Source organism: Methylobacterium sp. A49B (assembly GCF_053346215.1).
Genome location: NZ_JBKFBO010000091.1, coordinates 1 through 49491 on the forward strand (window position 1 = coordinate 1; position 49491 = coordinate 49491).

Genomic DNA, 49491 nt, shown 5'->3' on the forward strand with positions numbered 1-49491 from the left:
CGTATCCCGAACCCTGCTGCGTTGCGCGGTCTTCCGGAGTCGGAGCTGCAGGCGGTGGCGGACGCGGTGCGGGCCGAGATGATCGACGCGGTCTCGATCACGGGCGGCCATCTCGGCTCCGGGCTGGGCGTGGTCGAGCTCACGGTCGCGCTGCACCACGTGTTCGACACCCCCGACGACCGCATCGTCTGGGACGTCGGCCACCAGTGCTACCCGCACAAGATCCTCACCGAGCGCCGCGACCGCATCCGCACGCTGCGCCAGGGCGGCGGCCTGTCGGGCTTCACCAAGCGCTCCGAGAGCGTCTACGACCCCTTCGGCGCCGCCCACTCCTCGACCTCGATCTCGGCCGCGCTCGGCATGGCGGTCGCCCGCGACCTCGACGCGGCCTCCGCCAAGCAGAAGGGCCAGGCGCGCAAGCGCCGCAACGCCATCGCGGTGATCGGCGACGGCTCGATGTCGGCCGGCATGGCCTACGAGGCCATGAACAACGCCGGCGCCCTGCACTCGCGCCTGATCGTCATCCTCAACGACAACGACATGTCGATCGCCCCGCCTGTCGGCGCCATGTCGGCCTACCTCGCGCGGCTCGCCTCGGGCGGCACCTACCAGTCCCTGCGCGAGACCGCCAAGCAGCTCGGCAAGCTCCTGCCGAAGGCGCTCTACCAGCGCGCGGCCGCGGCCGAGGAGTACGCCCGCTCGCTCGTGGTCGGCGGCGGCACCATGTTCGAGGAGATGGGCTTCCACTACGTCGGTCCCGTGGACGGGCACAACCTCGACCACCTGCTGCCGGTGCTGAAGAACGTGCGCGACGCCGAGCACGGCCCGATCCTGCTGCACGTGGTCACCCGCAAGGGCAAGGGCTACGCGCCGGCGGAAGCCAGCGCCGACCGCTACCACGGCGTGGTCAAGTTCGACGTGGTCTCAGGGGTGCAGGCCAAGGCCAAGCCGAACGCGCCGGCCTACACGCGGGTGTTCGGCGAGAGCCTGATCAAGGCGGCGGACGCCGACGACCGGGTGGTGGCGATCACGGCCGCGATGCCGGGCGGCACGGGCATCGACCTGTTCGGCAAGGCGCATCCGGACAAGACCTTCGACGTGGGCATCGCCGAGCAGCACGCGGTGACGTTCGCGGGGGGGCTGGCGACCGAGGGCTACCGTCCGTTCGTGGCGATCTACTCGACGTTCCTGCAGCGGGCCTACGACCAGGTGGTGCACGACGTGGCGCTGCAGAACCTGCCGGTGCGCTTCTGCATGGACCGTGCGGGGCTGGTGGGGGCGGACGGGGCGACGCATGCCGGCGCGTTCGACCTGGCGTATCTGTGCTGCCTGCCGAACATGACGGTGATGGCGGCGGCCGACGAGGCCGAGCTGGTGCACATGGTGGCGACCGCGCACGCGCACGACACGGGCCCGATCGCGCTGCGCTACCCGCGCGGCGAGGGTGTCGGCGTCGAGCTTCCGGAGCGGGGCGAGGTGCTGGCGATCGGCAAGGGCCGTGTGGTGCGGCGGGACGCGGAGGCGCGGGTGGCGATCCTGAGCCTGGGCACGCGGCTTTCGGAGGCTCTGAAGGCGGCGGACACGCTGGCCGAGCAGGGCGTGGCGGTGACGGTGGCGGATGCGCGGTTCGCCAAGCCTCTGGACGAGGCGCTGGTCCTGGAGCTTGCGCGGGACCACGAGGTTCTCCTGACGATCGAGGAGGGCTCGCGGGGCGGGTTCGGCGCGATGGTTCTGCACCTGCTCGCCGAGAAGGGCGCGCTGGACGCGGGGCGGGTGCGGGTCCGGACGATGACCTTGCCGGACGCCTACCAGGACCACGACAGCCCGGAGAAGATGTACGCGCAGGCGGGGCTCGACGCCGCCACCATCGTCAGGACCGCGCTCGATACGTTGCCGGCGGAGGCCGGCAAGACCGAGCAGGCCAGCAACGTGGTGAGCGTGCGCCGCCGCCCGCGCTGAAATCGGGTCGATCGGACGGCGCAGTAATCCCCTCTCCCCGCGCACCGGGAGAGGGGCCCCACGGCCCGGCCGGCAAAGCCCTAGCCCAGCGCCTGCTCCACCGCCTTGCCGCAGGCCTGCGTGTCGGCATTGCCGCCGAGGTCGCGGGTGCGCAGCGTCCGCTCGGACAGCACCCGCTCGATCCCGCCGACGATCTCGGCCGCCGCCGCGTGCTCCCCGAGATGCTCCAGCATCATCGCCCCCGACCAGATCTGGCCGATCGGGTTGGCGATGCCCTGGCCGGCGATGTCGGGCGCCGAGCCGTGGACCGGCTCGAACACGGAAGGGTGCACCCGCTCCGGGTTGATGTTGCCGGACGGCGCGATGCCGATCGTGCCGGTGCAGGCGGGCCCGAGATCCGACAGGATGTCGCCGAACAGGTTCGAGGCCACCACCACGTCGAACCGGTCCGGGTTGAGCACGAAGTGCGCCGTCAGGATGTCGATGTGGTACTGGTCCCACGACACGTCCGGATAGCCCGCGGCCACCGCCCGCACCCGCTCGTCCCAGTAGGGCATGGTGATCGAGATGCCGTTCGACTTCGTGGCCGAGGTCAGGTGCTTCTTCGGGCGCTTCTGGGCCAGATCGAAGGCGAACTTCAGGATCCGATCGGTCCCGTGACGGGTCATGATCGTCTCCTGCAGGGCGAATTCCCGCTCGGTGCCGGCGAACATCCGCCCGCCCGCGTTCGAGTACTCGCCCTCGGTGTTCTCGCGGACCACCCAGAAGTCGATGTCGCCCGGCTTGCGGTCGGCCAGCGGGCACTTCACCCCCGGCATCAGCCGCACCGGGCGCAGGTTGGCATACTGGTCGAATTCCCGACGGAACAGGATCAGCGAGCCCCACAGGGAGATGTGGTCGGGCACGCGCTCGGGCATGCCGACGGCGCCGAAGTAGATCGCGTCGTGGGTCTCGATCCGCGACTTCCAGTCCTCCGGCATCATCCGGCCGTGCTGCTCGTAGTAGTCGCAGCTCGCGAAATCGAACCAGTCGAGCTGGAGCGCGAAGCCGTGCCGCTTGGCCGCCTGCTCCAGCACGCGCACGCCCTCGGGCACCACCTCCTTGCCGATGCCGTCGCCCGGGATCACCGCGATGCGATAGCGGCGGGACTGGCGGGTGTCTTGGCCGGGCATGGATCCTCCACGGGTTTCGGCGTTTGGGTCTCACAGACCCCGGGTTGCAGCCGCCAGGGTGATTGGTGCTGGCCCGTATCCGGTCAACACCCCGGCCTGACAATCAGTCGCTTTCCCCCGCCATGGCCCGGCGCTGGCGGTCGAGCTCGTCGCTGTAGCGCTTGAGGGTGTGGCTCTCGGTGAGCAGGCCCAGCACCTTGCGGGTCTCCGGCCCGTCGACCACGGCGAGCGCCTCGCTCTCGGTGCGGTCGAAGGCGGCCGCGGCGTCCTTGGCGTTCATGCCCGGCGTGAGGAAGGCGTCGGCGTGAAGCAGGAGGTCGGCCAGCACCGGCTGCGCGGCGGCCGCGGCGTCCCGCGCGGCCGCGTGCGCCTCGGGCACGTTCACGATCCCCGCGTAGCGCCCGCGTCCGTCGACGGCGATCACCCGCGAGGGCGAGCCGAGGGGATGGGCCCGCAGGAAGGTGGGCAGCGGCGTGTCGAGGGCCACCGTGCCGGGATCCCGGCGCATCAGCCGACCCACGGTGAGCGAGCGGATCCAGCCGACATCGTGGGGACTGCGGATGCTCTCGCCGCGCAGATGGAAGCGCCATGTGGCGAAGGAGTAGCCGAAAGTCTTGCGCACGGTGAGCGAGGACGCGATCACCGCCGCCAGCACGACCCCGGTGATCGGCAGGCTGCCGGTAACCTCGAGCGCCAGGAACGTCATGGTCAGCGGGCCGCCGATGATGGCCACCGCCAGCGCGCTCATGCCGATCACCGCATAGGCGAGCGGGGTGAGGCCGAAATCCGCCAGTGGCGGCACCAGCACCGGCGCCAGGGCCGCGAACAGCTTGCCGGCGATGGCGCCGAGGAACAGCGAGGCGAAGAACAGGCCGCCGCGGAACCCGGAGCCGATCGAGATCGCCGAGGCCGTCGCCTTGGCGGCGAACAGCCCGGCGAGCACCGCGATCCCGTGGCCCTGCCCCTCGGCCGCGAAGTGCATGTGCAGCGCGCCGTGTCCGCCCGAGAGCACCTGCGGCGTCGCCAGCAGCGCCAGCGCGCCGACGCACAACCCCCCGAAGGCCGGCGCGGCCGCCCGCGGCACCCCCGAGGCCTGGACCAGCCGCTCCACCAGGGTCACGCCTCGCATGATCAGGACGCCCAGCGCCGCGCAGAACAGCCCGAGGGCGAGGCTCGGCAGGATCTCCATGCTGGTGACGTGGGAGGTCGTGACCGCCTGCATGTCGCCGAGATCGACGAGCGGCTGCGCCTCGATCAGCGACCGCGAGACGAGGTTGCCGCAGAGCGCCGCCACGACCACCGGCGTCAGCGTGGCGATGGAGTAGGTGCCGATGATCAACTCGAAGGCGTAGAAGGCGCCGGCCAGCGGCGCGCCGAAGCCCGCCGCGATGGCGCCGGCGGCGCCGCACCCCACCAGGGTCCGCAGGTCGCTCCGCCGCACCTCGAAGGCGATCCCGAGCCTCGAGGCGAGGCCGGCGGCGATCTGCGTGTAGCCGGCTTCCAGCCCCACCGAGGCGCCGCACCCGTTCGAGATGACGTTCTGAAGGGCGAGGTAGACGCTGTCGCGCAGGGACATTCGCCCGCCGTGCAGAGCGTTCGCCTCGATCGGGTCGATGGCGGGGCGCTTGCGGGGACCGCGCACATACTGCATCGCCACGATCAACGTCCCCAGCAGCGCGCCGCCGAGGCAGGGGCCGACGAGCAGGAGCGCCGGCGTCACCGTATCGGCCGCGCTGAGGCGCAGGCCCTGGGGCAGAAGGAAGAGCAGCTCGCGCAGGCTCTGGGTCACCCAGCTCATGGCGGAGACGGCCGCCCCGGCGATGCAGCCCACCAGGGTGGCGAGCGCCACGAGTCCGCCCTCGCTCCGGCGGACGAGGCTGCGCAGGCGTCCCGGAGCCTGGACGATCCCGGCACCGGTCCAGCGCCGACGGGTGCGCCCGCCCGAACCGGCCGCCTTCCGGCCCGGCGCGTCCGCTGACCTCCCGGCGGAGCTCTGCCCCTGCTCCGCCGCCGCTGGCTGTCGCGCGCTCACGGTCGGTTCCTCGCCCTCCGGTCCGGCCCCTGCACTTAGGGTCCGATTGCCTGCTGCGTCCACCGGCCCTGCATCCCGGCGCACAGATCGCCTTGAAAACCGCCGCGGCCCACGATACACCGCCCGCCAGTGCCGCCGTAGCTCAGTTGGTTAGAGCACCAGATTGTGGATCTGGGGGTCCCCCGTTCGAGCCGGGGCGGTGGTACCAAGGACTTAGCTGGTTTCAGTCAGCTCGAAAGTGGACCAGGGGTAACGCTGAGGGTAACAGCGACCTCTGGTTTTCTTTTGCCCGCACGGATTGTGCGAACTGCATCCTTTGGCGGGGTGACGTCCTCGAACCGAGGAGGATGCGTTGGTCTACGTGCTCATCATCATGCTGGCCGGCTCTGGATCGGGCGCGGCGGTTGGATCCGTCGAGTTCACCACCAAGGAAGCGTGCCAGGCGGCTGCGAAGGCGATTGCTGACACTGGTCGCCCCTTGGCGGGCGCCAACGCGGTCACCGTGTGCGTGGCTAAGGGCTAAGCTCGCACCGGATTTGCGAGCGGCGTTCGTGACTGTGTCGCACAGCCTTTGCTAGGGTTGAGCGCCGACCTCCTCTCGGCCACCACGCCCGCCCGCGGACGTCTTCCCCCGTGTGTCTCAACCGGGCGGGCGTGGATGCTGAGAACCGGCTTAGCGAAACGGACACCGTGTCCGTTTTCAAAAGTGAAGCCGTGTCGTGTTTGGTCTCCCCGGACCTGGGGAGCGCAAAACGGAAACCGTTTCCGTTTTCCAAAAGCGAAACCGTTTCGCATTTGGCCGACCGAGCGTAGGCTATCGAAGTCGGATCGTCCTCCGACCTTCCACGCCCGCTACGCGACCTCCTTTGCCCAAAGGCCGAGCGGGCGGGCGTGGATGTTGAAGGGTTGTGCCCCTTTCGGCCATCGTCCGTTCGGTCGTAATTGAACATAAGATAGCCAGGGGGTTCCGTTCTGTTCGGGGCCAAGGTGGGGGACGCATCCCCCACCTCTGTCACCGTAGATCCGCTCGCGCGGCCAGGGCATCGGCTAGCCGCACCCGCTCCCGCGACCGCGCGAAGGCATCATCACCCTCACGGTAGAGGCGTTCTGACCGGGCCAGATCGAACCGGGCGAGCCGGATCATCCGGATGGCGAGGAAGGCGTAGATCAGGCGCATAGCTTGATCACCTCCCGCAGCACGGTCAGGACGAGCCGCTGGCCCACATCTAGGCTACCTTCGTCCCTTTGGTCTCTGAACGGCAGTGCGTGATCCGAGAAGTCCTTGAGGCAGAGCTGTGCTTTGGCCTGCAGGTCCGACAGGGAGCGCGATGGCTCCGCGATAGCCCGATCAATCACGGCGTCGGATAGGTCACCCTCATCACTGATCCGGGCGTCGTCCCACTCCTCGGCGATGGCCGCGGTGTTGATGTAGTCGACATGCCGCATGGCCCAGAGACAGGCCTCGGCCAGATCGGACCGAGGCGCAGCCGCTACAGAAGGTAGGGCCATGACGGCCCCACCTGTGAGCGGTGCCGCGAGGATAGCGCCGAGCGCGGTGCGACGGGTGGAAGCAGTCATCGTTCCCCCCTCGCTGCCTCGAAGGCTTCATCCCAGCGAGTGGCGAGCCGCTTGCCGATTTCGAACAGCACGCCGCTGATGACGTGAATATCGTCGCCCTCAATGGCGTGATCGGAGGACGCGATATGACTCAGGACAAGGGCCCAGCGGCCAACGTCCTTCACATCGGTCTCCATCTCCGCGATGGGGCTGAAGGCACACCGCCGGCTCATAACCGCGCCCCCCGATCCTTGCGGGCGCGCATAGCCTCGGCCTGCCTGCGAGCCTTGCGGGCGCCGTCCGCCACCTGCGGATCCCATCGATGCATTCGCGGAAGCACGTCGTCCGGCTGTGGGTCGTGCGGCTCATCCTGGATGTCGCCGCCGTGTTCGTTTTCCTCCTCGCGTTCGTCGCCAGCGTCCTGCTCGCGGTCGTCGGCGCTGCCCTCGGCCCAGCGCTCCTGATCGGTAAGAACTCGTGGGCCGAGGCCGAAGCCAGACCCGATCACCGGCTCCGGCGCCCCAAGGCTGGGCTCCGAGTCGGGATCGCCGTCGAGGGCATCTAATAAGGCGAGGTCCGCCTCGATCCGGTCGGCGATCCGGCGGCGCAGCTCGCGGATGCGCTGGCGGTCAGGATCCGCAGCCTGCATGGCCGCGAGGGCGATGGTGACGGGGCCCGGCTGCCGGCCGAGCCCCTGGCCTAATAAGGGCTGCGGGCTGCCGGACAGGCGTAATAAGGGCGTGCGTGTGCTATGGGCGTGGGTAGCCATGCCGCTCTCCGAACAGAGTGGTGGGGTTAGGCCCGGTGTGGGAGCTTCCATCTTCCCGCCGGGCTGCATCCGTGATACCACGAACTATGTCGAAGTCAACTCGTGCAACCACGAAAGTGCGAGCGGTTCGCAATCCCGAACCCGGCACACCCATCCAAGTGCGGTTGCAGCCAGCATTACTGGCTGAGTTGGACGCGTGGATTGCTGCAGACACAGAAACAGCGCGATCACGCCCTGAAGCGATCCGCGAAGCCCTCACCGAGCACCTGAAGGCGAAGGGCTATCTCAAATGAGCGATCCCGAACCCGACGCCGATTTCCGCGAGCGGCTGCTGCGAGAAGTTCCTGACGGCGATCGGGATCTCGTGTTGGGAGCGTCGGGAAAGCAGCTCGACGCGTTGGGTCGCAAATACAACGTGTACCGGACCGGTGTGCCCCTGGATGGATTCGATGGCTTCGAGAATGGCGGCACCGAAGATGACGACGCCTAACCCCCTCACCGAGTGTCTGAAGTTGAAGGGTTATCGGAAGTGAGCGATCCGGAGCCTGACGAGCTGTTCCGTGCTCGTCTCCTGCGCGTCGTCGTCGACAACGAGCGGCATCTTGTAAGAATGGCCTACGGTGCGTTCCTCGATCACATCGGCCGGAAATACGGACGGTTCAGGACAGGCGTGCCTCTGAAGGGGCTGGACGTTCAGGGCAAGCGGATCTGACCGGGTGTGAAGAAACCCGACGGAGCTCGCCTCAACGTTCTGATCGAGAAGGTCGCCGCATCCCGCGAACCCTCGCGCGAGCTGTTCGCCGATGTGTGGTTCGCCACGACCGGTAAGCCGCATGCCGACATCAAAGTGCGGTTCGCCCTGTTCATGGAGGCGAAGGCCTGGACCGACGCCGCGTTGATCATTGCTGCGCACGCTCTTCCAGAATGGGGTGTCGTGACGAGAACTGGCCCGGGACCGGGTGAGGCCAAGATGCAACCGCCGGGGGTGCGGAGTCGTCGCTACCAGGGCCTGGAGCCTATCCGGCATCCAGGAGGCGCCGCGCTAGCGGTCCTGCAGGCGATACTTCAGGCGAAGGTGGCGGGGCACTGAAGCCGAAACCTTCAGACGGCAGTAACCAACTTGCCGGATGAGCGTTGTGAAGGTCTCCTCAGTCATCCGGTGCCGCCATGCAGCCGCAGCTTATCGCGTTCAGCGCTTGTTGCCCCGTCGACATGAGTGAGCCGACGCGGGACGAACTGGTGGCGATGGCGCGTCGCACGTTCGGTGACGCGGCCGCCCAGGAATTGGCCGATCACCTCGCGGTATCGTCCGAAACCTATGGTGTCGGCGGCGATAGAACTAACGGCGAAGGATAGACCTCCGAGCCGCGCCGCAGCCCTTCCAGCAGGACTGCGATGGCGGAGGCATCACGACCCGGCACTGATAGGGGTGCCGTCGGCAACTCTCTAGCGAGGCCACGGAAGCAGGCGGCCTGATCGGCGGCCGCGCAGACCTCAGGGCCAAGCTCTAGGCCGCCCTCAAAGCCGCCGGCGTCATCTTCCTCGACGAGAACGGCGAAAGGCCTGTAGCTCAACGGTTAGAGCCGACCGCTCATAACGGTCTGGTTGCAGGTTCGAGTCCTGCCGGGCCCACAGAAGCCGCGCCCTGCTAAGGTAGCGTCGAAGGCAAAGCGGCCTAGTTTAAGTCCGCTAATTATTACCAAGCAATAAGCGGCTCTGATTGAGATCTGATCATATGAGGCAGGCTGTCACTGCTGCATGCTGGGCGCGGCTGATGTCTTCGCTTTCTAAAGCGCAATCTTGAATTTCGCGAATAATTGCGTCTTTGAAGGTGCACACCGGCTTGATAGTGCCTTTCACGCGCAATCGAAGGGCTTCTTTGATGTCGATTTCGTAGAATTCATTTAGGCAAATCCAAGTGGTTTTCTTAAGGTACGTCACGTTGGGAGGAATGAAGAAGTTATGTAGACGATCTTTGGGCTGGCAGCCATAAACCGTGCCTTTACCCTTTTGTCTTGATGTTGTTTTTGCAACTATCGCGATATCCCCGATATTTCCCAACACAACGAAAAGTTTTTCACCCGACTCACCATCATGAAATTCAAATTCTTCGTGAAAAAAGACTGAGCCAGGGGTCATCCCAACCGGCTCAGCAATTCTTTCCTGTCATCCACGACTTGCCGCATAAATTCTGCTTCGTCGGGTCGGAGTGCCATGTCATACGGTATTGGTGCTTGGCGCTTGCCCTGCTCTTCATATACCTTATGCCAAGGTAAATTCTCTAAGTGTGTTTCCTCGACCATTTGGTCTGCGGATGCGTTAAAATATCTATCGCGGAGGTCGTGAAGTATACGAATTTCCCTTTTCGAGAAATGACGATCCTCGAACGGAATTTTTGGATCAATGGTGAGCATTGCTCGATCCCCGGCAACGATGCGCTCACCAAAAGTTATTGCCTTGGCTAAATCCTCGCTCGGCATCGTGATTTCTTCATGCAAAGCAACGGGCACTGGTCCCATTGGCCAAGCGTTGTAGTTAAGGCCGGTGACACTTCGGCCTGTTAATTTATAATGCTCAAAATCGAGAAAATACAAAAGCTTGTAGAGCTTTGTTTTTCCTAATTTCCGTGTATTCATTGCAAAGAAAATGATCGCTTGGATCAGTTTCTCGCGCTCGTGCAGAACAAGCATCGCTTTGCTCCTATGCACCGGAGTGGCGATGGCGGAAGACAGGCCGCTTGTTAAACCGCAGGGTAGTGCAGATGCGCATCGGCCAACCCTCCCCGCGGTCGTCGTGCCTACCCTACAAAGGGGTATCAGCCTGTGGATATGTGCGTGGTATGCACGCTGTCCACACCTTCTAACGCATGTTCTTAGTCCGTTCCATGCGTAGATTGACTGCATAGCGTCGCAGCCACAGCAGCCCTGCCGCTCATCCACATTGCTGAAGAGCCATCCGTAGGCTCGACACCAACACCCCGCCAGCTATCCTGCCAGAGTGCGCGATATGCGCGGACCACTGGAGAAGCGCCGTGGCCGAGTTCCCAAGCCGCGTCGGTGAGATGCGCCCTTTCTTCGGCAAGCGCTACCACTTCGAGCCTCAGCCGGACATCACGGCCTACGAGCTTGCTCAGATCATCAAGGTGGTGTCCGGCCAGACTGGCGGCGTCTCACTGAACCGCGCGCTTGAACTGCCGAACGGGATATACGGAGAACTCGCGCGCCACTTCCGCGTCGAGGAACACTGAACCCTAATCCGCCTTCGCCATCTGCCGCCCGTGGTTCTGCACGATGTCGCGGAAGAGGTTTCCCGTGGCCGAGGTCGTGACCCGCGCATCGGGCCCGGCCTTCTGCACGTTGACCGTCACGGAGCCGTTGTTCTCGACCTTGGGTCCGGCCACGATGCCAGCCCTGCCGGCTGAGGCGTCGAGGCGGCCCTCGCCCTGCTGCATCGCCTCGAAAGCTTTCCTGGCCTTCTCCCGGGCTGCCCAGGCTTCGCCGTCCGCGCCTGATGCCTGCGGACGCTCCATGCCTGCGACCCGCGGGCGATCCGCGTCGGCGACCGCTGCATCCGGCCGGAAGCCCCGGTAGAACCGCTGCCGCTCCGCGATGGCTCGCCGGGTGTTCTGCGGCGCCTCGAAGTTCTCCACGAGCGCGCCGAGGATGGTGTTGGGATCGTCGCTCTCCAGCGCGCGTGCGGTACGCCGGAACCGCGGGTTGGAGCGGATCTCGTCGATGGCCGCGCGGGTCTGGTCCGTGACGGATAGATCCTTCGGGTACGCCCCAAACTTCCGACGGATCGCCTCGGCGCGCGGCGGGTCCCACTGCACGATGCCTTGCGACATGTGCAGGCGATCAAAGTGATGGTCCCGCGGATTGGCGAGCGACTCGCCGCTCATGTTGGCTACGAGGGCGCGCGCGGCCACATCGGATAGCCCTTCCGCACGGGCTGCGCGGTAAGCCTCCTGCTGGTTGCTGGACAGGCGGCCGCGGGCGACGGAAGCGCCGCCCGATCCGATCGGAGGCAAGGGGGCGCTCTCAACCCGCGGACGGGACCCACCCAGCCCGTTGAACCGACCACCCGCCGAGCCCTGCTCGCCGCTGTAGCCGGGACCGGAGCCGCCGCCGGGCAGGTTGGCGCCGCGCCCAAGCCCAGGCATCCGCCCGAAGCCGCCACCGCTGAACCCTGCCGTCTGGACACGAGCACCCGCGAACGGACCGTCGCCGTCTGCGGAGCTTTTCTGAGCCGTGGCGCCCTGCTGCGCCTTCATCTGCTCGGACAGGCCGTCGATCGATCGGCGCAGCTTCTCCGTCGACTCCCGGTAGTCGCGGTCGCGCTCCTCCGGCGTGCGAGCCTTCAGACGGGCCAGCTCGGCCTCGGCGGCCGTGAGCTTCTGCTGTGCAGCCTCCGGGCTATCGATCAGACCCATGCGCTGCTGGGTCCGACCGATGAGGTGCTGCGAGGCCTCGTTCGCTACATCCCGCAGCTTCCGGAGGCGATCCACCTCCTCCTGGGCGTTGATCTCGTCATCGCCCTTCATGGGGGCGAGCCGGCGCGCCAGCGGACCGCTGCCGCCGTCCAGGTGCCGGAACGACTCGACGTACTTGCCCTCGTTGAAGGAGCGGATCGCCGCGGCGATTTCCTTCACGTCATTCATGAGGGGCGTCACAAGCGCGGTGGTCGCAAGCAACATCTGCTTGGCGCTCTCGCCGGCCCCCTTCCAGTCGATGGCGTTCAATTCGCGGCTGATGTCCTGAAGGCCAGTACGCAGCCCCTTAACGAAGTCACCGCGCTGATCCTTGGCGATGCCGTCGATCCACTGGGTGAACTCGGATGCGAACGGCAGCACCTCCCGGGCGATCGTCGTGCCGATCGTCTGCATCGAGGTGCGCAGGTCGGCGATGGCCTGCTCGAACTTCTCGGCCTGGAGGAGGGCCTTCGGATCAAGTGGGCCGAGCCGTTCCTTCGCTGCGTTCCACACGTCGCTCAGCTTGCCGAGGTGCCCGTCCGCTAGCCGGCCGAAGTCGGCGTTGCCGAACAGGCGCTGGGCGAAGATCCCACGCTCGACCGGGTTCTTGATGCTCTCCATGAACTGGAGGCTCTTGCGGAGCTTCTCGCCCTCATCCGTCGTGCCGCGGATGTCCTGGGCGAAGTCCTGAAAGGCTTTCCGCCCGGCCGCGTCGGTGCCCTGCCGGTTCAGCCACTGATAGGTCTCGCCGATGCCGCGGGAGAACTCCCTCATGTTCCCGGCGAAGGTCTTGGTGCCGGAGGCCACGGCATCCTGCTCCAGCCCGAACTTGCGAGCCACCGCGCCCAAGGTCTGCAGCGTGCCGGCCGCCACGCCCGTCTCACGGCTGAGCGCGCCCAGGCTCGACAGGTTGCTAGAGAGCTTGTTCAGCGACATCGCCACGCCGGCCACCGCCGCGCCGGCCGTCAGGCCCGTCACGCCGACGGTCGCCAAAGCGGGGTTAAGGACCGTCGTCGCGGATCTTGCCGTGGACTGGATCGCGGCCTCGGCCTTGCCCATGCCCTTCGCCAGGGTCTCGCCGTGGCTGGCACCCTGCCGGGAAACATCCAGAAGCTGCGAACGGAGGCTCTTGAGGGGGCCGCTGAATGCATCGACCACTTCCGCGCGCATGCGCAAGGCTTCATCGGCCATGCCGGCCTCCTATGTCTATGAGGGCGCTCAGGTGTAGAGCCCCGCCGGGGTGCCGCCGGAGCCCTGGCCGGCGCTGGACTGGGTCTGGCCGCCGCCGTTGTAGGCTTTCGGCAGGACCAAGTTGATGTCGGTGGTGGTGCCCTGCGGCCCCTGCGAAGAGGTCACGGCCTGGATCGCCAACTGCATGCGGTCCTTGGTGAAGAGCATCGGCGAGTAGACCGACACGACATCGCCGATATGCTCAAGCCAGAGGCTGTTCTGGTCCTTGAACCAGCCCTGGACCTTGATGTTCACATTGACCTGATTAGCGAGACTGAACCCGTTTTCGTGCTGGGCCCGCATCCGCATGTCGGCCTGATCGCCTGGCATCTCTGCAATCAGGCGAAGAGGCGCGTGCTCGATGACCGCCGAGTTCTTCACCGTCGCGGTCACGTCCCGGGAGGCGTCACCGAAGGTCTGATCGTTGCCGGGCTGCTGGCCAATGGACTGGATCTCGGAAAAGGCGTCCCCGTAATCAAAGACCGCATTCCCGGCGAGGATGTTTCGACCTTCCTCCAGCTCGGCGATGGAGCCTGACTTAGCCTTAAGCCTATAGCCGATGATGTCCGTACCTTGCCCAGGCAGCAGGTAGATGTTTCGGAACCGGCACAGGCGCTCAATGAACTCAAAAACGGTCTCGCCGACCTGCACGTTGACTTTAGGAAACACCTTGTCGGCGTCGGACGTGTCGCCCTTGAGGCTAAACTTAACACCGTAAGGCTTGAGAACGGCATTGGCGATCTGGCTCAGTGAGTAGTTTTTGAACTCACCTTTCTCATGGTCGATGGTGCTGCGTGCGATCACCTGCGAGCGGGTCGTGCCCGTGATCTGCAGGCCGTGCTCCTTGGCATCGTAGGCAGGCTGCCGGCCGGTGATGCGCCCCTCGGCAACGGCCTGCCGCCCACCGAGGTAGACCTCGCACGGATCACCGATCCCGAGCTTCATGGAGGCGAAGTCCGGAGCACTCTCGGCCGGCGCGGCTGCCGTGAAGGCGAACTTCGGGAACAGCTCGACGCCGGACCGGGTGACCGACACCGTCTGCCAGTTGAGGTAGCGCTTTCCCTTCACCTGGATGGATGCGACTTCCTGCGGCTTGGGCATGTCAGTCGGCCTTCACCCAGCGGGAGCCGTTCCAGCGCAACCGCACGCCGAGCAGGGTTCGGATCTCGCCGATGCGCGGCGGGGCGTTGGAGGGGACGGGCTGGGGGGCTGGCAGGTCGGCCACCTCGCTGACATCACTTATGGTCTGCAAGGTCGACTCCCCTTCTCATCATGAAGAGGTCCATCTCCAGCACGATCTGCTCGACCGCCTCGCGCAGCACGAACTCCCGATCCTTCGGGTCGGTCTCAAAGAGCTTCTGTGCGAGGTCCGTCGGAAGGTTGCGCAGACGCTCGCCGGTTCGCCGCAGAACTGCGTTCAGCTCGGGGTTGCCTGTGTCCGCGTCCTCGCCCTTCAAGATCTTCGCTACCATGTTGCCCGTCATCAGCTTCACCTTCCTTGCCTCTATTTTGCAGCCGGCTGTCGTCATCGCTCCCAGAATTCACGATGGCATCGGCAAGTTCATTCAGGGCATTGTGCACAAGGTCTTCGGCCCGTCCATGAACGTTTTCTTGATACTCGCGCGGCACGAGCATTCTTAGTTTGCTTGGCAAGCCGAGAAAATGATTGCGAGCGGTTACCACCATTGCTGTCCAAGCTGCCACAGCGTCATCCGCTGAGACGAGCTTGCCTAACGATACGTCGTTTCGCAGTTCGGTTTGGATCGCGAGCGCCCGATCCTTGCGAGCCCGCTCCTGCGTCGGGTCCAAGATCTCGCCGTTCGCGTCGGGCGCCGGCCACATCGCGCGGATCGCCGTGAGGATGAACCAAGCCGGATGACCCGCCTGCTCTCCGTCCGCAGGCACACGCTTGAGGGCGTTGGCGACGGTGCGCCGATCGGCGTCCAACTCGACGGCCAGCGCATTCAGCGACCACAGCCGCTTCGTCATCGCCATGTTCAAGTTTCCGGTTTGCGTTGTGGTGGAACTTGCAGTCCGCTGCGCCTGCGGAGTTATCGGACTCGGGCGGACCCTCGGCCCTGACCACCCCTGGGAAGGACCCCAGGACACACATCAGGGCACCCTCCGCGCGGAGATCCCCGTTGGGTCCCACCTGTCCCGGCCCTCAGGACGCTGCAGGGGCGCGTGTGCTATAGTGTCCAGACCGACGAACCGATGGAGGTTCTGATGGACGTAGTGCACTCGGTCATGATCACGGTGTTCGTCTCCGTGGCCATCTTGCCGATCACAGTCTTCCTGTATCTGCTGACGAGACCGAGGCGACGGCAGGTTGGCTACACCTACGGCGGCGGTGGGGATGTGAGCTGGAACAGCAATCCTTCGAGCCCGGACTCCAGCACCTACGGCGGCCATAGCTGCTCGCACGGCGGCTCCTCCAGCGACGGCGGCAGCTGTGGTGGTGGAGACGGCGGTGGCGGTGGTGGAGGCGACTGACACGGTCGTCAGCCTCGACGGAATGCAGTGCCGTTGGCCTGAGCGTCCTCGGCGGACTCGTGGAGCAGATCAGGCCGGATCGGCGCCCGCTCGGTGTTGCCGATGCCGTGGGCGTCACCGCGATCGACGGGCGTGGTCTCGATGACCGGCACGTCGGTCTTCACGGTGGTGTCGGGCTTGGTTGTAGCCATGAGACTCTCCGGACTGTCGGGTGAGGAGACCGCAGCGGGGTGACCCCTCCGCCGCGATCTCCGAGGTTCCCTGCTTGGTCAGGGAGTGCAGCCTCGCCGGCCTTTGGATCCCCGGTCCCATGGCCATGGTCGTTCGGGGACAGGCTGGCTTGTCGCTGTTGGGCTGACTGCATCGCCCTCAATGGCGCGGGGAGAAGGCCCGTAGGCTTGGACCCGCGCAATTCCTTCAGCCGGTACGCTTCCAGCGGCTGCCGTCAGCCGCGTAGCGCTCCTGGCCAACCTGATAGGCGGTGCCGGGAACATGCAGATCGCGCCGGCTCTGCTCGACGGCGGAGCGGGTCTGCGGGCCCTTAGCCTCGTCCTGGCGGTTTTGGGCTGACCAAGCGGCCATGCGCTCAGCCTGAGTGGGCTTGCGCTCGGGAGCCACCGGCTCGGGCTTATTGAGGACGCGGCGCCAAAAGGCGACGTTCTCGGCGGTTTCCTGTCGGCTGATGGTCATGACGGTGGTCTCACCAGATGGGGGTGGAGCGATCCAAGCCGGGCAGGCGCACCCGGTTGGCGATGGAGCTGTGCGGCTGGTCAGGCCGGTCTTCCCAGCTGCAGCGGGGCTCACCGGTCGGGACTGGATCGGCGCCGTCAGGCAACGCGTAGTTGGCAGCCTCGATCAGCGCGGCGCGCTCGCGGATCCGCTCCAGCAGCGGTACCAGGCGCTGCGCCTCGGTGACGTACTCGGCGGACAGCTTCTCAAGCTCGGCGCTGGCCTTCATGGCCTTGCGGTGATGATCTCGGCGGCGCTTTTGCTCGACCTCGTGCGCGGCCTGCGCCTCGGTCTCAGACACCAACGCCGCGGCGTGCTGGGCATGAGCCTGAGCCATCCGGATCCGAGCGCGCTCAATGCTGGCGTCGAGGTCGGCGACCTCCTCCGGCGAGCCGAGCAGGAGCATGTCGGGCCGGCTCGCGAGCAGGGCATCGCACTGACGTCGCGCGTGCTCGCCCTCGGCGAAGATCTGCGCGGAAGTGCGGGGCTCCGATGGCGCCACCGGCTTCAGGTCAGGACGGCTGCGGCCGAGGCTGACGTACGGCGCGACGTGGCGGTCGGTGCGGATGTTGGCGATCGGGAGGTTCATTCCGATCTCCCTCAGGCTGCACGAGCGAGGGCGGCCGCCGGACCGGCGGGTCGGGGACCGTCGTCCGGGCTGAGACGAACACCGTGACGAGCGAGATGCGCGCGCAGGCTCTGGCGCGTGAACTCGGACATGGTCTGGCCGCGCTGGCGGGCGGTGGCCTCCACGGCTCGGGCGAGGTCGGTCTCGACCTTCAGCCGCAGCAAAGCATCTCGACGAAGAGGATTGGTCATAACGTGGCTACGCCTCAGACACTCCATAGCCAAATTGATTAGCTACTTTTGGAGCATCCGCAAGATTGAAAACAGTTCTTCCTGCCTGCCATCCCGTGATTGGCGTTGTGCTTAGTTATGCTTCGTTGCTTTATGTGATGTTCAGTGCCGGAAATTCATGTCAATATGCCGCATCTCAATGGATGGACGCTGAATAGGGGCAAATATGCTCTAGCATGCGTCACGCTACCGGAGGCAGGTCCGTGCGCTCCTTCGTGACCCCCTTAGTCGTACTGCTCGCCACCGCCTTGTGCGTCGGATTTGTCAGTAATCGGACAGTCGCTAGCTACAGCTACGGAATGAGCGCGCTGATCGCACTCGCCTTGCTAGCAATGGCGTTCATCGATCAATTCTGAGACGACCCCCATAATCGTGCTACGAACAGCAATTAGTTGCGTCATTCGTTGCCTGCTCAGGGGGCTCCGATGTCGTTCTTTCGCCGGTTGATCGCCGAGGTACTCAATCTTTTTCTCGGCACTGCGCATGAGCGCCGGACCAAACTGATGGCTACTGAGAAGGAGGCTGGAACCTACGAGGGGCCTTCTCTCAGCAAGAGCAGAGACTTCGATGCGGACTACAAAGCTGCCGTCCGGATGCTGCGGGAAAGGCTTGATCGGAAATTTCCGGATGGGCCCTACGCGAAGCTGCGATCGGGGGCGAGCAAACATCACGATCCCAGGGACGATCGAGCGCTAGCCGTCGACACGATGTCGACCGCCATAGCGATGGCACTGCGAGACGGGGCCACCGTGAAGCAGGCCGCTGAAGCCGGGGCGGCGAGCGTCGGCATCTGATCGGCACCGCGACGATCACCCGCTGCCCAATTGCATCCTGCCGCGTTGTCTCCCCCGAACCGCTGGAGGAGCCTCATGGCCTACGTGACGATCGAAAAAGACGGTGAGCCTTGGATGTTTTGCCACTCGACCCACAGCGGAGAGATTGAGAAGCAGGTCGAGACCGCCAAAGCGCAGGCACCGACAGCGACCTTCACGCACCGGCTGTCGACACCGATAGAGAGCCAGCACTGTGCCAATGCGATGGATACGCAGGGCGGGGCCGTCGAGGATCCGTTCAAGTTCTTCGCCGTGCCGGTTGTCGAAGATCCAGCCACCTGACCGGCCGGTCGTGCGGGCATGTCGCTTGAGGGGAAGCGCTTCGTCCTGCTTTTAGCCCAGTTCCAGCATTGCCGATGACAAGGCGCCGCGCATGTTCTGCATCGCAATCCCGTGCGGCAGTGAACGCGGTATATCCGGGTGTCGGCCGCTCACCTGACCTGGCGGGAGCGGCCCAACACTGACATCGGCCAGAGCGAGTCGATCCTCCTGCGGGAAGGAGATCCCTATGAGCGGGCCTGTCTATCACGATATGAAAGCTAATACGGCGAGCGATACCTCTGCCAACCAGTTGCTCCGCCGATTGGAGGAGAACACCTACACCGCGGACAAGCTGAGCAGCCCGATGCTGCTGAGTATCGCACTCGCGGGCTCGGTGGTCGCCGCGCTGCTGATCCGGCTGGTGCTGGGCTAAGCCTCGGCCCGCAACTCGTCGAGGAAGTCCAGCGGGATCCCATCCAGGGTCCAGATCGCCAAGACGTTGTGCTTCAGCAGCGCGGTTTCCTCAATCGTTCGGGACGAGTTGGGCTGTAGGCTACGGTAGTGCTCAACCAGCCGGCGCCGGGTCTCCTCAGTGAACGGCGCCGGCTCGGCGCGCTTGCCCCGCCGCCTCGACTCCGGACGGGCGCCGACCAGCACGCCGACACCATGGTGCTTGTGGAATAGTGCGCGCTCGGCTGGGCTCATCTCAACGTACCGCTGCCGGACCTTGAAGCCGGCGATCTCGCCGAGCCGAAGCATCTCCTCCAAGCCGATATCGCGGATCATCTCCTCGAACAGGCGCCCGATTTCAGGCCCGTCCGAATTTATCTTACCCCCCTGTGCCGTTTGTGCCGTTTGTGCCGTTAGGTCGGATTTCGGAGCTATTGGCGCTAATGGCACTATTGGCACAGGGGGGTAAGATCGCGCTGAAACCGGGCTATCGGCAAAAGGGCGGGTGACGGCGACCTCCGGGTGAACCTCGTAGCCCTGCGACTTCCGGCCCTTCACCTCGCCGGCTCGGGTGAAGCGCGGGCGGATCAGCCCAGCCTCCACGAGTTGCTTGCAGGCCGCCTCCATGTCGGCTGCGTCGCGCAGCATGCCGCCGATCTGCCGCCGAACCTCGCGGGCGTTGAACTCGGCGATCCGGTTCTGCCGGAGATGCTGTGCCAACAGCATCCCGCGCCGTTCGGCCACCGGGATCGTGGCGTCCCCGAACACCCGCTCGGCCATCGGCAGGAAGTAGGCGTTCAGCAGGTCCGCCGCGGCCGTCACCGACTCGGGCGAGATGACCTTCGGCTCCGACTCCTCGGTGCCGCCGCACCACCAGAGGTACTCCAGAACGGCGGACAGGCGCAGGCAGTGCCCGCGGGCCTTGCCGAGCGTTCCGGCGAGCAGGCCGCTGGCCATGTGGCAGCGCTCCACGATGTCCCTGGCGAACGCCTCCAGCCGGTCCTCCGCCTCGCGGGCGAGCGGCACGATCACCGGCTCAGGATGCCCGAACTCGTCATGGATCTGCAGCAGGTCAGTGAGCCGAGCGAACGCGCGCTGCATCGGCCCGTCGTCCTGCGCGCCGCGGGCGAGGTGGAACTCAGGCTTGGTCTCCGGCCACGCCCACAGGAGTCGAGAGGCGAGCCCGTCGTCCGGCCCGTTCAGGATCATCTCCAACTTGTCGGGCTGGACGCCGCCGAGCACGCCGACGCTGAGATGCCGGATGCGCAGCGGCTCCGGGTTCTTCATCCGGTCCACGACGTAGGCGCGCCCACCATACATCTCGATCGCGAACGCCCGGTCGGATCCGCCGCCACCGTACCGGTCGAAGGCACCCAACCAGCCGGCCAGTTCGTCACGGACCAAGAGGAGTCCGCGCGGCAGGCCAGCGGCGAGCGCGCCCAGCGCCTCGACGGTGGCGTCGGCCACCCGGATCCGCGGCCGGACCGGTGCGGGCGGCTCCTGGGCATCGGCGGGCATGGCTGGCGGCGGGTCACCGTTCTTCACGGCGGTTTTGACCTCAACCTTCCACGCCTCGATCCGGGCCTCGCAAGCCTGCTTGGCAGTGGCGTGCTCCTGCTGGACCTGCTCGAAGCCGTCCGCCATCCGATCCTCTGCGAACCGGACCAAGGCGAACGCGGCATCCATGCTCGGCGACTTGGACGAGGATGGGGGCCCGACCTCGGCGCACCACAGGACCGGCGGCTCAGACCACGCTGTGCCTGCCTGCGGCCAGCGCACGTTGGCGATGGTGGCTCCGACGCTGGCGAGCAGAGCGACCGCCACGTAGTCGACCGGCGCGGACGCACCCTTGGCCTTGCGCTCGCACCACCCGGCCCACGGGCCGAGCAGATGCAGCGGGAACGGTGGCGGCGCGCGGCGGCCGGTGCCGAGCAGGCTCAGATCGGGCTCCGGCCAACCATCTCTACCCCCTGTGCCGATAGTGCCGTTGGCGCCGTTAGGTCTTCCGGGATCACCGCGGTGGTGATCGTCCAGCGAGCCGCTCCGATCCAACTCGGCGGCAAATTCTTGCGCTCTCATGGGCGCACCTCCGAATTCGAATGGCGGTGGGAGGCGGGCGCGGGCTGCCGCCGCTGGCGCTCGCGTTCGGTCTGCTCTGCCAGATCGCCGAGCAAACCGAGGGCGGCCCTGAATTCGGCCGCCGCGCATTTCAGGGTGTATCGGAGCCCAGCATCGTCACGCAGGGCAGCGTAGTCGGCGGCCATGTTGGCGCGCACGCCGACCATCGCCATCAGCTCGGCGATATGGGCCCGGTACTTGTCCGGGTCGCCATAGGCGTAGTCGTCGGGATTGAGGGAGGAGGCGCTCATGCGCGCCTCCAGTGTTCAGGTGTCGTCAGCGCCAATTCGGCGACGACGTTGGCGACGGCCGGGCTCAGGCCGAAGCGTGCGGCGAGATAGAGATCTTGCCGGAAGGCGGGGGCGGGAGTATCTCCGTGAGTGTCGATCGCCAAAACGACATTCTCGGAAACCTGCCTCGGCCCGCGCTGAGCGCAGGTTTTCTTTTGCATGGCCTATGCGGCCTCCTTCACTGCGAGGCGCGCGTCGAAGCGATCGAGGGTCTCCTCGGCCCAGAGGCGTCGGCCATTCGGGATCATGTCCGGCTTCGGGAAGTTGATCTTCCCGTCGTGGATCCAGCGCCACAGACCCATTTCACTGATCCCGCCATAGCGGCGGCGGACCTGGGTCGCGGTGTAGTAGAGCTTCTGTCGTTCGCTCATCTTCACACCTCCAAACGCGCGCAAACTCTCGCGCCACAAAGCAAACATGCTCGCGGTCGCCGCGGATTGCGAAGGATTTAAAATCGATTTCTAGGGAGTAATAATCAGCCTGTAGGGAGCGAAATTCAGGGATTACTGCTCCCTGGGACGGCCGTATTGCTTCATGTACCTTCTGGTAAGTCGTCGAGCTTTGCTCTTAGGCGTGCCGCCGCCGCCAGCTTGGCGGACGAAGCGAAGCGCAACTGGCTCCACATCGAGTTCGCCGGTCCTAAGCAATTCACTCCTTATCTGAGCAATGATAGCCGCATCGTTCGAGTAGTGTGCGCCTTTTGGCCTTCCGCGCCCCCGTTTTCCTGAAGGCTGAGGTTCAACCCCAGACTGACCGCGCGGCCCCAATTGCATGCGTTGTCGAGCGCTAAATTCTTTCAGATCGTCTCTCAGCTTGCGAATATGCTCTGGTGGCGACTGCCGAAGCGCCTCAACCTGCCGTTTCAGTTCCTGCATGCGTGGTGTCTGAGCGAACGCTCGCACCTGCTCCGCCAGCGCCTTCATGTCAGGCTTGTCGCTCACCGCCCCTCCTTGCCGACGATCGCTTCGACGTGCGCGGCCCATGCCTCCAACGCCGCCCGCTTCTCGTCGAGGTACTGGTAGCGGTTGTAGACAGCCGCCACGCCTTGGATGACGCCGGACCGATGGTTCAGCACGGCCTCGATTACATGCGGATCAATCTTCAGGCGGCCCATACCTGTGGAAGCCGTCCGGCGCAGATCGTGCAGCCGCCAGGGCTCGAGAACGATGCTCTCTGGGTCGTCCCCCGCCACTGCAGCATCCGTGCGTGCAAGCGCCAGCATCGCGGCATCAAGGCGCGCCTTCGCCTTAGCGTAACCCGAGACGCCACTGTTGCCGGTGGTGCTGATGAGGTACCCGGCTTGCCCAGCCACCCTCGGTAGCGAACCTAAGACGTCCTGCACCGCAGCGCTCAACGGCACGTCGTGAGCCTGACCGTTCTTCGCCCGCTCGGCCGGTATGGTCCACAGCGTGCTGCCCTCTCGCAGCTCAATTCGCCGCATCTTCGCGACCTCGTCGCGGCGCTGAGCCGTCAGCAACAGGATCTGCACGAACGGACCGAACGGCCAGCCGATTGCCGCGCAAGCTCGCCAGAGCAAGCGCAGTTCGTCGTCGCTCAGGACTCGATCGCGGCTCGTCTCTGCGGCCGGCGCCTTTATCCGCACGCACGGGTTCGCGTCGATGACATCGCGATCGGTAGCCCAGTTGAACAGCTTGGATAGCGCCGCCAGCGTTCGGTTCGCCGCGACGGGCGTACCGGCATCCACGATCCCGTCGAGCAGCTCGATCACGTCGCGGCGGCCGATGTCTTGGATCTTCCGGCCGTCCCAGACCGGCAGCACCTTGGTCCGCAGGATCCGGATCGTCTCCTCGGCGGTGCGGGGCCGGTTGCGAGGCCTCACGTGCCGCTCAATGAAGCTGTCGATCACCGAGCCGATCAGGTCACGCGCCGGCAAGGGCACGGCGACCTTGCGCTCGGCGACCGGATCCTGCCCTAGCGACACCAACTGAAGAGCCGCCCTCCCCTCGGTTCGCGCCTTGGCGAGATCGAGAGCCGGATAAGCGCCGAGGGTAAGCTTCCTAGTTCGGCCGCCATGACGGTACCGGACCGCCCAGCTTTTCGCGCCGGACGGCTGGATGATGAAGTACAGGCCCGGCAGCGTCGCGTCCGGGATTTCCAGCCGACGCGCGGCGTCCGGCTTCAGGCGTTCTATGGCTTGCACGGTCAGGACTCGCGCTGCCACTCTGGTGATCCTCCGGGGTAACCAGGGGTAACAGAAACCGGGCGTTACGCCCTGTTACCCCGCGTTATTAACGAAGCATCACAATGGCAGTTTTTGCTAGGTCTGGCAAAGCCGTTGACCGACCCAGAACCACCTGAATGTTAGGGATTGTTTTGCTCCCTAACCAGATTGTGGATCTGGGGGTCCCCCGTTCGAGCCGGGGCGGTGGTACCATCGATTTCGCTCGATAGCGCAAGGGGTTGGCGGATCGCCGACCCCTTTTTTCGTGTTCGGAACCCGGGCCCGGTCCGACAGGCCGGCTCGGAGGATGAGTCTCTCCTCGCCCGCCTGTGGCGGAGGAAGCCCACACCGCGGAGGACCGGAGATGGTCCGCCCGAGCAGCCGGTCGCGCGCATCCGCGAACCAGTTCCTGTCAGGATTCAGATGACGAGGCCGGTATCTCGCCCGAACGAATGCTATACAATCGCCAAATTTGGCTGCTCACCTTCGGCAAGCCTGAGTTCGATTACGCGCATGAACTGAAATTGCTATGAACAGCACGACCCATCACAATCAGCTCCAGACCGTCAGCGCCTTGGCTGCCACGCTGGCCGACCGGATGCTGATGGAGCGCCTGACACGCGGGACGCTCCCCCTGGCGAATGCCAGCCGCCTCTGGACCGCCTCGCTCCTGCTCGAAGAACATCAGCATCCCATTCCCCGCATCGTGGTTGATGTCCTGGACGAGGTTCGGCACTGCGAGCCGGAGGACGAGAGGCACGACCCGGTCGCGGAAGCCGCGCTGGACGTGACCGTCCCGGCGCGGAGGTCGGTATCCACCCCGCCCAAGGGACGGCTGGTGCGGATGCTGCGGCCGTTCCGGCGGTCGGCCACGGCCTGAGACCGTCCGGAGACGCCGAACTCCATCCGTAGCTCCATCCATCCCTGACGCGCCCGTGACGCGGCTCTGCCGGCCATGCCGATCCGCTGTTTCCCCCGCGCGTCAGGAACGCTAAGACCGTCGCCGATCGCGGCGGCGTCTTCCGTCCGCGGCCGGGCTCCCGGGACACGTGAGATGAGCATCCCTGAACGGCGCGTCCGAACCCTGTTCGACGAGGCGGCCATCGCCAAGCGCAACGACGAGTTGGCCCAGGAGATCCTGGCCGCGCGGCCGGAGAACCTCTTGGTCGTCGCGGTGCTCAAGGGCAGCTTCATGTTCGCCGCCGACCTGCTCCGGGCGCTGCACCGGGTCGGGCTGTCGCCGCAGGTCGAGTTCGTGCACCTGTCGAGCTATCGCACCGGGACGGTTTCCACCGGGCAGGTGGAGATCCTGCGCGACGTGCAGAGCGAGGTGCGCGGCCGGGACGTCCTGCTCGTGGACGACATCCTGGAATCCGGGCGGACCGTCGTTTTCGCCAAGGACCTGCTGATGGCGCGGGGCGCCCGGCGGGTGCTGACCGCCGTGCTTCTGGAGAAGCCCGGCAAGCGCGCCGTGACGATCGACGCGGACTTCGTCGGCTTCATCTGCCCCGACGTCTTCGTCGTCGGCTACGGGATGGATGCGGCCCACGCCTTCCGCCAACTGCCCTTCGTGGGCGTCGTGGACTACGGCAGCGGCGATCCGGACCTGTTCGATCCGTGATAGAAGCGCCGTGCAGCGCGGCATTTTCGCCCCCGGTCCCGATGCAGCCGTGGTTTCGAGGTGTGACATCTTGACAGGCGACGGGTCCGTCTATGTCTGTCGTTTACCAAGAGCCTGGCCGCCTCGGCGGGCACTCGCACAATCGAGGACGTTTACGGGACCCCATGGCGCGCATCCTCCTGGTGGATGACGAAGAAACTGTCCGGGGCTTCCTGAAGCGGGGGCTCGAGATTGACGGCCACGCGGTCGTCACCGCCAACGACGGCAGCGACGGGCTCGACCGCCTCAACGAGGCCGATGGCGGCTTCGACCTCATGCTCACCGACATCCGCATGCCGCTCATGGACGGCATCGCCCTGGCGCTCGCCGCCAAGCGCGACTTCCCGGACCTGACCATCCTGCTGATGACCGGCTTCGCCGACCAGCGCGAGCGGGCCCGCGGGCTCGATGCCATCGTCACCGATGTGCTGACGAAGCCGTTCTCCCTGGCGGATCTGCGTGCCACGGTGAAGCGCGCGCTGGCCGCCTGAAGGGCCGGACAGACGCGAACGACACGCGCAGACCCTGACCCCGCCTCGGCCCGATCAGAGCGTACGCGACCGCAGCTGCGTGACCACGATCTCCGCCAGGATCACGACGCCGAAGATCGCCGCCAGCACCACCGCCACCTGATCCCAGTAGAGCAGGTTCAGCGCGGTATCGAGCGCGACGCCGATTCCGCCCGCGCCGACCAGGCCGAGCACGGCGGATTCCCGGATGTTGATGTCCCAGCGGAACAGCGCGATCGACCAGAAGGCCGGCTTCACCTGCGGCCAGTAGCCGAGCAGCAGGGTCGAGAGCCGCCCGGCGCCGGCGGCCTGCAGCGCCTCGATGGAGCCGCGGTTCGCCTCCTCCAGCGCCTCAGCGAAGAGCTTGCCGGTGAAGCCGACCGAGCGCAGCGCGATCGCCAGCGTGCCGGCGAGTGGGCCGGGGCCGAACACCGCCACGAACAGCAGCGCCCAGACCAGGGAGTTCACCGAGCGGGAGGTCACGAAGACGAACTTCGCCAGCAGGTTCAGGGGCAGGCTCGACGTCACGTTCCGCGCCGCCAGCAGCCCGATCGGGACCGCGATGCCGATGGCGATCAGGGTACCCAGCGTCGCGATGTGCAGCGTCTCCACCAGGGCCCGCAGGGTCGGGGCGACGTAGCCGGGATCCATCGGCCACATCCGGCCGAACAGGTCGGCGAGCTGGTCGGGGGCGTCGTAGAGGAATTCCGGGATCACCTCGATCGTGCGCAGGCTCGTCACGAAGGCGACGGCCGCCACCAGCGTGAAGGCGAACCGGGCGAGGCGCTTGCCCAGGGAGAAGCGCTGCCAGCGGCGCGGGGCCTGGGTGGCAGAGGCGGCGACCGAGGCGCCGGCGCTCACTGGAACACCTTGCGGGCCCAGCCCGACACGATCTCGGCCACCATGATCAGCGTCACGATGACGATCAGGATCGCCAGCACGACGTCGTAGTCGAAGCGTTGGTAGGCGGTGAACAGCGTCGCGCCGATGCCACCGCCGCCGACGATCCCCACCATGGTGGAGTTCCGGAGGTTGGAATCGAGCTGGTAGGTGGCAAAGCCGATGAAGCGCGGCAGCACCTGCGGCTGCACGCCCATGATCAGGGTCGACAGGAAGCCCGCCCCGGTCGCCCGCACCGCCTCGACCTGCTTCAGGGAGATCTCCTCGATCGCCTCGGCGAACAGCTTGGCGATGAAGCCCACCGAGGCGACGATCAGCGCCATCACGCCCGCCAGCGCCCCGAAGCCGATCGCCTTCACGAACAGGATCGCCACGATGATCGGGTGGAACGAGCGGCACAGGGCGATGAGCCCCCGCATCGGCCACGTCACCCAAGGCGGCATCAGGTTGCGGGCCGCCAGGAAGCCGATCGGCAGGGCGACCGCGATGCCGATCACCGTGGCGATCACGGCGATCTGCAGGCTCTCGACGATGCCGGACTGGATCAGCTCCCAGCGCGAGAAGTTCGGCGGGAACATCCGGGCCAGGAACTGCTGCCCGTGGGCGAGGCCGCTGGCGAAGCGCTCGGGCACGAAGCCGAGCTGGGTGGCGGCGTAGATCGCGTAGACGGTGAGAAGCGCCCAGCCGATCCGCGCCGTCCAGTTCGGACGGAAGGCGGCGCCGCGGGCGGCCTGCGAGGGGGTGGGTCCGGCGGTCGCGCTCATTCGAGCCAGTTCTCGCCGCCGTAGATGCCGCGCAGGTCGCGCTCGCTCAGGTCGCCCGGCGGGCCGTCGTAGACCACGTGCCCGCCCGACATGCCGACGATGCGCGCGGCGAAGCGCTGGGCCAGCGCCACGTTGTGGATGTTGACGACCACCGGCACGCCGCGCTCGGCCGCGAGCCTGGACAGGATCTCCATGATCTCCACGGAGCTCTTCGGGTCGAGGGACGAGGTCGGCTCGTCGGCGAGCACGATCTCGGGTTCCTGCATGATCGCCCGGGCGATGCCGACGCGCTGGCGCTGGCCACCCGAGAGGGCGTCGGCCCGCCGCGTGGCGAAGCCCGAGAGGCCGACCGCGTCGAGGAGGTCGAAGGCGCGGGCGATGTCGGCCTCGGGAAAGCGCCGCAGCCACGCCCGCCAGGCCGGCACGTAGCCGAGCCGCCCGCAGAGCAGGTTCTCCATCACGGTGAGGCGCTCGACGAGGTTGTATTCCTGGAACACCATCCCGATCCGCCGCCGCGCCCGCCGCAGGGACCGGCCGGAGAGCTGAGCGAGATCCTCGCCGCGGAACAGGATTTCTCCCGAGGTCGGCTGCACGAGGCGGTTGATGCAGCGGATCAGGGTGCTCTTGCCGGTCCCGGACGGCCCGATGATCGCGGTGAGGCCGGTGCCCGGCACCACGAGGTCGATGCCCTTCAGGACCGGCTGGCCGGCCCGGTACTCCTTGACGAGCCCGCGGATCACCAGGGCGCGCGGATCATCCGCCTGGACGCCTGCAGCAGGTTGGACAGTCTCGCGGAGCGCGGAGCCCGCCATCACTTCTGGCCCGCGCCTTCCGCCTTCTTGCGCGCCGCCTCGGCCTCGCGGGCGGCCTCCCGCTCGTAGGCGGCCTTGTTGTAGGGCGTGCCCGATTCCTCCGCGACCTTGCGGACGATCGCCCAGTCCTTGAGGTAGGTGATCGGCGCGAAGCGGTCGTCGCCCTCGAAATCCTTCACCATGTCGGGCGGGAAGCGGAAGTCGTAGAAGCACTGCTTCAGCTTCTCGGCGAGTTCCGGCTTGAGATCGTGGGCGTAGGCGAAGCCCGAGGTCGGGAACTTCTCGCTCGTGTAGATCACCCGATAGTCGTCGCCCTTGATCGCGCCGCGGGCGACCATCCGGTAGAACACGTCGGAGGCGACCGGCGCCGCATCGTAGTCGCCGGTGCCGACGCCGAGCGCCGATTTGTCGTGGCCGCCGGAATAGATGAGCTTGTAGTCCTCGCCCGGCTTCAGGCCCTGCTCGGGGAACAGCGCTTTGGGGGCGAGGTTGCCGGAATTCGACGAGGGCGCGGTGTGGGCCACGCGCTTGCCCTTGAGGTCGGCGAGCGTCTTGTACGGGCTGTTCGCCTTCACCACGACGATGAGGTTGTAGCCCTCCGCGCCCTTCTCGGTGCCCTTGGCGGCGAACGGGACCGCGCCGGCCATGTTGACGGCGAAGCCGAGCGGGCCCGTCGAGAAGCCCGCCACCGTGAGCCTTCCGGAGCGCATCGCCTCGATCTCGGCCGAGTTCGACTGGACGGGATAGTAGATGACCCGCTTGCCCGTGCACTGCGACAGGTAGGTGGTGAACGGCTTGAAGGAATTCTCGTAGACCGCGGGATCCTCGACCGGCGTGTAGGCGAACACGATGACGCTCGGGTCGCGGGTCTTGGCCGGCACGTCGGCGACGAGATCCTTGTTGGCGTCGCAGTAGGCGTCGTCGAGCTGGCCGCGATTGGGACACTCGTCCGCCAGTGCGGGCGCTGCCGAACCCAGTCCCCAGAGCAGCGCCAGGGCTGCGCCGTATCGGGCGATTGTCACGCGGTTTCCTCCATGCGGAGCAGGGGCTTAGGCTGCCCCGTCCCGTTGCCGCCCGGTCCGTGCCGAGCTGAGTTGGCAAACTTGTAGGCGCCGGGGTCCGGATCGCGCAAGGCCGCGGGTGCGGGGGTCCTTGAGGGTTGGCGCGCGGTGACAGGGCTGGTCGATCCGCGGCCTGCCGGGATGGCCGGTCAGCAGCTCCGGCCGCCGTCTTTGCGGGCGCAGCGAAGCAATCCAGCCGGCGCCACGCGCACGGATGTCCCGCTGCCCTGGATTGCTTCGCTGCGCTCGCAAAGACGGTGCGGGAAGCCGCGACGCGGCGGGGCGGCCTACACCGCGGCCAGCAGCCCCTCCCCCAAAAAGCCCTCCGGCCCCGCGATGCCCGGCAGGGCGAAGAAGTAGCCGCCGCCGATCGGGCGGATGTACTCCTCCAGGCCCTCGCCGGAGAGGCGGTTCTGCACCGTGATGAAACCGGCGGTGAGGTCGGCCTGGTAGCAGACGAACAGCAGGCCCATGTCGAGCTGCCCGGCCGCGGTCAGCCCGCGCGAGTAGTTGTAGCTGCGGCGCAGAATCAGGCTGCCCTCCGTGCCGGGCAAGCGCGGGTTGGCGAGGCGGATATGGGCGGCGAGCGAGATGGCCTCGCCGTCCGGATCGCCGGCATAGTCGGGGACGTCGCGCTCGTGGCCCTGGCGCAGCGGCGCACCGCTGCCCTTGTGCCGGCCGATGATCGCCTCCTGCTCGCCCAGCGGCGTGCGGTCCCACCGCTCGACGAGGGTGCGGATGATCCGCACCACCTGGTAGCTTCCCCCGACGGCCCAGGCCGGCTCGCCCTGCTCCGGCCCGACCCAGACGTAGCGGTCCATCAGCCGGGGGTCGCGCACGTCGAGGTTGGCGGTGCCGTCCTTGAAGCCCAGCATGTTGCGCACGGTGTCGGCCCCCATGGTCTTCACCACGTGGGGCGGCAGGAAACCCTCGATCTTCCAGCGCGGCGCGAGGAGGCCGGGCGTCGCCTTGAGGACGTCGCGCAGGGCATGGATGTTGGTCTCGGCGGTGTTCGAGCAGAACTGGATCAGCAGGTCGCCGTGGCACTGGGCCGGGTCGAGGGCGTCGTTGGCGAAGCGCTCCATCGGCCCGAGATGGCGCGGGCGGGCGCGCGCCAAGCCGAACCGGTAGTCGAACAGGCTCGCGCCGACCGAGACCGTGGCGGTGAGGTTGTCGGGCAGGACCGTCGGCCCGAGGATGCCGGAATTGCGCGGCGGCAGTTGCGGATGGACGTCGGGCACGGCGCCGCCCCGGGTCAGGAAGGCGAGGCGCTCGGTGAGCGTCCGGAACAGATGGGGCAGCTCGCCGCGGCGCTCGGCCAGGACGTCGAAGGCGATGGAGAGGGCGGCGGCCGGCTGCGGCGTCACGATCCCAGCCTGATGGATCCCGTAGAAGGGCTGGGCGACGAGCGTCCCCTCGGTGGCGGTGGTCGGCGTCGCGTCCTCGGCCCGGGCGGGTCTGAGGAGCGCGGCCGCGCCGAGGCCACCGAGGAAGCTGCGGCGCGTGGAGACCGGGGACGGGAGACGCATCATCGCTCGATGAATTCTGGAGATTCGGCCGCTTGTTGCCTCGAATAAAGACCACAGGACGGCGCCTTGGCAATTTGATCAGTCCAAACCGAGCCTGCCGCGCAACGTCGACAGATCTTCGGCCAGCAGGGTGATCGGCCCCTTGAGGGCGTTGCGGTCCCGGGCCGTGAGGTTGTCGTAACTCTGGAAGCCGCCATCCGGGCTGCGGTAGCGGCCGAGCAGGTCCTCGACCCGCTTGTAGCTGCGCTCGACCCGGGCCACGAAATCCAGGTCCGGCAGCAGCGGGCGCAGGAGCGTGAACACCACCTTCGAGCCCTCGATGTTGGCCTGGAAGTCCCACAGGTCGGTGCGGCTGTAGCGCTCCTCCTCGCCGCTGATCTTGGTGGCGGCGATGCCCTCGATCAGGGCGGAGGCCGCCCCGACCGCCTTGGCGGGCGGGACGGCGAGGGCCGCGATGCGGTCGCGCAGGGTCACGGTCTCGGCGGCGAGGCGCTCCGCGACCTCGCCCAGCCCTTCCGTGGTGCCTCGGGTGAAGAGCACCATCTCGAGGCGGTGGAAGCCCACGAAGGCGGGATCGCGCTCGCGCAGTTCGAACTCGTCGCTGCGCACGTCGAGGCGCTTGATCAGGTCGGGGAACAGGGCCGCCACCGGCTCGATGCGCTCGTAGGGCGCGCGGGCCGGGGCGTAGAGCCGGCGGGCCTCGGCGAGCTGCCCCGCCTGGATCGCCGCGACGAAGCGCGCGGTCTCGCGCACGAAGGCGTCGGCCTGGGCGACGACATAGGTTCGATAGGCCGAGAGGGCAGCGGCCAGTTCAGGCGGGATCGGCCGGGTCGGACGCCCGGGACGCGGGCTGTCCGGCTGCTCCAGGGCCCAGCCCGGAGGCGGCCCACCGCAGCCGATCAGGATCGCCACGGCGAGGGCCGCGACGCGGCGTCGGTCCCTGTCGCGGCGTGAAGTCTCGGGCATGAGCGGCCGGAGGCGGAGCGTGGTTCGGAGCGCGGCGCGGGCCGGCCGGAGGTTCCGGCTAACCGAGGCCGTGCGCCCGAGCAACTGCCGGTTGTCGCCACGGCCTAGGATTCGCCGGCCCGGGGAGCCTCTTCGGACACGTCGCGGGTCGTGACCGTCGCGCGGTCAGACGACGAGCGGGAGCACGATGGCGAGCAGGACATTCGTGCCCACGAGCAGGACCAGGGGGAGCGCGTCCATGGCCGCTCAGCCCAGGCAGGCCAGGGCGCGGGCGCCGGACGCGGCGGCCTTCGCCGGGCAGGCGGGCGGTGTCACGGCAGAGGCCCGGGCGTCGGCCGGCCGGGCGGTGACGGCCTGCGAGAGCATCGGCAGGTAGGTGGTGCCGACCAGGATGCCGGCCGAGAGCAGCAGGCGAGCGATGACGTCGAGCATGGTGTTTCCCCTCTTCCGGCCTTCGAGGACCGTTGTGCGAGGCGGTGTCTACGGGTTTCGTGATGCGGGAATATTGCGTCCCGTGTTGCTTCGGCGCTCTCGGGAAGTCATCGCGCGGATGTCACAATAGCCGAATGTGTCGTCGCGAGGTCGGCGACGGGTTCGGAGGCCGCAGCTTTGGCGGGGCGCGGGACAGGGTGCGGGATGCGATGACGCGCGGGTTCGGTAGGTCCGGCATCGCGCGCCGCGTCCTTGTGGTGGGCGCGATCCCGATCCTGGTCGCCGCCGCGATCGCGGTGGGCGCCTGGATCCTGCTCCACGAGGCCGAGCGTGCCCGGGCCGGCGCCGTGGTGGCGACGGAAACGGCGCAGACGCTGACGGCGATGAACCGGGCGCGGACGGATGCCCTCAGCGGCAGCTCCGAGCGGCGGGACGAGGCCGAACGCCGGTTCGACGAGCGGGCCGCCACCGCTGCGGCGCAGCTCGACCGGCTTGAAGGGCTGGCACGGACGAGCGGCCAATCCGCTCTCGTGGCGACCGTGACGGGCGACCTGACCTCGCAGGTGACGCGGATGCGCGCCCTCCTCCTCTCGGAGCGGAGCGCGAACGCGACGATCGCCGACATGGCCCAGCGGGCGGACGCCCTGGTGGCCCTCACCGACGTCGCGCGACGGCGCCAGCAGCAGGACAACGCCCAGCTGATCGCCGTGCTGGCCGTCAAGGACGCCGAGCTGGAGCGGAACCAGGGTGTCGTCACCGCCCTGCGGGAGCTGCGCGAGGGGATCAGCACCGCGGAGCTGAACCGGGCGCGCATCGGCCGGCCCGTCTTCCCGATCGAGTTCGATGAACTCGCCGCCGACCTGCGGCAGCTCGATGCGGTGGGCGAAAGACTGCGCCGGGTTCTGCGCGTCGACGGCGAGGCCGGGGCGGCCGACAGGGCGACGGAGCTGCTGAAGGCCTACCGCGACCGGAGCCGGACCGAGGACGACCTCAACCGCGTGCTCTCCGAGGGGTTCGAGCTGACCCGCGCCACCCAGGCGGGCCGCGTCCTGGTCGAGTGGTGCGACCAGCTCGTCCAGGTCAACGTCGCGCGCCAGAACCGGCTCTACGAGGAGGTCGCGCTCCTCATCCGCCACTCGGTCCTCTCGAACGAGGCCGAACTCTCCGCCCAGGACATCGCCCTGACGGCCCTACGGCTCGCCCGGCGGACGGATGCGGCGCTCGCGCGCCGTGACACCGGCGAGGCATCGCGGGTGCTGGAGGCGGGCGCGGGTCTGTCCGGCACCTCCCGGACGCTGCTCATCCCGGTGAGCATCCGCGACGAGATGGCGGCGGCGATCGACGGCTGGCGCACGCAGCTCGCCGCCACGATCGACCGGATCGGCGAGCAGAACGAGACCATCGCCGACATGGACCGGCGCGCCGCCACCATGAGCGCCAACGCCCAGACGCTGAGCCGGGCCTTCATCGACGATGCCGACCAGTTCGGCAGCGTCATCCGGCAGCTCCTGATCGTCGGGGCGGTCGGGGCGCTGTGCCTCGGGATCGGGGCCGCCGCCGCAGTGGCGCGCTCGATCACCCGGCCGCTGCACGCCCTGCAGCACAGCATCGTCGCCGCCGCCGGCGCCCCCACGCCCGAGGATATCGGCCGGGACGACCACCTGCTCACCCGGAGGGACGAACTTGGCGACATCGCCCGGGCGACCAACGCGTTCCTGGAGCAGATCCGCCGCCGGGAAGCGGACCGGCGCAACGCCTCGCAGCGGGCCGACGACGCCCTGGTCACCCTGCGGCAAGCGCAGGAGGACCTGATCCGGGCTGAGCGGCTCGCCTCGCTGGGCCAGCTCGTCGCCGGCGTCTCGCACGAGATCAGCACGCCGCTCGGCATCGCGCTGACCACGGCCACGCAGGTCCAGTCCGACTCGGTGGCGTTCGAGCGCATGGTGGGGGAGAACCAGCTCTCCCGCTCGCGGCTGACCCAGTATGCCGGACGCATGCAGGAGGGCGCGCAGCTCCTGACCAGCAACCTGATGCGGGCGGCCGACCTCCTCTACAGCTTCAAGCAGGTGGCGGCCGACCAGGCGATCGAGGATCGCCGGGCGCTGAACCTCGCGGACTGGATCGACGAGCTCCTGAAGAGCCTGCGGGCCCTGGCGCGGCCGGGCCGGCACGTCTTCGTGGTCGAGTGCCCGAAGGACATCGTCATCGACACGCTGCCGGGCATCCTGGCGCAGGTCGTGTCGAACGCCGTCAAGAACGCGATCGAGCACGGCTTCCCGGACCGGGAGGGGGGGCGCATCACCATCACGGGGACCCGGACCGGGGACGGGATCAGTTTGTCGATCGCCGATGACGGGCGCGGCGTCGACAGCGCCGATCTCGGCCGCGTGTTCGACCCGTTCTTCACCACGGCCCGCGCCCGCGGGGGAACGGGCCTGGGCCTGCACATCGTCCACAACCTCGTGGTGAACCGCCTCCAGGGGCGGGTCGAGCTCCAGAGCAGCACGGGCGCCGGCACGGTGCTGCGGCTGTGGCTTCCGGAGCGGCTGGCATGAGCGGGGCGACGTTGACGGTATCGCGCGGCGGCCTCGTCCGCCTGGGGCTGCTGATCGCCGCCCTGCTCCTCGCGCTGCGCCCGCTGCCGGCCGCCGCCGTGACCGAGCTGCAGTTCTGGCACGCCCTCGACGGGCCCAACGGCGAGCTGGTGACCCGCCTCGCCGAGACCTTCAACGCGGCGCAGCCCGAGTACCGGGTGGTCCCGGTCTACAAGGGTTCCTACGCCGAGACGATCAGCAGCGGCATCACGGCCTACCGCACCGGCGCGGCGCCGCACCTGCTGCAGGTCTTCGAGGTCGGCAACGGCACCATGGCGGCGGCGATCGGCGCCGTCAGGCCCGTCGCCACCGTGATGCGGGAGGCGGGGCTTCCCGTGACGCCCGAGGATTTCCTGCCGGTCGTGGCCACCAACTACCTGGCCCCCGAGGGCGGGATGCTGTCCCTGCCGTTCAACGTCTCCTCGACGGTGATGTGGATCAACCGGGACCGGTTCCGGCAGGCGGGCCTCGACGTTAAGCGCCTGCCCACGACCTGGCCGGAGGTGTTCGACGCCGCGCGGCGGCTCAAGGCGACCGACCCGGCGCGCTGCGCGCTCTCCTCCGCTTGGCCGACCTGGGTGCATCTCGAGCAGCTCTCCGCCTGGCACGACCGGCCGCTCGCCACCCGCTCCAACGGCCTGGACGGCTACGACGCCGAACTGGTGTTCAACGGTCCGCTCCAGGTCCGCCACCTGCAGAACCTGGTCGACCTGAAGCGCGCGGGCGTGTTCGCGTACAACGACAGGGTCAATCGCGGGGAGAGCCGGTTCGTGTCGGGCGACTGCGCGATCTTCCTCACCTCGTCGAGCCTCTACGGCAAGGTCGCCGCCGCGGCCCGTTTCGACTGGACGGTCGCGCCGATGCCCTTCTACCCCGACATCGTGCCGGAGCCGCAGAACGCGATCCTGGGCGGCGGCTCGCTCTACGTGATGCAGGGCAAGACGCCGGACGAGTACCGCGGCGTCGCCCGGTTCCTGGCCTTCCTGATGGACGGGCGGCAGCAGGCAACGATGTACCGGAACACCGGCTACATCCCGACCACGCGCGGCGCCTACGACGACGCGGTGGCGGAGGGCTTCTTCGAGCGGCACCCGCAGCTCCACGTCGCCGTGCAGGAGCTGACCCGCCGCCCGCCGACGCGCAACACCGGCGGCCTGCGCCTGGGCAACATGCTGCAGATCCGCGACCTCTGGGCCGAGGAGCTGGAGGCGGCCCTCAACGGCGTGAAATCCCCGCAGAAGGCCCTCGACGACGCCGTGGCGCGGGGCAACCAAGTGCTGCGGGTCTTCCAGCAGCGGACCAAGAAGTGAGCGCGACGGGTCGGGCCGTCATCACGAGCGAAGCGAAGGGACCCAGGGTCGCGCGACATCGGCCTTTGTGGCGCCGCCCTGGATTGCTTCGCTCCGCTCGCAAGGACGGCGTTGCCGTCATCGCGGGCCTTGGAACCGCACCGTCTCGAACAGGTGGCGGCCGAGGGGATCCATCGTCAGGCCGCGCACGTCGCTGCGGATCGCCAAGTGGACCTTGGTGTGCGCCAGCGGGACCCAGGGCATCGCCTGCCGGACGATCGCCTGGGCCTGGCGGTACAGGGCCTGACGCGTGTCCCGGTCGCCGGTGCGGCGGGCGGCCTCGACCAGCCGGTCGTAGGCCGGGTCGCACCAGCGGGCGAGGTTGGCCCCACCCGTCTGGGCGGCCTTGCAGCCGAGCAGGACGTTCAGGAAGTTGTCCGGATCGCCGTTGTCGCTCGTCCAGCCGTAGAGCATCAGGCTCGGCTCGCCGCCGTAGAGCGCGGCGCGGTACGCGTTCCAGGGGCGGGTGACCAAGCGCGCGCGGATGCCGACCTGCGCGAGGTCGGCCTGGATCATGTCGGCGACGCGCTTTCCGTTCGGGTTGTAGGGCCGGCTGACCGGCGGATACCACAGATCGACATCGAAGCCCCCTGCGAGTCCCGCCTCTGTGAGCAGGCGCAAGGCTTCGGCGCGATCGAAGGGCGTGTCCGGCAGGTTCGGATCGTGGGCCCAGATCCCCGGCGGCAGCGGCCCCTGCGCGAGGAGGCCGGCATCGCCGTAGACGCCCGCCACGATCGCTTGCCGGTCGATCGCGAGGTTGACCGCGCGCCGCACCCGCACGTCGTCGAAGGGCGCGCGAGTCGTGTTGAGGGCGAGGTAGGCGACGTTCAGCTCGGCCAGCGCCAGCAGCGTCAGGCCCGGCTCCGCCCGGATCGCGTCGAGGTCGCCGGTCGCCGGGAACGCCATGGCGTGGCACTCCCCGGCCCGCAGCTTGGTCAGCCGGACCGCCGCGTTCGGCGTGATCGCGAAGACGAGACCGTCGGGACGCTCGCCCGGTTCGCCGTCGTCCGCCGCGCGGCGCCAGTAATCCGGGAAGGCGCGGTAGCGCAGGACCTGGTCCGGCCGGTAGCCCTCGAAGACGAACGGGCCCGTTCCGACCGGCGCCCGGGCGAGGTCGTCCGAGGCGTCGGCGGCCGCGAGGGCGGCCGCGTACTCAGCCGACAGGATGGCCCCGAAGGCCTGCGCGATGTTGGCGAGGAAGGTGGTGTCGGCCTCGCGCAGCCGGAAGCGGACATGGCGCGGATCCGGGGCGTCGATAGCCTCGATCAGGTCGGCGAGGCCGAGGTCGTGGAAGTAGGTGAAGCCCTGCGCGGCGCCGTCGGATCCGGAGCGCCGCTGCCGGCTGAAGGAGAACACCACGTCCTCGGCGTTCAGGGGGCGGGTCGGCGTGAAGCGCGCGTTGGCGTGGAAGCGGACGCCATCCCGCAGGGCGAAGACGTAGGTCCGGCCGTCCTCCGAGACCGTCCAGGATTCGGCGAGTCCCGGGCGGATCGTCGTGGTGCCGGGCGCGAACTCCACCAGCGTGTTGTAGACCTGCCACGCCGCGTTCATCGTGGTGGTGGTCGTGGCGCGGGCGGGATCGAGGCTTTCCGGGCTGCCCTCCGAGCAGAACACGAAGGTGCGGGCCGCCGCCGGGGCGGGGCCGAGGAGCGGGCCGGGGAGCAGGCCGGCCGCCAGGGCGAGGAGCCCGGCCCGGTATGCTGCGGCCGGGCTCACGGCGTCCCCAGCGCGGTGGGGAGCGGCCGGGACGCCGGTCCCGCGCGGCGGATGGGAAAGTCGATCTGCACGACGGTGCCCTGGCCGAGTTCGCTCGCGAGGGCGATCCGGCCGCCGAGCTTGGCGGTCACGAGGTTGTGGACGATGTGCATGCCGAGCCCCGTGCTGCCGGCGCTGCGCGCCGTCGTGAAGAACGGATCGAAGATCCGGTCGAGGTGCTCTGGCGGGATTCCCTGGCCGGTGTCGCGGACCTCCATCCGCACGAGGCCGTCCTCCCGTTCCGACACCGCCACGGTGATCCGGCCCACCTGGCCCGCGCGAAACCCGTGCACGACCGCGTTGGCGATCAGGTTGGTCACGATCTGCGCCAGCACGCCGGGATTGGTGTCGATGACGAGGTCCGCCGGACAGGCGCGCTCCACCGTATGGCCGCCCTTGCGCAGCATCGGCCGCAGGCTCGCGAGCAGGTCGTCGAGCCAGGTCGCGAGTTCGACGCTGCGGGTCTCGTCGCTGACCCGGTCCACCGCGACCTGCTTGAAGCCCTGGACGAGGTCGGCCGCCCGGGTGAGGTTCGTGCAGAGCAGGGTGGCACCCTCCTCCACGCGGTCGACGAAGTGGTTGAGCCGGGAGCGCGACAGCGTGCCGGCGGCGAGGTTTGTCCGGAAGGTCCGCGCCTCGTCGCTCATGAGCGTCCCGGTGGTGAGCGCGATGCCGAGCGGCGTGTTGATCTCGTGGGCGACCCCGGCCACGAGCTGCCCGAGGGAGGCGAGCTTCTCGGCTCGGACGAGGTTGTCCTGGGTCCGGCGCAGCTCGACCAGGGCGACGTCGGCCTGATCCTTGGCCCGGCGCAGCGCCCCTTCCCGGCGCGTGATCTCGGAGACGAAGACCGCGGTGGCGCGGGCGATGTCGCCGAGTTCGTCCCGGCGCCCGGTACCCCGCACGGCCGCCCCCGCCGGGTTGCCGGTCAGCATGACCATGTCGCCCTGGAGGGCGCGCAAGGGCACCAGGATCGAGCGGGCGACGAAGATCACCACCAGGGCGCCGAACAGCAGCAGCCCGGCCGCGCCGGCGAGCAGGATCCGCTGGATGAAGATGCCGAACCGGTCGGCATCCTCCACGAAGGCGTCGTTGAGGGCCTTGGCGCTGCCGATCATCGTGGCGGCGAGCCCGTCCATGGCGACGATCATGGCGTTCTGCTGCCGCAGGCCCCCGATGGTCGTGGTCAGGCGCGCCCGCCAGCCGTCGAGCGCCTGGACCATCTCGGCCTGGATCAGCGGCGAGATCGGCAGGGCGTTGGCGCGCCGGGCGAGGCGCTCGCCCGCGTCGCGCATGCGCTCGGCGAGAGCGTCGTCGCGGTGCAGCAGGGCGCCGGCGGTCCGCGGCCCGAGCTTGAGGGTGCCGATGGCGACGTTCTGCGTGGCCTGCTCGATCTCGTTGGCCTCCACGGAATAGGCGAGCAGCTGCGCCACCTCGTCGTGCAGGCTCTCCTGGCCGGAGGTCTCGATCTTCAGGTTGCGCTCGATCCAGCCGTCGAGCTTTCCGTCGCGATCCGGGATCGACTCGGCGGTGAGCGCGTCGAGCGCCTCGGCCTCGGCCGCCCGGCCGTCGTCCCGCAGCGCCGCCGACAGGTCGCGGCTGGCGGCGCGGAAGCGGCCCTGCGCGCGCTGGGCCTCGGCGTCCGAGGCCGCCGGTCCGGCCGGGTTCGTGCTCTGGCCGGAGCCTTGCGCGGCGATCACCGCGCTCTCGGCGGTCCGGGCCCGCAGGGTGTTGAGGTGGGCGACGAGGCCGCGGGCGACCCGAAGCGCCTCGACCTTCTCGGCCAGCGAGCGGGCGAGGTCGGCGTTCGAAGCCTGCTGGCGCAGCCGCGCCCGATCGGTGAGGTCGATCAGGGTGTCGGCCCGCTGCGTCATCTCGCGGATCAGGCCGTCGTTCTCCTGGGTGCGGCGGACGAAGGTCTCCATCTGGCCCCGGTAGCGGGCCAGGGCCTCCTCCACCGAGGCGATGCGCGCGCGCTGCGCGTCGATGCGGGCGAAGCCCGCCAGCCGGCCGAGGCCGGCTTCCGCCCGCGCCGTCAGGCTCGCGAAGCGCTCGGCATAGGCGGGCCGGTCCTGCGCGTCGGCGGCGGCGTACTGGTCACGGACCAGGCGCGCGGTGGCGATGTCGTGGTACACGTCGGCGACCAGCACGGCTCCCCGGCGGGCGCGCTCCTCCTGGGCCAGGAGCAGCCAGCCGGCCATGGCGATCGCGCCGGCGGCGAGGATCGGCACGCCTCCGACCAGGGCGATCTTGGGTCCAACCCGCATCCGCGTCCCGACATAGGGGTCCGGCGGCAACTTAAAGCCGTGCCGGAGCGCGGTGCAATCGGGCGGCGTTCCGGCGGATCCCGGCGGCTCGGTGGCCGGATCATCCGGTCTCCGTTCGAGGACTTCGGTCGATGCCGCCCGCTCCGTCATCACGCGCGCAGCGCGGTGACCCAGGGCCGCGCGCGTCCCGTCGGTGCGGCGCTGCTGGATTGCTTCGCTGCGCTCGCAAAGACGGCGTCGAAGCCATCCACCACGCGCGGTCTCAGCCGCGCCTGGACCGGGCCGGTTGCGGGTCAGAGCCGACCAGCACCGCATCCTGCGGCTCACGCGCGCCATCGTGCGGCGTCGGCACGCCGTGCGGCGTCGGCACGCCGTGCGGCGTCGGCACGCCGTGCGGCGTCGGCACGCCGAACCGCTCCGCCCGGGTCGGCAGGCGCCGCGGCGCGGGATCACGGCCGTGTAGCATGCGGCGCAACTGGAGCAGGAAGGCGGGATCTTCGTCGGCCCCGGGATCGTCGCTGAAGTGCGGCATGGCGGTACGCCTTCCTTACCGCGGGCGGGGCGCGGCTTCGACCGCGATGAGCCGCACGCGGCGGGACTCGGGCGCATCCGCCGCGCCGGCGCGCGCGCAGGCGCCTGGCGGATACGGCCAAGCCGTCCCGGCGCAGGGAGCGCCGTCACGAAGCGGTGCCCCAGCGGCCGGTGCGCCGCCGGCCGTCACCGGCGTCACCCCGCCCGGGGCACCCAGGCCGACGAGGGCCAGGACGCAGAGCGTGCCGGCCGCCGCGGCCGACGAGGTTCCGATCAGATGTCGCACGCTCAGTCGCATGGCCTGTCCTCCGGGGCCCCTCGGCCCCCGATCCTGCCACGCTCATAGGGTCGATCCGTGCCGCCATGATTGCGTCCCGGCCGATCTGAGGGCCGGAATGTTGCGTCCGCACGCCAGGACGCAACAATTGCCCGCCGAACATCAATCTCCCTCGGGCCGGAATATGTATCCGAGGCCCCGGACCGTGCGGATGTAGCGCGGATTACCGGGATCCGGCTCGATCTTCTTCCGGATGCGATTGATCCGGACGTCGATGGCGCGGTCGAACGCGTCCGGGTCGCGGGCATCGGCGAGGTCGAGCAGACGCTCGCGGGACAGGGCGCGGCGCGGGTTGTCGGCGAACGCCTTCAGCAGGTCGAATTCCGAGCGGGTCAGCGCCTGTTCGAGGCCGGCGTCGTCGCTCAGGCGCAGCGCGTCGAGTTCCAGCCACTTGGTCCCGAACCGGATCCGGCGCGCCTCGTCCCTGCCGGGAGCCGCCGGCGTGGCGGCGATGGGCGCCTGTGCCCGGCGCAGCACCGACCGCACCCGGGCGACCAGCTCCCGCAATTCGCAGGGCTTGGGCAGGTAATCGTCGGCGCCGAGTTCCAGCCCGACCACCCGATCGATCGCGCTCGCCGTGGCGGTGAGCATGATGATCGGGATGGCCGTGCGGGCCTTGAGGTCGCGCACGATCGAGAGCCCGTCCTCCTCCGGCATGTTGAGATCGAGCACGATCAGGTCCGGGCTCTGCCGGGCGAGCTGCTCCCGCAACGCCCGCCCGCCGTCGCACAGGACCACCGCGAAGCCGTGCAGCTTCAGGTAATCCCCCACCATCTCGCGGGTCGCCGCCTCGTCGTCGACCACGGCGATCGAGGGCATCGCCGCGCCGCCGGGCGCCGGCCTGTCAGGAATGCTCATCGCGGCTGCGCGCACTTTCCGGTTCCACTTTGGAACGAATGTAGGAATCGTATCGGATCACGTTAGCGTGACAAGTTTTCACCACGATTGCTAGCGTACTCGTCAGGTTTCGAGCAGCATTTCAGGCCATAGCCATGGATGACGATACCCTCACGTTGATCCCAGACGATCTGGATGAGGCGCAGCCGAGCGCGGGGGCGTGGGTCATCGCGGTGATCGACGACGATCCGGCGGTCCATGACGGCACCCGCTACGCCCTGGCGAGCTACACCCTCGACGGGCGCGGCCTGGAGATCCTGACCGCCCGGTCGGCCGCGGAGGCGCGGGTGCTGCTCGCCGAGCGCCGCGACGTCGCGGTGGTGCTGCTCGACGTGGTGATGGAGACCGACAATGCCGGTCTCGACCTCGTCGACTACATCCGGCGCGACCTCCGGCAGGAGACCGTCCGGATCATCCTGCGGACCGGCCAGCCCGGGCAGGCGCCGGAGCGGCGGATCATCGTCGATTACGACATCAACGACTACAAGGCGAAGACCGAGCTGACCGCCGACAAGCTGTTCACCAGCCTCACCGCGGCCCTGCGCGCCTACCAGCAACTCAAGCGCCTGGACGAGACCCGGCGCGGGCTGGAGATCATCATCGATGCCGCGCCGATGCTGCTGGACCACAAGTCGATGCAGCGCCTGGCCGAGGGCGTCCTGACCCAGGTCGCCTCGCTGCTGAACGTCGCCTGCGCGGGCATCCTGGTCCTGCGCGAGACCGCCGCCCCGGCGGAGCGCTTCTGCGTGCTGGCGGGGTCCGGCTGCTACGGCCATTACGCCGCCCGCGAGCCGGCCTGGCCCCTGGAGGAGCGGGTGCAGCCCCTCGTCGAGCGCGCCTTCGCGGAGCGCCGCCACAGCTTCGGCGAGCACTGGTCGACCCTGTACCTGCACACCGCGAGCGGCAGCGAGATCGTCGCGCTGATCGAGGCCGACCGGCAGCTCTCCGAAATGGACCGGTCGCTGATCGCCCTGTTCACAAGCCGGCTGTCGATCGCCTTCGACAACGTCATCCTCTACGAGCGGCTGCAGCAGACCAATGCCGGCCTGGAGCGGCGGGTGGTCGAGCGCACCGCCGAGCTGATCCGGGCGAACCGCCGGCTGGACCTGCAGCGCTCGGACCTGCGGCGGGCCAACAGCCTCAAGACCGAGATCCTCGGCACCATCGCGCACGACCTGAAGAACCCGCTGGCGGTGATCCTGGGCCGCGCCGAGATGCTGTCAGACCTGATCGACCTGCAGGGCGACCGGGCGCAGATGCGCGCGCAGATCGAGCATGTGCGCACCAGCGCCAAGGGCCTGACCGCCATGATCGACAGCCTCATGGCGGACGCGATGAACGACGCCCTCGACATCAGCCTGCGCCGCGAGCCGGTCGATCTCGCGGGCCTCGCCCGGGAGGTCTGCGAGGCCGACCGGCCGCTGGCCGACGCCAAGGGCCAGACGCTCGTCTGCGAGGGCCCGGAGGAGCTGTTCCTCTGCGGCGACGCCGAGCGCCTGCGGGAGGCCCTCGACAACCTCGTCTCCAACGCCATCAAGTACAGCCCCGGGGGCGGCGCGATCACCGTGCGGGTGAGCCGCGAGCCGGGCCCGCGGGGGGCGGAACTCGTCTGCGCCGTCGCCGATCACGGGCCCGGCCTGTCGCCGGAGGACACGACCCGGGTGTTCGGCCGCTTCCAGCGCCTCTCGGCGAAGCCCACCGGCGGCGAGGGCTCCACGGGCCTCGGGCTCTCGATCGTCCGGCGCATCGCCGAGCTGCACGGGGGCCGCGCCACGGCCGAGAGCGCGGGGCCGGGGCTGGGCGCGGTGTTCTCGGTCCGCTTCCCCGAGGAGGCCGTGGGCGTCTACTGACTGTTCTTGTACGAACGCCCTGTCACCTCGACTGATCAATCTTTTGCACGACGGACGAAATATTCGACGCAATCATCACGCAAACGAGCTTGGCCATAAGCCCACCTCGAAGCGGCCGAGCGACGGTCGCCCTGACGGGGAGACGATCGATGGCCACGCAGATGATGACCGCCGGAATGACCGGCACGGACCGGATCGTGGCGTGGACCATGATCGCAGGACTGGCCCTGGCGCTGGTCCAGTACGCGCAGGATCTGGCGCTGCCGGCGCACTTCATCTGAGGACCCGCCGGGCCTCGCACGGCCCGGTGCGGTGGTCGGAGGGGGTCGTCAGCCCTCGCGGGGAGGAACGCGAGGGCCAGTCCCTGCGGATCCCGCCTCTGCCTACCCCGGATTGCCGTGCGGCCGGCGTCGCACGTCAGGCTGTGCCGCTTTCTTAGCGAATGGCCTGCGATGGAGGGCGGATCCGTCCCGCAACCGGACCTCGTCCATGCAGACCGTTGGCTCCATACTCGACAGGCGCGGCGGCCTCGCCCCGGGCTTCGACCTCCTGCGGATCGTCCTGGCGCTGTCCGTCGTGATCTGGCACGGGCGCGCCATCGTCAACAACGAGATCACCCGGGTCGACGGCTTCTTCGAACTCGGCAGCTACGGCATCATCGCGGCCTTCTTCGGCCTGAGCGGCTTCCTGATCACCGGCAGCGCCCTCCGGCTGCGGCTGCGCGACTTCCTCCTGAACCGGGCGCTCCGGATCGTGCCCGCCCTGGCGGTGGAGGTCGTGCTCAGCGCCCTTGTCCTGGGGCCGCTCTTCACCGTTCTGCCGCTGGCGGATTACGCCACCGACCCGCACACCGTCCGGTACTTCGCCAACATCCTCGGGTTCATCGTCTACACGCTGCCGGGCGTATTCGCCCACAACCCCACCGATGTCGTCAACGGCTCGCTCTGGACCATCCCGCACGAGATCGCCTGCTACGCGCTCATGTCGCTGTGCGTGCTGACCGGATCGCTGCGGCGGCCCGGGCTGGTCGTTGGCGCGGCCGGCCTGATCATCCTGCTCGGCTTCCTCCTCGGACTCGCCAGCCCGGGCGAGCCCGCGAGCCTGCCGGCGCGGCTCGCCGACAAGCTGCTCGTCGACAAGGCCTCACGCCTCTACGTGGCGTTCCTGCTGGGAATCGCCGCCTACCTCTACCGTTACCGCCTGCCCTACGACTTGCGCCTGATCGGCGTGGCCGTCCTGGCCGTGGGCGCGGCCGGCGCGCTCGACCTGACCGCCGTGACGGCGGTGCCGGTCTTCCCCTTTCTGAACCTCGTGGTTCTGCCGGCGCTGGTCTACCTCACGGTCTGCCTGGGCGTGACCGACCTCTGGGTCCCCACCCTGCTGCGGCGCGGCGACTATTCCTACGGGATCTATCTGTACGGCTGGCCGATCCAGCAGGCCCTGGTCGCCCTCGTGCCCGTGCGCGCCACGACCGGCCAGGTCCTGCTGGCGCTGCCCTGCATCCTCCTGTTCGCGATGGTGTCGTGGCACCTGATCGAGCGGCCGATCCTCGGCCTGCGGCGGCGCTTCTCGTTCGTCGCCGCGCGCCGGTTCGAGAGCGGGGGCGGGCGGCCTGCGGACCCTGCCGCGGCGAGCTTCGGACCGTCACGATAGGGCCGGTCGAGCCGTGCGGGACAGCGTGGTCGCCCGCGCAGACCTGGAACAGACCCGCGGCGGCCGGACGGCCTGCGGCGACCATCATCGGCGCCCGGATCGCGACAAGGAAAGACACAACGAAAGACCTTGACGGACAATATCGACGTCAGTCTCTCTGTGGCGGTGACAATCGCTCGGGGCGACGCCCATGGTCCGCCAAGCCTTCGCAGCCGCACTCTTGCTCGCCGTGACTGCGGGCCTGCCGTCCCCGGCGCATGCGGGCCACGTCCGCACCTTCGTCTACCGGCCCGTGGCGGGTGACAGCCCGCAGCGGATCAAGTGCAAGACGGAGGCCTTTCAGATGATCTCCGGCGCGAAGGGGGCGGCTCAGTACGCCGAATACAACCGGCAGCTGCGCAAACGGCATTTCAAGGCGTGCATGTCCGGCGGGTGACGCGCTGCCGCCCGGTGCCGTCATCCCGGTATGACGTCGGGGGTCCGAGCCCGGGATGCGAGGAAGGCCACGCCCACGTCGCTCGCCCGGCGCCACGCCACCCGCACCGCGTGTGGCTTCGGATCGGGACCGATGCGGAGGTTGAACATCCGGGGCACCGGCACTCCGCTCGGGAAGCTCAGACAGGCGCCGATATTCGACACGTTGATCACCAGGCACCGCACCTCCGCGGCCGCGCTCGGGAAGGCGGCATGCCCCGTCAGCGCGACCTTGGCCCTGAGCTTCGCGCGACGCTCCTCCATGGTGATGTCCCCCGTCACGTTCGTTGCAGGTGTAGAGTGCCGGAAGGGCCTTAAGGCTTTGCCCTGCACGACCGGTCCGGCGCCGGAGAGCGCACCACAACGAAGACTTGGAGCCGTGTCCGATCGCAACGCGCACGGTACACGACAGGGCGCTGTGGTCGGGTCATCGGGCGATCCCATCCGAACCCCACATCCTGAGGGGCTGTGCAGCGCAGGCCAGGCCTCGAAGGAGCCATCCAGGGATAGCAGGTCCCTCTGGAAGGCTCCTGCGGGGCCCGCTGACGCGGGCACCTCGGGATGAAGGGGGTGGGTGCGCGCACGTGTCCGGGGGAAAACCCTGATCCCGGGGAACGGCGCGGGCCTGTCGGCGCTTCATCGCCATCCACACGGAGGCGAACATGACCGAGAAGAAGGGCCACGGCAGCGCGACCGCCAAGAAGGCCAACGCCAAGGCGAGCCGCGAGGGCAAGTCGAACCCGCGCAAGTCCTCGTCGGCGCAGGCCGAGCTGGGCAAGAAGGGCGGCAAGAGCAAGTAGCCCCGGCAAGTAGCCCCAGCAACTGGCCCTCCGCGCCGCGTTCCGGATCCTCCCTCAGGCGGCTTCGCGGAGCGCGTAGCGGCGGCAGTGCCGCAGGTATCCGGTCTCGTGGAGGCCGGCGAGTTCGACGACGCTCGACCACAGCCAGGTCGGCGCCTGCGCGCCGTCGTCGGTGTCCCTCAGGATCTCGGCACGCCAGGACGCGGCCGTCTCCGCGTCCAACTGCCGGCCATGGGCCTTGCCGACCACGAAGGCGAGGTAATGCGCCGCCCGCACCGCCTCTTCCCGGCTGAACTGGTCAACGTCGAGCTTGAGGTCCTGCGGCGCCAGTTCGCGCATCACCACGGGCTTGTCGAGGAGGCGCACCGACAGCATGCGCTCGCCCAGGTTCGGCGCGAGCGCCCGCGCCCCGGCCACGACCCGCTCGGCGGGATCCTGGGGCATGTCGGCGTCCGGTGCCGCCGGGGCCGCGGATGGGACCGCCTCCTTGAGGTCGACCAGCGCGAAGGTGCGCCGGCCATCCGGCTCGACGATGCGCACCAGGGTGGCGTAGCGCAGGAAGCCCAGGGAACTGCAGCCCTTCATCCAGTAGGCGGCGTCGACGAGGCGAACCTCTGACTCGGCGGCGCGCCGGTTGAGCTTCAGGACGAGGCGGCGCACCGCCTCCTCGCGGAACAGCGCGTCGAGGGCCGCCCGCTCGGCCCCATCGAGCGCCCAGAACTTGCGCCCGAGCGGGATGGAGGGCTCGACGTCCTTGAGGCGCTCCCGGGCGAGATGCTTCCAGCGCCGGCCCAGGGCCCGGCGCCGGACGGTGCGGACCGCGTCCGGTTCGGGGGGCGCCGCGTTCCCGCCGGGGCCCGACAGCCCGCTTGCGTAGCCGCTGAGCATCTCCTCCAGCATCCGGGCGGTGACGATCCCGGGCAGGTCCGAGCCGCGGGCCGCGCTGGCGAGCGACAGGCCGAGACGGATGAGGTCGTGGGCGGGGTTGCCCACGACGGTCTGGTCCAGATCGCGGATCTGGATGTCGATCTGGCCCTCGGCATCGGCGAGCGGTCCCAGGTTGCCGAGATGGCAATCGCCGCAGATCCAGACCGGCGGTCCCTCGGGCAGGGTGCCGCGCGCCAGTCCGTCCAGCCACTCGTAGAACTTCACGGTGCTGCCCCGGACATAGGCGTGGGCCGACCGCGCCATCTTCCGCGTCCGCTGCCGCTCCAGAACCGCCGCACGCTCGTCGGGTCCGAAGCCTCGGATCTCGGCCATTCCATCCACCTGCACACGTTACGCCGCGGCCCCAGCCCCGCCGCCCAGTCCAACGCACGGGAACAGGCAGGGTCCGCGCGTCGTATCGTCCTGTCTGTGGATTACCGGACCGTCGACTTCGTGGGGGCGGCGCTCACCAACCGGGATGGTTGCTCAAGGGGGGCGCCCGGAGGATCGACCGGTCGACGTTCAGGATGTCGCGGTGGCCGCACAGGGCCATCGTCATGTCGAGTTCCCGACGGATGATGTCGAGGCACTGGGTGACGCCGGCCTCGCCGTAGGCACCGAGCCCGTAGAGGAACGCGCGGCCGACGAAGACGCCCTTGGCGCCGAGGGCCACCGCCTTCAGCACGTCCTGGCCCGAGCGGATGCCGCCGTCCATCAGCACCTCGATCCGGTGGCCCACCGCCTCGGCGATCTCCGGCAGGACCGCGATCGAGGAAGGTGCGCCGTCGAGCTGCCGGCCGCCGTGGTTCGAGACCACGAGCGAGTCTGCGCCCGTCTCGACCGCCCGCGCCGCGTCCTCGACGTCGAGCACGCCCTTGAGGATCAGCGGCCCCTTCCAGCGGTCGCGGATGCGGCGGACGTCGTCCCAGTCGAGGCGCGGATCGAATTGCTGCGCCGTCCAGGACGAGATCGAGCGGGTGTCGGCCACGCCCTCGACATGGCCGACGATGTTGCGGAACGTGCGCCGCTGGGTCCGGAGCATGTGCCAGCACCAGCGCGGCTTGGTCATCAGGTCGATGAGCGTCGCGGGGGTGAAGCGCGGCGGCGCCGAGAGGCCGTTGCGGATGTCCTTGTGGCGCTGGCCGAGGATCTGGAGGTCGAGGGTCAGGACCAGCGCCGAGCAGCCGGCGGCCTTGGCGCGGTCGATCAGGCGGTCGTTGAAGGCGCGGTCGCGCATGAAATAGAGCTGGAACCAGAACGGCTTGGTGACGTGCTCGGCCACGTCCTCGATGCTGCAGATGCTCATCGTCGAGAGGGTGAACGGCACCCCGGCGGCCTCCGCGGCCCGCGCGGCCAGGATCTCGCCGTCGGCGCGCTGCATGCCGGTGAGGCCCGTCGGCGCGAGGGCCACCGGCATCGTCACGGCCTGACCAGCCATCGTGGTGGCGAGCGACCGGTCGGTCATGTCCACGGCCACGCGCTGGCGCAGCTTGATGGCGGCGAAATCATCCTCGTTCGCCCGATAGGTCGATTCCGTCCAGGAACCGGAATCGCAGTAATCGTAGAACATCCGCGGCACGCGGGCCTTGGCGACGCGACGCAGATCCTCGATCGTGGTGACGATGGTCATGCGGCCTCACGGAAGCAGGAGGGTGGCGACGGTCGCGGCGCGGGTCGCGTCCCCGCCGAACCGTTCCGCTGCCGGCCGACCGGAGGCGCGGCGCCCGATGGTCTATCATCGCGCCCGGGTGGGGAATACTGGGACCGCCGCGGGCCGCCGGCATCGCGCACGAAAAAGGCCGGCCGGGTCGCCCCGGCCGGCCGGTCTTGCGTGCGCGGCGCGCGCGGCCGCGATCAGCGCAGGAGCTGGAGCACGCCCTGCTGGGCCGAGTTGGCCAGCGATAGCGCCGAGATGCCCATCGACTGGCGCGTCGACAGCGCCTGCGAGTTCGCCGCCTCCTGGTTCAGGTCCGCGTTCGTCAGGTTGGCCGAGCCGGTCTGCAGCACGTTGATCAGCTGCTTGGAG

The 49491-nt window shown here is 68.4% G+C and carries 59 protein-coding genes and 2 tRNA genes; 24 read left to right on the plus strand and 37 right to left on the minus strand.

Going from position 1 to position 49491, the window contains the following annotated elements:
- Positions 1–3 precede the first annotated feature (3 nt).
- Positions 4–1959, plus strand: coding sequence for a 1-deoxy-D-xylulose-5-phosphate synthase (gene dxs / locus ACLBX9_RS12735; protein ID WP_447719223.1), 1956 nt, complete (start codon positions 4–6; stop codon positions 1957–1959).
- An 80-nt stretch (positions 1960–2039) separates the two neighbouring features.
- On the opposite strand, the gene ACLBX9_RS12740 is transcribed toward dxs, so the two are convergent.
- Positions 2040–3131 (minus strand): tartrate dehydrogenase, encoded by a 1092-nt coding sequence (locus ACLBX9_RS12740; protein WP_010687319.1) that lies wholly within the window; start codon positions 3129–3131, stop codon positions 2040–2042.
- Positions 3132–3234: 103 nt separating this feature from the next.
- Positions 3235–5163: a chloride channel protein gene (locus ACLBX9_RS12745; RefSeq protein ID WP_447719182.1), complete on the minus strand. Its 1929-nt coding sequence runs from the start codon at positions 5161–5163 to the stop codon at positions 3235–3237.
- A 131-nt stretch (positions 5164–5294) separates the two neighbouring features.
- Here ACLBX9_RS12745 and ACLBX9_RS12750 point away from each other — a divergent pair.
- Together ACLBX9_RS12750 and ACLBX9_RS12755 are read left to right on the plus strand one after the other, a co-directional pair.
- Positions 5295–5371: transfer RNA gene (locus ACLBX9_RS12750), tRNA-His, on the plus strand.
- A 144-nt stretch (positions 5372–5515) separates the two neighbouring features.
- Positions 5516–5686 carry a hypothetical protein gene (locus ACLBX9_RS12755; RefSeq protein ID WP_447719225.1) on the plus strand — a complete coding sequence of 57 codons (171 nt, stop codon included), beginning with the start codon at positions 5516–5518 and terminating at the stop codon, positions 5684–5686.
- Between the two features lie 489 nt (positions 5687–6175).
- Here the strand turns inward: ACLBX9_RS12755 and ACLBX9_RS12760 are convergent, their stop codons facing one another.
- Genes ACLBX9_RS12760 through ACLBX9_RS12775 form a run of 4 tightly spaced genes read right to left on the minus strand, consistent with a single transcriptional unit; the run spans position 6176 to position 7489 of the window.
- Positions 6176–6340: a hypothetical protein gene (locus tag ACLBX9_RS12760; RefSeq protein ID WP_447719183.1), complete on the minus strand. Its 165-nt coding sequence runs from the start codon at positions 6338–6340 to the stop codon at positions 6176–6178.
- Positions 6331–6741 carry a hypothetical protein gene (locus ACLBX9_RS12765; RefSeq protein ID WP_447719184.1) on the minus strand — a complete coding sequence of 137 codons (411 nt, stop codon included), beginning with the start codon at positions 6739–6741 and terminating at the stop codon, positions 6331–6333. The genes ACLBX9_RS12760 and ACLBX9_RS12765 overlap by 10 nt, the downstream gene beginning before the upstream one ends.
- Positions 6738–6917, minus strand: coding sequence for a hypothetical protein (locus ACLBX9_RS12770; RefSeq protein ID WP_447719185.1), 180 nt, complete (start codon positions 6915–6917; stop codon positions 6738–6740). The genes ACLBX9_RS12765 and ACLBX9_RS12770 overlap by 4 nt, the downstream gene beginning before the upstream one ends.
- 32 nt (positions 6918–6949) lie before the next feature.
- On the minus strand, positions 6950–7489 hold the full coding sequence (locus tag ACLBX9_RS12775) for a hypothetical protein (RefSeq protein ID WP_447719186.1): 540 nt from the start codon (positions 7487–7489) through the stop codon (positions 6950–6952).
- Between the two features lie 86 nt (positions 7490–7575).
- On the opposite strand from ACLBX9_RS12775, the gene ACLBX9_RS12780 reads away from it, so the two are divergent.
- The 6 genes from ACLBX9_RS12780 (at position 7576) to ACLBX9_RS12805 (ending at position 9121) form a co-directional block, all read left to right on the plus strand.
- Positions 7576–7782, plus strand: coding sequence for a ribbon-helix-helix protein, CopG family (locus ACLBX9_RS12780; protein ID WP_447719187.1), 207 nt, complete (start codon positions 7576–7578; stop codon positions 7780–7782).
- Positions 7779–7979 carry a hypothetical protein gene (locus ACLBX9_RS12785; RefSeq protein ID WP_447719188.1) on the plus strand — a complete coding sequence of 67 codons (201 nt, stop codon included), beginning with the start codon at positions 7779–7781 and terminating at the stop codon, positions 7977–7979. The genes ACLBX9_RS12780 and ACLBX9_RS12785 overlap by 4 nt, the downstream gene beginning before the upstream one ends.
- Positions 7980–8018: 39 nt before the next feature.
- On the plus strand, positions 8019–8201 hold the full coding sequence (locus ACLBX9_RS12790) for a hypothetical protein (RefSeq protein WP_447719189.1): 183 nt from the start codon (positions 8019–8021) through the stop codon (positions 8199–8201).
- Between the two features lie 6 nt (positions 8202–8207).
- The gene (locus ACLBX9_RS12795; protein WP_447719190.1) at positions 8208–8579 is read left to right on the plus strand and encodes a hypothetical protein; all 372 of its coding nucleotides are present in this window, start codon (positions 8208–8210) and stop codon (positions 8577–8579) included.
- 77 nt (positions 8580–8656) lie between these two features.
- Positions 8657–8845: a hypothetical protein gene (locus ACLBX9_RS12800; RefSeq protein WP_010685507.1), complete on the plus strand. Its 189-nt coding sequence runs from the start codon at positions 8657–8659 to the stop codon at positions 8843–8845.
- 203 nt (positions 8846–9048) lie between these two features.
- Positions 9049–9121 (plus strand) — tRNA-Ile (locus ACLBX9_RS12805).
- A gap of 99 nt (positions 9122–9220) precedes the next feature.
- Here the strand turns inward: ACLBX9_RS12805 and ACLBX9_RS12810 are convergent.
- Positions 9221–9628 carry a hypothetical protein gene (locus ACLBX9_RS12810; protein ID WP_447719191.1) on the minus strand — a complete coding sequence of 136 codons (408 nt, stop codon included), beginning with the start codon at positions 9626–9628 and terminating at the stop codon, positions 9221–9223.
- A complete protein-coding gene (locus ACLBX9_RS12815) occupies positions 9625–10179 on the minus strand; it encodes a Panacea domain-containing protein (protein WP_447719192.1) in 555 nt (184 codons plus the stop codon). Before ACLBX9_RS12815 ends, ACLBX9_RS12810 begins: the two co-directional genes overlap by 4 nt.
- A gap of 341 nt (positions 10180–10520) precedes the next feature.
- Between ACLBX9_RS12815 and ACLBX9_RS12820 the strand changes: the two genes are divergently transcribed.
- Positions 10521–10736 (plus strand): hypothetical protein, encoded by a 216-nt coding sequence (locus ACLBX9_RS12820; protein WP_447719193.1) that lies wholly within the window; start codon positions 10521–10523, stop codon positions 10734–10736.
- Positions 10737–10739: 3 nt separating this feature from the next.
- Here the strand turns inward: ACLBX9_RS12820 and ACLBX9_RS12825 are convergent, their stop codons facing one another.
- From ACLBX9_RS12825 to ACLBX9_RS12840, 4 genes are all read right to left on the minus strand, one after another.
- Positions 10740–13148 carry a phage tail tip lysozyme gene (locus tag ACLBX9_RS12825; RefSeq protein ID WP_447719194.1) on the minus strand — a complete coding sequence of 803 codons (2409 nt, stop codon included), beginning with the start codon at positions 13146–13148 and terminating at the stop codon, positions 10740–10742.
- Positions 13149–13175: 27 nt separating this feature from the next.
- The gene (locus ACLBX9_RS12830; RefSeq protein WP_447719195.1) at positions 13176–14288 is read right to left on the minus strand and encodes a phage baseplate assembly protein; all 1113 of its coding nucleotides are present in this window, start codon (positions 14286–14288) and stop codon (positions 13176–13178) included.
- 1 nt (position 14289) lies between these two features.
- Positions 14290–14439: a hypothetical protein gene (locus ACLBX9_RS12835; RefSeq protein ID WP_447719196.1), complete on the minus strand. Its 150-nt coding sequence runs from the start codon at positions 14437–14439 to the stop codon at positions 14290–14292.
- Between the two features lie 95 nt (positions 14440–14534).
- Positions 14535–15182, minus strand: a complete 648-nt coding sequence (locus tag ACLBX9_RS12840; RefSeq protein WP_447719197.1) for a hypothetical protein — start codon at positions 15180–15182, stop codon at positions 14535–14537.
- A gap of 231 nt (positions 15183–15413) precedes the next feature.
- Between ACLBX9_RS12840 and ACLBX9_RS12845 the strand changes: the two genes are divergently transcribed.
- Positions 15414–15680, plus strand: a complete 267-nt coding sequence (locus ACLBX9_RS12845; protein WP_447719198.1) for a hypothetical protein — start codon at positions 15414–15416, stop codon at positions 15678–15680.
- An 8-nt stretch (positions 15681–15688) separates the two neighbouring features.
- Here the strand turns inward: ACLBX9_RS12845 and ACLBX9_RS12850 are convergent, their stop codons facing one another.
- The 4 genes from ACLBX9_RS12850 to ACLBX9_RS12865 form a co-directional block, all read right to left on the minus strand.
- Complete coding sequence (locus tag ACLBX9_RS12850) at positions 15689–15871, minus strand: hypothetical protein (RefSeq protein WP_447719199.1); 183 nt, start codon at positions 15869–15871, stop codon at positions 15689–15691.
- A 226-nt stretch (positions 15872–16097) separates the two neighbouring features.
- On the minus strand, positions 16098–16370 hold the full coding sequence (locus ACLBX9_RS12855; RefSeq protein WP_447719200.1) for a hypothetical protein: 273 nt from the start codon (positions 16368–16370) through the stop codon (positions 16098–16100).
- A gap of 10 nt (positions 16371–16380) precedes the next feature.
- On the minus strand, positions 16381–16998 hold the full coding sequence (locus ACLBX9_RS12860) for a hypothetical protein (protein ID WP_447719201.1): 618 nt from the start codon (positions 16996–16998) through the stop codon (positions 16381–16383).
- Between the two features lie 11 nt (positions 16999–17009).
- On the minus strand, positions 17010–17201 hold the full coding sequence (locus tag ACLBX9_RS12865; protein WP_447719202.1) for a ribbon-helix-helix protein, CopG family: 192 nt from the start codon (positions 17199–17201) through the stop codon (positions 17010–17012).
- A 491-nt stretch (positions 17202–17692) separates the two neighbouring features.
- Here ACLBX9_RS12865 and ACLBX9_RS12870 point away from each other — a divergent pair, with 491 nt between their 5' ends.
- The 3 genes from ACLBX9_RS12870 to ACLBX9_RS12880 all read left to right on the plus strand — a co-directional run bounded on the left by ACLBX9_RS12870 (position 17693) and on the right by ACLBX9_RS12880 (position 18794).
- The gene (locus tag ACLBX9_RS12870) at positions 17693–18061 is read left to right on the plus strand and encodes a hypothetical protein (RefSeq protein WP_447719203.1); all 369 of its coding nucleotides are present in this window, start codon (positions 17693–17695) and stop codon (positions 18059–18061) included.
- A 75-nt stretch (positions 18062–18136) separates the two neighbouring features.
- Positions 18137–18382 (plus strand): hypothetical protein, encoded by a 246-nt coding sequence (locus ACLBX9_RS12875; protein WP_447719204.1) that lies wholly within the window; start codon positions 18137–18139, stop codon positions 18380–18382.
- Positions 18383–18608: 226 nt separating this feature from the next.
- Positions 18609–18794 (plus strand): hypothetical protein, encoded by a 186-nt coding sequence (locus ACLBX9_RS12880; RefSeq protein WP_447719205.1) that lies wholly within the window; start codon positions 18609–18611, stop codon positions 18792–18794.
- Here ACLBX9_RS12880 and ACLBX9_RS12885 read toward each other — a convergent pair.
- The 6 genes from ACLBX9_RS12885 to ACLBX9_RS12910 all read right to left on the minus strand — a co-directional run bounded on the left by ACLBX9_RS12885 (position 18791) and on the right by ACLBX9_RS12910 (position 23401).
- Positions 18791–20890, minus strand: a complete 2100-nt coding sequence (locus tag ACLBX9_RS12885; protein WP_447719206.1) for a DUF3987 domain-containing protein — start codon at positions 20888–20890, stop codon at positions 18791–18793. The two genes, ACLBX9_RS12880 and ACLBX9_RS12885, sit on opposite strands and share 4 nt — an antisense overlap.
- Positions 20887–21180: a hypothetical protein gene (locus ACLBX9_RS12890; RefSeq protein WP_447719207.1), complete on the minus strand. Its 294-nt coding sequence runs from the start codon at positions 21178–21180 to the stop codon at positions 20887–20889. Before ACLBX9_RS12890 ends, ACLBX9_RS12885 begins: the two co-directional genes overlap by 4 nt.
- Positions 21177–21380 carry a hypothetical protein gene (locus tag ACLBX9_RS12895; RefSeq protein ID WP_447719208.1) on the minus strand — a complete coding sequence of 68 codons (204 nt, stop codon included), beginning with the start codon at positions 21378–21380 and terminating at the stop codon, positions 21177–21179. The genes ACLBX9_RS12890 and ACLBX9_RS12895 overlap by 4 nt, the downstream gene beginning before the upstream one ends.
- A gap of 3 nt (positions 21381–21383) precedes the next feature.
- Entirely contained in the window at positions 21384–21590 is a 207-nt protein-coding gene (locus ACLBX9_RS12900; RefSeq protein WP_447719209.1) for a helix-turn-helix transcriptional regulator, read from the minus strand.
- Between the two features lie 132 nt (positions 21591–21722).
- The gene (locus tag ACLBX9_RS12905) at positions 21723–22160 is read right to left on the minus strand and encodes a hypothetical protein (RefSeq protein WP_447719210.1); all 438 of its coding nucleotides are present in this window, start codon (positions 22158–22160) and stop codon (positions 21723–21725) included.
- The gene (locus ACLBX9_RS12910) at positions 22157–23401 is read right to left on the minus strand and encodes a tyrosine-type recombinase/integrase (RefSeq protein ID WP_447719211.1); all 1245 of its coding nucleotides are present in this window, start codon (positions 23399–23401) and stop codon (positions 22157–22159) included. Before ACLBX9_RS12910 ends, ACLBX9_RS12905 begins: the two co-directional genes overlap by 4 nt.
- A 529-nt stretch (positions 23402–23930) precedes the next feature.
- Here ACLBX9_RS12910 and ACLBX9_RS12915 point away from each other — a divergent pair.
- The 3 genes from ACLBX9_RS12915 to ACLBX9_RS12925 all read left to right on the plus strand — a co-directional run bounded on the left by ACLBX9_RS12915 (position 23931) and on the right by ACLBX9_RS12925 (position 25552).
- On the plus strand, positions 23931–24281 hold the full coding sequence (locus ACLBX9_RS12915; RefSeq protein WP_447719212.1) for a hypothetical protein: 351 nt from the start codon (positions 23931–23933) through the stop codon (positions 24279–24281).
- Between the two features lie 174 nt (positions 24282–24455).
- Positions 24456–25022 carry a hypoxanthine phosphoribosyltransferase gene (gene hpt, locus ACLBX9_RS12920; protein WP_447719213.1) on the plus strand — a complete coding sequence of 189 codons (567 nt, stop codon included), beginning with the start codon at positions 24456–24458 and terminating at the stop codon, positions 25020–25022.
- 164 nt (positions 25023–25186) lie between these two features.
- Positions 25187–25552 carry a response regulator gene (locus ACLBX9_RS12925; RefSeq protein WP_010687322.1) on the plus strand — a complete coding sequence of 122 codons (366 nt, stop codon included), beginning with the start codon at positions 25187–25189 and terminating at the stop codon, positions 25550–25552.
- A 54-nt stretch (positions 25553–25606) separates the two neighbouring features.
- Here the strand turns inward: ACLBX9_RS12925 and phnE (ACLBX9_RS12930) are convergent, their stop codons facing one another.
- The 7 genes from phnE (ACLBX9_RS12930) to ACLBX9_RS12960 form a co-directional block, all read right to left on the minus strand.
- Positions 25607–26431 (minus strand): phosphonate ABC transporter, permease protein PhnE, encoded by an 825-nt coding sequence (phnE, locus tag ACLBX9_RS12930; protein ID WP_447719214.1) that lies wholly within the window; start codon positions 26429–26431, stop codon positions 25607–25609.
- Complete coding sequence (phnE, locus tag ACLBX9_RS12935) at positions 26428–27234, minus strand: phosphonate ABC transporter, permease protein PhnE (protein WP_447719215.1); 807 nt, start codon at positions 27232–27234, stop codon at positions 26428–26430. The genes phnE (ACLBX9_RS12930) and phnE (ACLBX9_RS12935) overlap by 4 nt, the downstream gene beginning before the upstream one ends.
- Positions 27231–28046: a phosphonate ABC transporter ATP-binding protein gene (gene phnC, locus ACLBX9_RS12940; protein WP_447719216.1), complete on the minus strand. Its 816-nt coding sequence runs from the start codon at positions 28044–28046 to the stop codon at positions 27231–27233. Before phnC ends, phnE (ACLBX9_RS12935) begins: the two co-directional genes overlap by 4 nt.
- A complete protein-coding gene (gene phnD, locus ACLBX9_RS12945; RefSeq protein WP_447719217.1) occupies positions 28046–29068 on the minus strand; it encodes a phosphate/phosphite/phosphonate ABC transporter substrate-binding protein in 1023 nt (340 codons plus the stop codon). Before phnD ends, phnC begins: the two co-directional genes overlap by 1 nt.
- 326 nt (positions 29069–29394) lie before the next feature.
- A complete protein-coding gene (gene efeB, locus ACLBX9_RS12950) occupies positions 29395–30639 on the minus strand; it encodes an iron uptake transporter deferrochelatase/peroxidase subunit (protein ID WP_447719218.1) in 1245 nt (414 codons plus the stop codon).
- A gap of 75 nt (positions 30640–30714) precedes the next feature.
- Positions 30715–31602, minus strand: a complete 888-nt coding sequence (gene efeO, locus ACLBX9_RS12955) for an iron uptake system protein EfeO (protein WP_010687328.1) — start codon at positions 31600–31602, stop codon at positions 30715–30717.
- A gap of 246 nt (positions 31603–31848) precedes the next feature.
- A complete protein-coding gene (locus tag ACLBX9_RS12960; protein WP_010687329.1) occupies positions 31849–32034 on the minus strand; it encodes a hypothetical protein in 186 nt (61 codons plus the stop codon).
- A 209-nt stretch (positions 32035–32243) separates the two neighbouring features.
- On the opposite strand from ACLBX9_RS12960, the gene ACLBX9_RS12965 reads away from it, so the two are divergent.
- Together ACLBX9_RS12965 and ugpB are read left to right on the plus strand one after the other, a co-directional pair.
- On the plus strand, positions 32244–34589 hold the full coding sequence (locus ACLBX9_RS12965; protein ID WP_447719219.1) for an ATP-binding protein: 2346 nt from the start codon (positions 32244–32246) through the stop codon (positions 34587–34589).
- Positions 34586–35938 carry a sn-glycerol-3-phosphate ABC transporter substrate-binding protein UgpB gene (gene ugpB / locus ACLBX9_RS12970; RefSeq protein ID WP_010687331.1) on the plus strand — a complete coding sequence of 451 codons (1353 nt, stop codon included), beginning with the start codon at positions 34586–34588 and terminating at the stop codon, positions 35936–35938. The genes ACLBX9_RS12965 and ugpB overlap by 4 nt, the downstream gene beginning before the upstream one ends.
- A gap of 117 nt (positions 35939–36055) precedes the next feature.
- Here the strand turns inward: ugpB and ACLBX9_RS12975 are convergent, their stop codons facing one another.
- The 4 genes from ACLBX9_RS12975 to ACLBX9_RS12990 form a co-directional block, all read right to left on the minus strand.
- Complete coding sequence (locus tag ACLBX9_RS12975) at positions 36056–37693, minus strand: ABC transporter substrate-binding protein (protein WP_010687332.1); 1638 nt, start codon at positions 37691–37693, stop codon at positions 36056–36058.
- Positions 37690–39996: an ATP-binding protein gene (locus tag ACLBX9_RS12980; protein WP_447719220.1), complete on the minus strand. Its 2307-nt coding sequence runs from the start codon at positions 39994–39996 to the stop codon at positions 37690–37692. The genes ACLBX9_RS12975 and ACLBX9_RS12980 overlap by 4 nt, the downstream gene beginning before the upstream one ends.
- Positions 39997–40258: 262 nt before the next feature.
- Entirely contained in the window at positions 40259–40528 is a 270-nt protein-coding gene (locus tag ACLBX9_RS12985) for a hypothetical protein (RefSeq protein ID WP_447719221.1), read from the minus strand.
- Between the two features lie 438 nt (positions 40529–40966).
- Positions 40967–41722 (minus strand): response regulator, encoded by a 756-nt coding sequence (locus tag ACLBX9_RS12990; RefSeq protein ID WP_051072319.1) that lies wholly within the window; start codon positions 41720–41722, stop codon positions 40967–40969.
- 134 nt (positions 41723–41856) lie between these two features.
- Here ACLBX9_RS12990 and ACLBX9_RS12995 point away from each other — a divergent pair, with 134 nt between their 5' ends.
- The 4 genes from ACLBX9_RS12995 (at position 41857) to ACLBX9_RS13010 (ending at position 45700) form a co-directional block, all read left to right on the plus strand.
- The gene (locus tag ACLBX9_RS12995; protein ID WP_010687337.1) at positions 41857–43611 is read left to right on the plus strand and encodes a DUF3369 domain-containing protein; all 1755 of its coding nucleotides are present in this window, start codon (positions 41857–41859) and stop codon (positions 43609–43611) included.
- 149 nt (positions 43612–43760) lie between these two features.
- The gene (locus tag ACLBX9_RS13000) at positions 43761–43892 is read left to right on the plus strand and encodes a hypothetical protein (RefSeq protein WP_010687338.1); all 132 of its coding nucleotides are present in this window, start codon (positions 43761–43763) and stop codon (positions 43890–43892) included.
- Between the two features lie 208 nt (positions 43893–44100).
- Complete coding sequence (locus tag ACLBX9_RS13005; protein ID WP_010687339.1) at positions 44101–45264, plus strand: acyltransferase family protein; 1164 nt, start codon at positions 44101–44103, stop codon at positions 45262–45264.
- A gap of 190 nt (positions 45265–45454) precedes the next feature.
- Positions 45455–45700 carry a hypothetical protein gene (locus tag ACLBX9_RS13010; protein ID WP_010687340.1) on the plus strand — a complete coding sequence of 82 codons (246 nt, stop codon included), beginning with the start codon at positions 45455–45457 and terminating at the stop codon, positions 45698–45700.
- Between the two features lie 20 nt (positions 45701–45720).
- Here the strand turns inward: ACLBX9_RS13010 and ACLBX9_RS13015 are convergent, their stop codons facing one another.
- The gene (locus tag ACLBX9_RS13015; protein WP_010687341.1) at positions 45721–46002 is read right to left on the minus strand and encodes a PilZ domain-containing protein; all 282 of its coding nucleotides are present in this window, start codon (positions 46000–46002) and stop codon (positions 45721–45723) included.
- A gap of 398 nt (positions 46003–46400) precedes the next feature.
- Here ACLBX9_RS13015 and ACLBX9_RS13020 point away from each other — a divergent pair, with 398 nt between their 5' ends.
- Positions 46401–46538, plus strand: a complete 138-nt coding sequence (locus tag ACLBX9_RS13020) for a hypothetical protein (protein ID WP_010687342.1) — start codon at positions 46401–46403, stop codon at positions 46536–46538.
- A gap of 54 nt (positions 46539–46592) precedes the next feature.
- On the opposite strand, the gene ACLBX9_RS13025 is transcribed toward ACLBX9_RS13020, so the two are convergent.
- From ACLBX9_RS13025 to ACLBX9_RS13035, 3 genes are all read right to left on the minus strand, one after another.
- The gene (locus tag ACLBX9_RS13025; protein ID WP_010687343.1) at positions 46593–47798 is read right to left on the minus strand and encodes a DUF2252 family protein; all 1206 of its coding nucleotides are present in this window, start codon (positions 47796–47798) and stop codon (positions 46593–46595) included.
- 133 nt (positions 47799–47931) lie between these two features.
- A complete protein-coding gene (locus ACLBX9_RS13030) occupies positions 47932–49095 on the minus strand; it encodes an alpha-hydroxy acid oxidase (protein WP_447719222.1) in 1164 nt (387 codons plus the stop codon).
- A 224-nt stretch (positions 49096–49319) separates the two neighbouring features.
- Positions 49320–49491 (minus strand): flagellin (locus tag ACLBX9_RS13035; RefSeq protein WP_447719224.1); only part of this gene is annotated, 172 nt, incomplete at its 5' end.

Excerpts from the sequence above, each read along its gene's own strand:
- ACLBX9_RS12740 (WP_010687319.1), bottom strand. The coding sequence starts at position 3,131 with ATGCCCGGCCAAGACACCCGCCAGTCCCGCCGCTATCGCATCGCGGTG.
- ACLBX9_RS12760 (WP_447719183.1), bottom strand. The coding sequence starts at position 6,340 with ATGCGCCTGATCTACGCCTTCCTCGCCATCCGGATGATCCGGCTCGCC.
- ACLBX9_RS12765 (WP_447719184.1), bottom strand. The coding sequence starts at position 6,741 with ATGACTGCTTCCACCCGTCGCACCGCGCTCGGCGCTATCCTCGCGGCA.
- ACLBX9_RS12770 (WP_447719185.1), bottom strand. The coding sequence starts at position 6,917 with ATGGAGACCGATGTGAAGGACGTTGGCCGCTGGGCCCTTGTCCTGAGT.
- ACLBX9_RS12775 (WP_447719186.1), bottom strand. The coding sequence starts at position 7,489 with ATGGCTACCCACGCCCATAGCACACGCACGCCCTTATTACGCCTGTCC.
- ACLBX9_RS12780 (WP_447719187.1), top strand. The coding sequence starts at position 7,576 with ATGTCGAAGTCAACTCGTGCAACCACGAAAGTGCGAGCGGTTCGCAAT.
- ACLBX9_RS12785 (WP_447719188.1), top strand. The coding sequence starts at position 7,779 with ATGAGCGATCCCGAACCCGACGCCGATTTCCGCGAGCGGCTGCTGCGA.
- ACLBX9_RS12800 (WP_010685507.1), top strand. The coding sequence starts at position 8,657 with ATGCAGCCGCAGCTTATCGCGTTCAGCGCTTGTTGCCCCGTCGACATG.
- ACLBX9_RS12810 (WP_447719191.1), bottom strand. The coding sequence starts at position 9,628 with ATGACCCCTGGCTCAGTCTTTTTTCACGAAGAATTTGAATTTCATGAT.
- ACLBX9_RS12815 (WP_447719192.1), bottom strand. The coding sequence starts at position 10,179 with ATGCTTGTTCTGCACGAGCGCGAGAAACTGATCCAAGCGATCATTTTC.
- ACLBX9_RS12825 (WP_447719194.1), bottom strand. The coding sequence starts at position 13,148 with ATGGCCGATGAAGCCTTGCGCATGCGCGCGGAAGTGGTCGATGCATTC.
- ACLBX9_RS12830 (WP_447719195.1), bottom strand. The coding sequence starts at position 14,288 with ATGCCCAAGCCGCAGGAAGTCGCATCCATCCAGGTGAAGGGAAAGCGC.
- ACLBX9_RS12840 (WP_447719197.1), bottom strand. The coding sequence starts at position 15,182 with ATGGCGATGACGAAGCGGCTGTGGTCGCTGAATGCGCTGGCCGTCGAG.
- ACLBX9_RS12845 (WP_447719198.1), top strand. The coding sequence starts at position 15,414 with ATGGACGTAGTGCACTCGGTCATGATCACGGTGTTCGTCTCCGTGGCC.
- ACLBX9_RS12850 (WP_447719199.1), bottom strand. The coding sequence starts at position 15,871 with ATGGCTACAACCAAGCCCGACACCACCGTGAAGACCGACGTGCCGGTC.
- ACLBX9_RS12855 (WP_447719200.1), bottom strand. The coding sequence starts at position 16,370 with ATGACCATCAGCCGACAGGAAACCGCCGAGAACGTCGCCTTTTGGCGC.
- ACLBX9_RS12860 (WP_447719201.1), bottom strand. The coding sequence starts at position 16,998 with ATGAACCTCCCGATCGCCAACATCCGCACCGACCGCCACGTCGCGCCG.
- ACLBX9_RS12870 (WP_447719203.1), top strand. The coding sequence starts at position 17,693 with ATGTCGTTCTTTCGCCGGTTGATCGCCGAGGTACTCAATCTTTTTCTC.
- ACLBX9_RS12875 (WP_447719204.1), top strand. The coding sequence starts at position 18,137 with ATGGCCTACGTGACGATCGAAAAAGACGGTGAGCCTTGGATGTTTTGC.
- ACLBX9_RS12880 (WP_447719205.1), top strand. The coding sequence starts at position 18,609 with ATGAGCGGGCCTGTCTATCACGATATGAAAGCTAATACGGCGAGCGAT.
- ACLBX9_RS12885 (WP_447719206.1), bottom strand. The coding sequence starts at position 20,890 with ATGAGAGCGCAAGAATTTGCCGCCGAGTTGGATCGGAGCGGCTCGCTG.
- ACLBX9_RS12890 (WP_447719207.1), bottom strand. The coding sequence starts at position 21,180 with ATGAGCGCCTCCTCCCTCAATCCCGACGACTACGCCTATGGCGACCCG.
- ACLBX9_RS12895 (WP_447719208.1), bottom strand. The coding sequence starts at position 21,380 with ATGCAAAAGAAAACCTGCGCTCAGCGCGGGCCGAGGCAGGTTTCCGAG.
- ACLBX9_RS12900 (WP_447719209.1), bottom strand. The coding sequence starts at position 21,590 with ATGAGCGAACGACAGAAGCTCTACTACACCGCGACCCAGGTCCGCCGC.
- ACLBX9_RS12915 (WP_447719212.1), top strand. The coding sequence starts at position 23,931 with ATGAACAGCACGACCCATCACAATCAGCTCCAGACCGTCAGCGCCTTG.
- hpt (WP_447719213.1), top strand. The coding sequence starts at position 24,456 with ATGAGCATCCCTGAACGGCGCGTCCGAACCCTGTTCGACGAGGCGGCC.
- ACLBX9_RS12925 (WP_010687322.1), top strand. The coding sequence starts at position 25,187 with ATGGCGCGCATCCTCCTGGTGGATGACGAAGAAACTGTCCGGGGCTTC.
- phnE (WP_447719215.1), bottom strand. The coding sequence starts at position 27,234 with ATGAGCGCGACCGCCGGACCCACCCCCTCGCAGGCCGCCCGCGGCGCC.
- phnC (WP_447719216.1), bottom strand. The coding sequence starts at position 28,046 with ATGGCGGGCTCCGCGCTCCGCGAGACTGTCCAACCTGCTGCAGGCGTC.
- efeB (WP_447719218.1), bottom strand. The coding sequence starts at position 30,639 with ATGATGCGTCTCCCGTCCCCGGTCTCCACGCGCCGCAGCTTCCTCGGT.
- efeO (WP_010687328.1), bottom strand. The coding sequence starts at position 31,602 with ATGCCCGAGACTTCACGCCGCGACAGGGACCGACGCCGCGTCGCGGCC.
- ACLBX9_RS12960 (WP_010687329.1), bottom strand. The coding sequence starts at position 32,034 with ATGCTCGACGTCATCGCTCGCCTGCTGCTCTCGGCCGGCATCCTGGTC.
- ACLBX9_RS12965 (WP_447719219.1), top strand. The coding sequence starts at position 32,244 with ATGACGCGCGGGTTCGGTAGGTCCGGCATCGCGCGCCGCGTCCTTGTG.
- ugpB (WP_010687331.1), top strand. The coding sequence starts at position 34,586 with ATGAGCGGGGCGACGTTGACGGTATCGCGCGGCGGCCTCGTCCGCCTG.
- ACLBX9_RS12980 (WP_447719220.1), bottom strand. The coding sequence starts at position 39,996 with ATGCGGGTTGGACCCAAGATCGCCCTGGTCGGAGGCGTGCCGATCCTC.
- ACLBX9_RS12985 (WP_447719221.1), bottom strand. The coding sequence starts at position 40,528 with ATGCCGCACTTCAGCGACGATCCCGGGGCCGACGAAGATCCCGCCTTC.
- ACLBX9_RS12990 (WP_051072319.1), bottom strand. The coding sequence starts at position 41,722 with ATGAGCATTCCTGACAGGCCGGCGCCCGGCGGCGCGGCGATGCCCTCG.
- ACLBX9_RS12995 (WP_010687337.1), top strand. The coding sequence starts at position 41,857 with ATGGATGACGATACCCTCACGTTGATCCCAGACGATCTGGATGAGGCG.
- ACLBX9_RS13000 (WP_010687338.1), top strand. The coding sequence starts at position 43,761 with ATGGCCACGCAGATGATGACCGCCGGAATGACCGGCACGGACCGGATC.
- ACLBX9_RS13005 (WP_010687339.1), top strand. The coding sequence starts at position 44,101 with ATGCAGACCGTTGGCTCCATACTCGACAGGCGCGGCGGCCTCGCCCCG.
- ACLBX9_RS13010 (WP_010687340.1), top strand. The coding sequence starts at position 45,455 with ATGGTCCGCCAAGCCTTCGCAGCCGCACTCTTGCTCGCCGTGACTGCG.
- ACLBX9_RS13015 (WP_010687341.1), bottom strand. The coding sequence starts at position 46,002 with ATGGAGGAGCGTCGCGCGAAGCTCAGGGCCAAGGTCGCGCTGACGGGG.
- ACLBX9_RS13020 (WP_010687342.1), top strand. The coding sequence starts at position 46,401 with ATGACCGAGAAGAAGGGCCACGGCAGCGCGACCGCCAAGAAGGCCAAC.
- ACLBX9_RS13025 (WP_010687343.1), bottom strand. The coding sequence starts at position 47,798 with ATGGCCGAGATCCGAGGCTTCGGACCCGACGAGCGTGCGGCGGTTCTG.
- ACLBX9_RS13030 (WP_447719222.1), bottom strand. The coding sequence starts at position 49,095 with ATGACCATCGTCACCACGATCGAGGATCTGCGTCGCGTCGCCAAGGCC.